Genomic DNA, 55,484 nt, shown 5'->3' with positions numbered 1-55,484 from the left:
GCTCTCGTTCGTGCTGTCGACCCGGCTGCAGGATCCGCAGTTCGCTGGGCAGACCAAGGAGCGACTGTCGTCGCGACAGACCGCCGGCATGGTCGAGAACGTCATCCACGATGCCTTCAGCTTGTGGCTCAACCAGCATGTGGAACTGGGCGAGCGCATTGCCCAGCTCGCGATCGAGCGCGCCAGTGCACGTCTGAAAGCCGCCAAGCAGGTCATCCGCAAAAAGATCACCCAGGGCCCCGCACTGCCCGGCAAGCTGGCCGACTGCACCGCCACCGACCTCTCCCGCACCGAACTATTCCTGGTCGAGGGCGACTCCGCCGGCGGCAGCGCAAAACAGGCCCGCGACAAGGAGTTCCAGGCGATCCTGCCGTTGCGCGGCAAGATCCTGAATACCTGGGAAGTCGAATCCGGCTCGGTGCTGGCGTCCGAAGAAGTGCACAACCTCGCCATCGCGATCGGTTGTGATCCAGGCAAGGACGATCTGTCCGGCCTGCGCTATGGCAAGGTGATCATTCTCGCCGATGCCGATTCGGACGGCCTGCACATCGCCACGTTGTTGGCAGCTTTGTTCCTGCGCCATTTTCCGACGCTGGTGAGCGAAGGCCACGTGTTCGTGGCGATGCCGCCGCTATTTCGCGTCGACGTCGGCAAGCAGGTGTTCTATTGCCTGGACGAAAGCGAGAAGGAAGCCATGCTGCAGCGGATCGAACGCGAGAAGATGAAGGGCGCTGTCAGCACCACCCGCTTCAAAGGCCTGGGCGAGATGAACCCGCCGCAGCTGCGCGAATCGACCATTCATCCGGATACCCGCCGACTGGTGCAGCTGACGATCGGCGACGACGACGGCACCGCCAAGCTGATGGACATGCTGCTGGCCAAAAAGCGCGCCGGCGATCGCAAGGCCTGGCTGGAAGAGAAAGGCGACCTGGCGACGCTGGAGGTCTGATCCGCCGCTGCTTGTCGCTCCTGCGAACATTGCTCGTCATTCCTGCCTTCGCAGGAATGACGGCCGGGTACCTGTTCGAGTTGTCCCCGCAGCACCTTTTCGCACTCTGCATCCGATCTCGTGTTTGCGCCGTATCTTCACACGCTTCCAATCCGCGAAGCGGAAAGACTCTGGAGAACCCGATGAAAATCAATCAGCACATGCGAACCCTCGCGATGGGCCTGTCACTGGCATTGGCCACAGTAGCCGTCGTGCCGACGGTCATGGCCGATTCGATGAGCATGGACAAAACCGTGATGGTCGGCGGCGCAGCGATGTACCCGTCGAAGAACATCATCCAGAACGCGGTCAACTCGAAAGATCACACCACCCTCGTTGCCGCGGTTAAGGCTGCTGGCCTGGTCGACACGCTGTCCGGCCCCGGCCCGTTCACTGTGTTCGCACCGACCAACGAGGCCTTTGCCGCGCTGCCGGCCGGCACCGTCGATAACCTGTTGAAGCCCGAGAACAAGGCCGCACTGACCAAGATTCTCACCTACCACGTCGTGCCGGGTCGCATGACTTCCGATGATCTGGCCAAGGCCGTCGCGGCCGGCGGCGGCACCGCATCGCTGAAGACCGTCGAAGGCGATTCGATCACCGTCACCAAGGACGCCAACCGTTGGGCAGTCACCGATGACAAGGGCAACGTCGCCCACATCACGATCGCCAACGTCATGCAGTCCAATGGTGTGATCTTCGTCATCGACAAGGTCCTGATGCCGTAACGGCGCGTCAACACCTGAACTACCCGCCGCCCCGGTTCCCTCGCCGGGGCGGCTTTTTTTGTGGCAACGGCAGCGTTATGGTGTCCAGACCACTTCATGGATAACCTCGCATGGCCCTGCTACCGCCGCTCGACCTCCAACGCTGGATCGACGAACATCGTCACCTGCTGAAGCCGCCCGTCGGCAACAAATGCATCGTCGACGGCGACTTCATCATCATGATTGTCGGGGGCCCCAACGCGCGCACCGACTACCACCACGACGAAGGCCCGGAATTTTTCTACCAACTCGAAGGCGAGATGGTGCTGAAGGTGCAGGACGATGGCCATGCACGCGACATCCCTATCCGCGCTGGCGAGATCTTCTACCTGCCGCCGCGGGTACCCCATTCGCCACAACGCATGCCCGCTTCGATCGGCCTGGTGATCGAGCGTCGCCGCGTCAATGGTGAGAAAGATGGCTTGCTGTGGTTCTGCGAGCGCTGCAATCACAAGTTGTATGAGGAATATTTCACGCTCGACAGCATCGAGCACGATTTCCCGCCTGTGTTCGAACGTTTCTACGGCTCGCACGAAGCGCGCACCTGCGATGAATGCGGACACCTCAACCCCGCACCAGCGAAATACCTGTAAGAGCGAACCCTGTGCACGATGGCTCCTGTGGGAGCGACTTCAGTCGCGATGCTCTGGCTTTGGCTTGCTGTTTTAAAGCCCAAGAGCGTTTCGTCCTTTTGCGGAGGGCGAAACGCTCTTAGAGCTCTTAAACAAGCTTGCCAAATAGCAAAGCCAACCCAGAGCATCGCGACTGAAGTCGCTCCCACAAAGGCTGCTCTCATAAAGGATTTCGCGCACACGACCTGCCCGGCCGCGGCGCGAGGCTCCAATACTAAGTGCGCGCCAGCCACTTGCGCGCCATTCGCCGCAGCGACGCATCGAGAGTCTCGTCGACGGCCACTTCGGCCACCGATCGCCACGCCAAGGCATGGGATTCCTCATTGATCGTGAAGCTTTCGTCCGAATCAGCCCGCACGACATAACGCACGTCGTAATGCCAGTGTTCCGGCTCGTTTGCGCGACCTGGAATGCAGTGCCTGTCCAGATCGAAGATGCCACCTTCAACTCGCAGATCGATCACCCCGGTCTCCTCCTGCGCCTCGCGCAACGCCACCCGCGCCAGATCGGGATCGCCGTCGGCATGGCCGCCCGGCTGCAGCCATAACCCCAGTTTGCGGTGATGCATCAGCAGCACGCGCGCGCCGTCGGCGCTAACCAGCCATGCCGAACCGGTGAAATGACCGGCCGGGAAGCGACGCTCGAAAACCGCCGAATCGGATCGAAGAAACTCGCTGAAAGTCAAGGCAGACGTGGCCTCATCGGGCCAGCGCAACGCGTACGCATCCAGGCGGGCGTGCATCTGCGAAAAATCTGAGGGCATGGGCAAAGGACACTTCGAGGGATGGTCATGATAGCTGCGGCGCAGCTTGTCCCCCTTCTTCCGCTCCGTTATGGTTACCCGTCACGTCAGCCCGGCATGCCACGTTCATCGTGGCCCAGATCGGGCGCCGTATTTGCCTTCAAGGGGGTCTTACATGCTTTTCAAACGCGTCAAGCCGATCGAGCAGATCCTAGCAACAGCGGAAAAAAAGGGGCTGAAACGCCAGCTCGGTGCCTTTCAACTGACCCTGCTAGGTATCGGTGCTGTTATTGGCACCGGCATTTTCGTCCTGACTGCTGAAGCTGGCCAAAAAGCCGGACCCGGCATGATGATCGCCTTCGTCATCGCGGCCACCGTCTGTGGGTTGGCCGCGCTCGCCTATGCCGAACTTGCGGCGATGGTCCCCGTGTCTGGCTCGGCCTACACCTACACTTACGGCGTGCTGGGGGAGTTCGTCGCCTGGATCGTCGGATGGGCCCTCGGCCTTGAGTACGGTATCGGCGCGGCGGTCGTCTGCGTTGGCTGGTCCGGTTACATGAACGGCTTGCTGGCGCAAAGCAATTTCCTGGGTGGTGCGTTTGCGTTACCGGAGTACCTGCGCACGGGACTCTATGCCGGTGGATCGTTCAATCTGCTGGCTTTCATCATCGCCCTGCTGGTGACCGTATTACTGGTGATCGGCACCTCAAAGAGTGCACGCGTCAATGCCGTGCTGGTCAGTATCAAGATCATCGCGTTGACGGCTTTTGTTGCGATCGCCGTGCCAGCCGCGAAGACCGCGAACTTCCACCCGTTTCTGCCCGGCGGCTGGGGTAGCCCACTCGGCGGCGTAGGCGTGCTTGGCGCGGCGGCTTCGATCTTTTTCGCTTATGTCGGTTTCGACGCTGTATCCACCGCAGCCGAAGAAACGAAGAATCCGAACCGCAATATTCCGATCGCACTGATCGGATCGCTGACGATCTGCACGATCTTCTATCTGCTGGTGGGATATGGCGCAGCGGGCTCGGTCGGCGCACAGCCGATCCTCGGATCGAATGGCATGCCACTTGACCCGGGCGGCCCGGAAATGGCCGCGGCCTGCGCACATTCTCAGGCGCTCGTCTGCAGCAAGGAGCCGCTGGCTCATGTGCTGCGGGTGCTCGGCTGGTCGAAAATGGGAGACTGGATCGGCATCGCCGCCATCCTCGCTTTGCCGTCAGTCATCCTGATGATGATGTTTGGACAGACGCGTATCTTCTTCACCATGTCGCGCGACGGCCTCCTGCCGGGCGTGCTCTCGACTGTGCACAAGCGCTTTCATACGCCGCACATCATTACGATGGCGACCGGCCTTGTTGTCGCATTCTGTTCCGCGCTATTCCCGGTCGGAAAACTCGCCGACACGTCCAATTCGGGCACCTTGCTGGCGTTTGCCATGGTGTCTTTGGGCGTGCTGATTCTGCGCAAGCAACAGCCGAACCGCCCGCGCCCGTTCCGCACACCCATGGCATGGGTGGTTTGCCCACTGGCCGTGCTTGGCTGCCTCTTGCTATTCGTGAACCTCAGCCTGACTGCAAAGCTGGTCTTCGTTATCTGGGCAGCCATCGGCCTTGTCTTCTATTTTCTTTACGGTTACCGCAAGAGCCACCTGGCCAACGGCACCGAACCCAGCTGAAGTCGCTGTTCATTGAATGACCCATCAACCGGCACGGTGATACCGTGCCGGTGTCATATCCGGAATGCCCATGCTCAAGCAGTTACTCTCGCGCAAGACCGATTTTTCGAATGCCGAGGACCGTGACGGTCCAGCCCTGAAGCGAACGCTGGGTCCCTGGGGCCTCACTGCCCTGGGCATCGGCGCCGTGATCGGCGGCGGCATCTTCGTAATCACAGGCCAGGCTGCTGCTGAGCACGCGGGACCGGCGATCATCCTCGCTTTCGTTATCGCCGCCATTTGCTGCAGTTTCACTGCCCTCTGCTACGCCGAATTCGCCACACTGATCCCGATGTCGGGCAGTTCGTATTCCTACGCGTACGCCACCCTGGGCGAACTGGTCGCGTGGTTTATCGGCTGGAACATGGTGCTGGAATACGGCGTATCGGCGTCGGCGGTCGCGGTCAGCTGGACCGGCTATTTTGTCAGCCTGCTCGATCACATCGGCATCCATTTGCCCACCGTACTGACGAATGCGCCGCTCGCCTACATGGACGGCCACCTCGTGACGACGGGCGCGCTGTTCAATCTGCCCGCGGTCGCGATCGTGCTCGCACTGACCTGGCTGTGCTACGTCGGCATCCGGGAATCCAGCGGCGCGAATCTCGCGATGGTGATCCTCAAGGTCAGCCTGATCGTGATCGTGATCGTCGCCGGCTGGCACTACGTGAACCCGAGCTACTGGCATCCCTTCATTCCCACGAACCAGGGTCCGGAAAAGTACGGCTGGTCCGGCATCATGCGGGCAGCAACGCTGGTGTTCTTCGCTTATATCGGCTTCGAGGCCACTTCGACCGCGGCACAGGAAGCCAAGAATCCACAGCGCGACCTGCCGATCGCCACGCTGACCTCGCTGGCGATTTGTACTGTTTTGTATATTGGCATCGCCGCGGTGATTACCGGACTGCTTCCCTTCGACCAGCTCGGCACGGCCGAGCCGGTGGTAACGGCGGTCAGGGCGCATCCGGAACTTGGCTGGCTGCGCTGGCTGGTCGAAGTCGGCGCGCTGATTGGCCTGTCGTCGGTGATCCTGGTGATGATCATTGCGCAACCGCGCATCTTCATGATCATGAGTCGCGACGGCATGCTGCCAAAGGTGTTCTCCCGAATCCACCCGCGCTATCGCACCCCGCACATCAACACTGTCATCACCGGTATCGGCATCGCGGCGCTGGCGGCCGTGTTTCCGCTCGATGTGCTCGGCGATCTTGTTTCGATGGGCACGCTGATTGCGTTCGTCGCGGTCTGCGCCGGCGTGCTGATCCTGCGTCGTACCCAACCCGACCTGCCACGCACGTTCCGCGTGCCGTGGGCGCCGGTCACCTGCGTACTGGGCGTGCTCAGCTGCCTGGGTTTGCTGTATTGGGAAAACTGGTACCAGTGGTTGATGCTTGGCATCTGGACGGTGATCGGCATGGCGATCTATTTCGGCTACGGCCGCCGGCACAGCCTGCTGCGGAACGCATCTCCGGCTGAATGAGCCGAAAAGGCGCCATTTGTATCTAATGACGCCAAACACTCGCGAAAATGACCGATATTCGCCGATCAGGCGGAAGCCACTTCAACAGGTCGTTTTTCTGATATTGATCGACAATAATCGCTCAAGTTATTGTTTTTAAAAGATTTAACGAGAATTTTTCGATAGAAATTTGGGGCCTGACCGCCCATTCTCCCGCGGCGGGAGTATCATCTTCAGTCCGCGGGTTGATCACTTGGCAGTGGGCCCCGGATCGCCGCTCGGCGCGTCAGGTCAAGGTCAGCTCCTCAACTTGGCGCGTCGAGCAGCACTTTTAGCGAAGCACTTCTTCGCACCCGCGACTCCCTCGCGCACCGCTATCTTCTCTCCCGCAAATTGACCACACGCATAGCGTGCAACACGCATGCGCGTCTCGCGCAAACAAGAAGGCCGACAAGATGTCGGCCTTCGAGCAGTCAGGTGATGGACGCAATCAGGCGGTGATCATGCCGTCTTCGGCGTGTGCGATACGCACCAGCCATTCGCACTCACCGACTTGCCCGGGAACAATTGGCACGGTCCGCGACCAGTGGGGCCGCCGGAATAAAACTGGCAGTTTGAGCATGAATTACCGGCTTTGTGCTTCGGGTCAGTGGTCTTGCTTGCGTCGTCCACATAGCCCAGCGCCTTGGCGGTCGGATCGGCATCCGTCACCGGCGGCAGATCGGCAGCCCGCGCGAAACGCGGAAGACCACCCATGACTGCAGCGATCACCGTAGTGCCGGCTGCCACCTTGAGGAAGCGACGGCGTGACTCGATATCTTTTTCGTTCGACATGGGCAAATCTCCGTTGATGATGGTGATCCACGCCAGCGCACTTGCGCTGTATCAGCGCGATAGTACGCCCGCCGGTGAAATCGTTCCTGACTTGCGAGAATGAATCTCATTCCGGCTGGGTGGCGACCCGCCACATGGTATAGTTGAGGCTCATTTGGACGTCCAAACATCATGAGCCAAAGCCTGCCTGCCACGATCCCTGCCAGCCTGTTCGAGTCCTGTGCTGACGCCATCGCGGACACCGCGCGCGAACTGGCCGCCCTCGGCTGGACGCCCGCCACCAGCAGCAACTTCTCGATGCGGATCGACGCGGATCACGCCGCGATCACCATCTCCGGCCGCCACAAGGGCCGGCTCGGCCGCGACGACATCATGCTGATCGACATGCACGGCCATGGCGTCGGCACCGATGCCCGACCCAGTGCCGAAACCGCCCTGCACACCCAGATATATCGGCGTTGGCCGGATATGTGGGCGGTACTGCACACCCACTCGCGCACGCAAAGCGTGGCTTCGCGACTGTTCGCCGGCGACGGTGTCATTCGCCTGCAGGGCTGGGAACTGCAGAAGGCGATCTCCGGCTATACCACCCACGACAGCGTGCTGGAGATCCCGGTGTTCCCGAACACCCAGCACATGCCCGAGCTGGTCGCCCGGGTCGACGCCTGGCTCGACGCGGGCAAGCCGCTGCACGCGTACCTGATCGACGGCCACGGCATCTATACCTGGGGTCGCGACATGGCCGAAACCCATCGCCATCTGGAAGCGCTGGAGTTCCTGCTTGGCTGTGAGCTGGATCTGAAAACATTGAGGGCATCATGAGCCGCCTGCGCATCTTCGACGAGACACAATCACAGACACCACTGGCCGTTTATCACGATCATGCCGCCATCGCCCATGAGCTGGGCAAGGTCGGCGTGCGCTTCGAGCAGTGGGCGGCCAGCCAGCCGATTGCACCGGGCGCCAGCCAGGATGAAGTGATCGCCGCCTACCACGACGACATCCAACGTCTGAAGGACGAAAAAGGCTATCAGGCGGTCGACGTGATCAGCCTTGCACCGGACCATCCCGAGCGTGCCGCGCTGCGCCAGAAATTCCTCAGCGAACATACGCACAGCGAGGACGAAGTCCGCTTCTTCGTCGCGGGCTCCGGTCAGTTCACCTTGCATATTGCCGGCAAGGTCTACGACATATTGTGCGAACAGGGTGACCTGATCGGCGTGCCCGACGGCACCCGTCACTGGTTCGACATGAGCGAGTCGCCCTACTTCGTGGCGATCCGGCTGTTCACCAACAAGGACGGCTGGGTGGCACAATTCACCGGCGATGGCATCGCCCAGCGTTTCCCCCGGATGCTCCCGCATCAGGTGGCCTAAGACCAAGGCGAGCGCGGGATGGTGACTGGGTGACGGCGCGGGCACCGATCGACCGAGGTGCGAAGCCGTTGACGCAGCGTTGCGCGCCATTCGTTTATGCTGCGCATCCCTTCCCCGTACCTGCCGTCATGATCGAAATCCGCGCCATCGTCACCGATATCGAGGGCACCACCAGCTCGATCAGCTTCGTCCGCGACGTGCTTTTCCCGTATGCGCGCAAACGGCTGCCGGCGTTTATCGAAACCCATGGCGACCTGCCTGAAGTACAGCACTGGCTGCACGAGGCTGCCGTCGAAGCTGAGCTGGTCGAAGCGAGCCGTCAGGACATCATCGAACTGCTTCTGCGGTGGATCGACGAGGATCGCAAGTCCACCGCGCTGAAAGCATTGCAGGGCATGATCTGGAAAGACGGCTACGAGGCGGGCGACTACCGCGCCCACATCTACCCCGAAGTCGCCGCACGGCTGCGCGGCTGGCGCGCCGATGGACTGCACCTGTATGTCTATTCCTCCGGCTCGGTGCCCGCGCAGCAGCTGTTTTTCCGATACAACGAAGCAGGCGATCTGACGCCATTGTTTGCCGGCTACTTCGATACCGAAACCGGTCCGAAACGCGAGGCCGAGTCCTACCGGCGCATTGCCGAGGCGATCGGCGAGCAGCCCGGACACATCCTGTTTCTGTCCGACATCGAGCAGGAACTCGATGCGGCTCAGGCAGCGGGATTCCATACGGGCTGGCTGATTCGATCGCCGCTCGAAGCGCCAGCCACGCCGGCGCATGCCGTGTACCACGATTTCGACGCGATCAAACCCTGAAGCTGCCCCGCGAGCCTGCCCATGCGTAGTGTCCTGACCATCCTGCTCGCTTTTGCCGCCGGCGTGCTGCTGATGCTGTGGCTACCCCGCCGTCCCAGCGTACCCGCCGTCAGCGCTCATGCGGTATCCGCAACCACAGGCACGCTGGCGCCCACCAACAGCGCCCCCGCGGACTCGGCATCGACGGATAGCGACACGACTAGCGGAGACGACTGGCCAAGCGCAGGCCCCTCACCAGAGCAGGTGCTTTACTCGCAACCGCGCATGGTCCGCGAGGCACTCGCCAAGTTGACCCCGCGCGTGGCGGGCAAGCCAAATCTGTATCTGGTGACGTTTGCCGGCGACGGCGGCGAAGACGTGTTCCGCAATGAGGCCGAATACGCCAGCCAATTGTTTGCCGGACGCTTCGGCGCCACCGCGCATACCGTGGTGCTGGAAAACAATCCGGATTCGCTGGCGACTCACCCACTGGCCAGCTGGAGCAATCTTGAAGATACGCTCGATGGCCTGGGCAAGGTGATGCAGCCGGATCAGGACATCCTGATGCTCTACGTCACCAGCCACGGCGATCAAGATCACAACCTGCTGGTCGACATCGATCCGCTGCCGCTCGACCAGATCGGCGCCACGGATCTGCGCGGCATCCTGGCCAAGCATCCGTTCAAATGGAAAGTGGTAGTCATCAACGCCTGCTACTCGGGCGGCTTCGTACCGCCATTGCACGGCCCTGGCACGCTGGTGCTCACCGCCGCCCGCACCGACCGCAGCTCGTTCGGCTGCGGTAGCGATTCGGACATCACTTATTTCGGCAGGGCGTGGCTGGTCGATGCGTTGAACCAAACGCCGGATTTCGTCGCGGCGTTCAAGCAGGCCAGCGGTGAAATCAAGCAGTGGGAACAGCGGGACAAGCTGACGGCGTCAGAACCGCAGATCGATATCGGGCCCGGCATCACCGAGCAACTCGCCTTGTGGCGCAAGGGATTCACGGCTGGCCCGGCGGTAGCATTCAAAGCGGCGGCGCCGGCACCTGCCAGCACGGCAGCAGCAACGAGATAGTCCACGCGGGCCTCTTGCAAACCACGAGGTGCGCAAGCTCTGTTGATGTTCGATGTCTGCTCTGGACCTGAGCGGATGTCCTGGTTGCGTCCAGCCATAGTCATCCAATAGCTCATTCTTCCTGGCCCGGGCGGCTTGACACCGCCCTGTTGCGCGCGCACCATGCATTAATGAAGGTATCCTTTGTAGTTTTCCTTCCTATTTGCAGGCGACACTGATGAGCAAACGACCAAACGATCCAGTGGCGGCCCGCGCGCTGGCAGTGGCAGGCGAACTTCGCGTTCTGATCGGCAAGCTGAAGCGGCGACTACGTGCAGAGGCACATCTGGGAGATTTCACGTGGTCACAGGTGGAGGTCCTCACCCGGCTGGAGCGCGAGGGTCCGACGACGGTGACCAACCTCGCACGCGCTGAAGGTGTGCGGCCGCAGTCGATGGGCGAGACGCTTTCAGCCTTGAAGACCGCCGGCCTCGTGAGCGGCGCACCAGATCCGACCGACGGGAGACAAACGGTTTTGTCTCTTACCCCTGCGTGCCGCGAACTGATCCGAGCGGGCCGGGCGGCACGCGAGGATTGGTTGTTCCGTGCCATTCAAACAAAGCTCGCGCCTGCGGAGCAAGAAGAACTCGCGCGCGCCGTCGAGCTGCTCACACGCATCGCCGATTCGTAGCCATAACCTCGGCCCGATCCCTGCCACGCGGCGGAGAAGCTGCGCGTTCGTGGGTCACCAGCCACACGGCGCCGAACCTGCCGACTCATGCCTTCGATTGAAGTTGCCTGGCACGCCCCTTCCCCGGTTCGCGGCATCCCCAACCACTTCAAGGAGAACCTCATGGCGCTAACTACTCTCGACCCGAAGACCGCTCTGATCGTCATCGATCTGCAGAAGGGCATCGTCGGTCTCACCGCGGCGCATCCCATCGACGGAGTCGTGAAGCAAGCGAGCGCGCTGGCCACTGCATTCCGCCATCACGGCCTGCCCGTCGTGCTCGTCAACGTTGACGGTGGAGCACCGGGCCGAACGGAACAGTCTCGCCGCATTGGAGAACTTCATGCCGACTGGGCCGAGCTTGTCCCCGAGCTCAACCAGCAAGCAGACGATCACACAGTGACCAAGCGGACGTGGGGAGCGTTCACGGGCACGGACCTCGGTGGGCACCTGAAGAAGCTGGGCGTCACGCAGGTTGTTATCGTCGGCGTATCGACCAGCGCCGGCGTGGAATCGACCGCGCGTCACGCGCATGAGCAAGGGTTCAACGTCACCCTCGCTATCGACGCCATGACGGACATGAACCCTGAGGCCCACATCAACAGCGTCACGCGGATCTTCCCGCGACTGGGTGAAACCGGCACGACGCAGGAAGTCATCGACCTCCTCGACAAAAGGAGCGTCTGACGATGGCATGGGTTCACTACGCATCGTATTTTTTTGGTGGTGCATTGCTCACCAACGCTATTCCGCATTTTGTCAGCGGCGTGATGGGGCGTCCGTTTCAAAGCCCCTTTGCCAAACCGCACGGTGTGGGACTTTCTTCTTCGACAGTCAATGTGTTGTGGGGCTTCTTCAACTTGGCTGTCGGGTACGTTCTGATATGCCGCGTTGGAAATTTTGATTTGCGTTCCACTTCTGATGTAGTTGCAGCGGGATCAGCTGTCCTTCTCATGGGCGTGATGATGGCGCGCATGTTCGGACGGTTTCATGGCGGCAATGCGCCGGTCATTCATGAGTGAGATGAAAGGCACCTTCCGTTCGCTGAGCCACTACAACTATCGCGTATGGGCCAGCGGCGCGATCGTGTCAAATATTGGCACGTGGATGCAGCGCACCGCCCAGGACTGGATCGTGCTCACCCAGCTCACCCACAGGAACGCGACCACGGTCGGTGTCGTGATGGCGCTCCAGTTCGGTCCTCAGCTGCTGTTGCTGCCCGTGACTGGCTTTGCGGCCGATCATCTCGATCGGCGAAAACTCCTGATCGCCACTCAGGCGTCCATGGGTCTGCTGGCGCTGGGACTGGGTATCCTCACCGTCGCTGGACTCGTCCAGCTGTGGCATGTCTACGTGTTCGCGTTTCTGCTCGGATGCGTCGCCGCATTCGATTCGCCCGCGCGCCAGACATTTGTCGCCGAGCTGGTCGACGAAGCTCACTTGTCGAACGCCGTGGCGCTGAATTCCACATCGTTCAACGCCGCACGGATGATCGGGCCGGCCATCGCCGGCGCGCTTATCGCCCTCGTCGGCTCAGGCTGGGTGTTCCTGATCAACGCGGCCTCGTTTGCCGCCGTCATAGGCTCGCTCACTTTCCTTCGTGTCAATGAACTTCATCGTGGCAGCAAAGCCGTCCGAACCCCCGGCAGTCTCGTCGAAGGTTTTCGGTACGTCTGGAAACGACCCGACCTGAAAGCTGTCCTTCTCATGCTTTTTCTGATCGGAACATTCGGCATCAACTTCCCGATCTTCATCTCGACCATGTCGGTCACTGTCTTTCACGCCGGAGCGCGCCAATACGGGCTCTTGACCTCGATGATGGCCATCGGATCCGTCACCGGTGCCCTGCTGGCAGCGCAACGAGGCAAGCCTCACATCGCGCTTCTGCTTGCCGCTGCGGCTGTCTTCGGCTTCGGCTTCGTGTTGGCGGCTGTGATGCCAAACGTTGGGCTGTTTGGCCTCGCACTCATCGTCATTGGCGTGTCCACACAGACGCTCACCACATCGACGATCAGCCTGGTGCAACTATCCACCGAACCCGCCATGCGCGGACGCGTGATGGCGATCCTGCTGGCGATCGTCCTGGGCTGTACCCCACTTGGCGCACCTCTGGTGGGCTGGGTGGCCGATACGTTCGGCCCGCGCCGGGCATTGGGTGTCGGCGCAGCCTCCGGTTTTGCCGCCGCGATCGTGGGGATCCGTTACCTCGCGAAGTACCACCACCTGCGCGTGCGTATTGACGCCGGGCGACTTCGCATCAGCATGGATGACGGCGAGGCGATAGCTGACTCGCGCCCATCCGAACCGACCGTAGCTGAGCAGGAGGTCAAGTTGATCCGCTAGAAGGGTTCTGGATTAGAGGGGTTCTGGATTTGCCCGCTGATTGATCGGGCCGGAAATACTTCATGCGCATGCCCCTTCGGCTTCGCTGCGCTACGCTCAGGGCGAACGGCGCCTGAGTTCAGGGCGCACGGTTCAAACGACAATTTGTGGGCCAGATCAATGGTTCGATTGATCAGCGACTTCTCTGGCAAGACGCAGGTCGTTGAACTTGCGCCGCTCGACGAGTGCGTTGACCTTACCCTTGGCGTCGCGGCGAAAGATCAGCACGTTTCGCTCGTCATCGCTGCCCATGAACACATCCTTTGCAATGGGCTCAAGCACATTGGCGGTCGCGCCTGGTTTGGTGACGTAGCTGAGCACACCATGGTTTTCGCTTACCGTCCACGCACGCTCGGGGGCGTAGCGATAGCTGCCGATATAGTCGCTGAGCACCAGATCGGCGACGGCCAGCTTCGGTGGCGCCGTGGGCAAGGTAACGTCTTCGTAGCCGGCAAGCTTCCAGGCGCCTGCCTGTTTCACGAACGTGAACAACCCTTCGTAGCGCACCACAAAGTTCTGCCCGAACACGGTTTCCCGTTCGTACTCCTCTGCCTGCAGAATCGCCGTGTCGCCGTACTGCTGCACGTGGGGATCGCGCAACTCGATGCTGCCTGAAAAGCCGCTGGGAAGGGGTCGCAGAGAGGCTACCGTATCGGCCTTGTGCGTGATACGGCCAAATTCGTCGATGATGACCGCGTCGTCGGTAAGCGCGTTTTGCCAAACGGCCTTGTCTCCTGTTGGGATCGCATCGTCCAGCGCCTGGGTGATCTGCAGCAGTTCATCGCGCAGTGGCTTCGGGGCTTCGGCAGCTCGTGCCGACGAGGCCAAAGCAGCAAAGATCAACAGGAGTCCGAGCGATCGCATGCGCATGACGATGTCCCCAAGGATCGGGCATAGCATGCGCCGCCGCCTGGCCCCACGCCTGTGCATGAAGTCACTCCGCGTCCATTGAATCCAACCATGATCTCAATGGCTGGCTTGGGATCCGAAATGCGCGAACACCCACGCATGCCCCTTCGCCACACTCGTGAACGTTCCGCGCACGGCACTGGCTACTTCCATGGCACCGATGCAAGCAATCCCGAAAGACCGATCCAGCACAACTGCATGCCGATGCAGAAGATCACAAAGGCAAATAGTCGCATGGCGACCTGGGTGCCAACGGTGCCGAGCAACCTCTCCAAGGCGCCCGCAAAGCGCACGCATATGTAGATACTCGCACACAGGATGATCAGCGCCGCGCCCACGCCCAAAAAGTGTCCCGCTGATGGTCCTTCGCTCGGCGTCCCGGTGCCAAGCGCGATGGCTACGGCAATTGAACCGGGGCCCACGGTGAGTGGCAACGTCAACGGATAGAACGCCTTGGAGCTCAATGAGCCAAGCTGCTGTTGGGTCTTCGTCACCTGAGTTTTATCGTTGTTATCGTCGTCGTCAGGTCGGTTCAGCAGGTTCCAGCCAGCCATGGCGATCACTAGGCCACCCGCCACCCGGAGCACGGAAATCGAGATACCGAAAAACGACAGCACGTAGGCGCCGATCAACAACGATCCGAGCAGAATCGCAAAGCTATTCGTGGTGATGCGCCACGCCAGCTCGGCCCGCTCCCCCACTGTCGCGCGGGGAATCATGCTCAACACGATGATCCCGGAAGCCATCGGATTGATGATCGGAAACAGTCCAGTGACGAGCAACAGAACGGTCTGAACGAAGTCATGCAGCATGGCTATGTCCTTCCGATGAACCATTGAATGTAACGTCCGACGCTGCAAGGTTGACCTTGCCTACGCGGTACCCACCCGTCCATCCCAGCGTATCCCAAGATCGTCAGACCCGCTAACTCCTGGCTACCGCAATCAAGGCCGCCAAAGTTCTCATCGGTGCTCGCTGTGTGCGGCATGCCGCGTGGCCAACAACGCCACGACGTCGGTCAGCGATAGTCCTCGCGCACGTAACACCACCGTGAGATGGAAGATCAGATCGGCCGCCTCGCCGAGCAGCTCGTGGTCATCCTGCGCCACCGCGGCGAGCGCCGTCTCGACACCTTCTTCGCCGACTTTCTGCGCCATGCGACGAACGCCGCCGTCAAACAGCTTCGTGGTGTAACTGCCCTGCGGGCGCTCGGCATGCCGTTGCGCGACCAGCGCATCGAGTTCGGCGAGGAACCCGAGTGGTGGCTGCACGCCTTCGCCGAAACAGCTGGACGTGCCCAGGTGGCAGGTCGGGCCGTGCGGTTCGGCCTGCACCAGCAACGTATCGGCGTCACAGTCGATACGAATCGATTTCAATGCAAGAACGTGACCGGAGCTTTCGCCCTTGGTCCACAGGCGTTGCTTGCTGCGACTGTAGAACGTCACCTGGCCGGTGCCCTGAGTGTGTGCCAGCGCGTCGGCATTCATGTAGCCGAGCATCAACACTTCGCCGCTGAGCCAGTGCTGGACGATCGCCGGCAGCAGGCCTTCGCCCTTGGCCCAGTCGAGACGACTGAGATCGGAATTGTCGAGACGACTGATGTCGGTATTGGAATCGCTCATCGCTGGTTTTCCTTGATGCTTACAGGCGGACCGCTACGTCTTGCCCGTGCAGATAGTGCTTAAGCTCGGGTATCGCGATCAGGCCAGAATGGAACACGCTGGCGGCGAGCGCGCCATCAACGTCGGCCTGGGCGAACGCATCGCGAAAGTGCTCGGCCGCACCGGCGCCGCCGGACGCGATCAGTGGCACATGGCAGACCGCACGAGCCGCGGACAACTGCTCCAGATCGTAGCCATGGCGCACGCCGTCGCTACCCATGCAGTTCAGCACGATCTCGCCAGCGCCGCGTTGCTGTGCCTCGACCATCCAGCGCAGTGTTTGGCGCGACAGCGCCTGCGTCTTCGTGGGGTCGCCGGTGTACTGGCGCACGCGCCATTCGCCGTCCGCATCACGCAGCGAATCGATGCCGACCACTACGCATTGCACGCCGAATGCAGCGGCCAGTTCGTCGATCAGACCAGGGCGTTCCAATGCGGGCGAGTTCACCGAAATCTTGTCCGCACCGGCGTGCAGCACCGCCCGTGCGTCGTCAACTGAACGGATGCCGCCTGCAACGCAAAACGGAATATCGATCACCCGCGCGACCCGCTCCACCCAGGCACGATCGACGCTGCGCCCCTCGGGACTGGCAGTGATGTCGTAGAACACCAGTTCATCGGCGCCTTCGTCGCGGTAGCGCAGGGCCAGCTCGACGATTTCGCCCATCACCACGTGGTCGCGAAAACGCACGCCCTTGACGACCTTGCCATCGCGGACGTCCAGACAGGGAATGATGCGGCGGCTCAACATATGAGTGCCTCTTCCACCGTGAAACGGCCCTCCAGCAATGCACGGCCGAGAATTACGCCCTGCGCACCGGCCTCGCGTGCGGCGCGAATGTCATCCAGCGAGCGCACGCCGCCGGATGCCTGCACGGCCAGCAGCGGCACGCTGTCGGCAAGATGGCGATACAGATCGAGATTGAAACCGGCCAGCATGCCGTCGCGCTCGATGTCGGTGCACAGCAAATGATGGGCACCGCGTGCGGCGTACCACGGCGCGAGTTCGTCGAGCGTACGCGTTTCGCTTTCGGTCCAGCCGGCACTCGGAAGTGTCCAGCAGCCATCGATATGGCGCGTATCGAGCGCGATCGTCAGACGTTCTGCACCATGCTTGGCTAGCCAGCCGGCGACGAGTTCAGGATCGCGGATCGCCACGCTGCCAAGCACCACACGGTGCACACCCGCGTCGAACAGGCGTTGCACATCGTCTTCGCCACGCACGCCGCCGCCGGCCTGGATCTGCATGCCGCCGCCGGCGATTGCCTGGATCACCGCGAGATTTTCGAGGTTGCCGGAACGCGCACCATCCAGATCGACCAGGTGCAACCAGCGCGCGCCGGCATCGGCATAACGCTGCGCCAATTCGCGCGGATCGGCCGCATAGGTCGTCTGCTGTGCGTAGTCGCCCTGTTTCAACCGCACCACGCGGCCGCCACGCAGATCGATCGCGGGAATCACATTGAAAGTCATAGTTCGAGAAAATTCTTCAGGAGCTTCGCGCCGACAGCCGCGGAACGCTCCGGGTGAAATTGCATACCGTGGAAATTATCGCGCGCGATCACGGCTGAGAACTCGCCGCCATAGTCGGTCGTGGCGAGACTGTAGTCACCCACCGGCACCGCATAGCTATGCACAAAATACGCCTGGTCGTCAGCGCTGAGTCCGGCGAGCAAGGGATGCGATTGTTGCGCGACCAATCGGTTCCAGCCCATGTGTGGTATGCGCAAGCCGGGCGCTTCGGCAAAACGGCGCACCGACGCGGGAATCAGGCCAAGGCATTCGGTATCGCCCTCCTCTGAATGCTTACACAGCAGTTGCATGCCCAGACACACACCGAGCACCGGCTGGGTCAGTGAACGCAACAGGTCGACCAGTCCGAGCTCACGCAGCCGTGCCATGCCAGGGCTCGCTGCACCAACGCCCGGAAGGATCACCTTGTCGGCCGCACGTATCGACGCGGCATCTGACGTGAGCGCCGCATCCACGCCGAGCCGTTGCAAGGCATAGCGCACGGAGCCAATATTCGTCCCGCCTGCATCGACCAGCACGACGCTCATTGCAGCGTTCCCTTGGTGCTGGGCAGCTCACTGCCTTCGCGACGGAGCGCCTGCCGCAGCGTGCGCGCGACAACTTTGAAACACGCTTCGACCATGTGATGTGCATTTTCGCCACGCACGGTCAGATGCAGATTCGCGCCCAGCGTCTCGCACAGCGAGCGGAAGAAATGCGGCACCAGTTCGGTCGGCACATCACCCACGCGTTCGCGCGGGAAGCTGCCTTCGAACAAGAAGTACGGCCGCCCGGACAGGTCCAGTGCCGCACTCGCCTGCGCCTCGTCCATCGGCAGCGTGAAACCATAGCGACCGATGCCGCGCTTGTCGTCCAGAGCCAGCTTCAGCGCCAGGCCCAGCGCGAGTGCGCAGTCCTCGATGGTGTGGTGCTCATCGATGTGGGTGTCGCCATCGCAACGAAGTTCCAGCGCGAAGCCGCCGTGCTTGCCGATCTGCTCCAGCATGTGATCGAAGAACGCGAGTCCGGTGTGCACCTTCGGCTCGGCGACCTTGTCGAGATCGACACTGACCTTGATGCGGGTTTCCTTCGTGTTGCGCTCGACGGTTGCAGTACGTGGCGCATCCAGCAACTGATGCGCGAGCTCATTCCAGCTCACACCTTGCGGGCCGACACGGAAACCGCGCACACCCATGTTCGCGGCGAACTGCAGATCCGTCTCGCGATCACCGACCATGCCCGAAGCCGCGCGGCTCCAGCCATCGTCGGCGAGATAGTGACGCATCATGCCGACGCCTGGCTTGCGCGTGTCTTTGCCCTCGTGCGGAAAGCTTTGGTCGATCAGCACTTCGCGAAAGGCAATCCCCTGCGAGGCAAGGATGCGCATCAGCAATTGATGCGGCCCGCTGAAATGCAGCTCGGGAAAACTGTCCGTGCCGAGGCCATCCTGATTCGTCACCATCACCAATTCGTAGCCGGCGGCGACGAAACGCTGCAACGCAGCGATCACCCCGGGCAGCAGAGCGAGCTTTTCGTAGCTGTCGATCTGCTGGTCGGCCGGCTCTTCGATAAGGCAACCGTCGCGGTCGACGAAAAGTATCTTGCGGCTCATGCGTTCACCCCGCCTGTGGGAGCGGCTCCAGCCGCGACGGGTCTAGCTTGAGGCTGCATCGTTCGCGACTGAAGTTGCTCCCACGAAAGGCTCAAGCGCATGTCGTTGCCTCCTGCAGGACGGCGAGCACGCGCGCATTCTCCGCTGGCGTGCCGATCGTGATGCGCAGCGCATCATCGAGGTTTGGATAACGGCGCACGTCGCGTACCACGATGCCAGCGGCAAGCAACCGTCGATAGATGATGCCGGCATCATCGAATCGTACGGCGAGAAAGTTCGCCTGCGAGGGAAGTACTTCTCGTACACCTGGCAGACGGCACAGCGCGTCGTGCATCAAGGCGCGCTGCTCGCGCACGATAGCCAGGTGTTCGCGCGCACTGACCTGCCCTGGCACCGACAACGCAGACAGCGCGGCGGACACGCACGGTAACGGCAGCGGGTATGGCGGCATGATCCGACGTAGCAGCCCGATGACTTCGGCGTTCGCCAACAGACTGCCGATCCGCGCGCCAGCGAGTGCCCAGGCCTTCGACAAGGTACGCAACACTGCGACGTTTTCGTACTGATCAATCAACTCGGCGACACTGCCTGTATCGGCAAACTCCACATACGCTTCGTCCACCACCAGCAACGCACGACCGGCCAAGGCCTGCGCCAGGCGCTCAACATCAGCTCGTGGTATGCACTGGCCGGTGGGGTTGTTCGGCGTGCAGATGAAGACCAGCTTCACCGCCGGCGTCAGCGCGGTGAGTACGGCGTCGACGTCCAACGTGAAGTTGACAGCCAGCGGTACCTCGATCACACCGGCGTTCTGGATCTGCGCGCACACCGCGTACATGCCGAAGGTGGGCGGCTGGATCAGGATTGCGTCCTCGCCGGCACGGCAGAAGGCACGCACCAGCAGATCGATCGCCTCGTCGCTACCGCGACCTACGAGAAGCTGCTCACGACGCACGGCATAGAGGTCGGCCAGCGCATCGACCAGCGCAGCCGGCTGCGGTTCGGGATAGCGGTTGCAACCCAGACCGCTGTCGCCCAGCGGTGCCCACGCCGATTCGTTCGCGTTGAGCAGAACCTGCCCGCCACTGGCCTCCATGCGCGCGGAGGAATACGGCTGCATGGTGCGAATTTCCGCCCGCGCGAGATCAAGCACGCTCATGTCGGGCTCCCGGACGACATGCGCTCCAACGCCGCCAGCCGCAATGTGACTGCACGACGATGCGCTTCCAACTGCTCGGCCGCGGCCAGTGTCGCTGTACATGGGCCGATTGCACGCAGCCCATCCGCACTCACTTCCTGCACGGTGATCTGTTTCTGATAGCTGGCCACGGATACGCCGCTATAGCTGCGCGCGTAGCCGTAGGTCGGCAATACATGGTTGCTGCCGCTGCAGTAGTCACCTACCGATTCGGGCGTCCACGCGCCAAGGAAAATCGAGCCGGCGCTGTCGATGCCATCGAGCAACACGCGCGGCTCTGCCACCTGCAGGATCAGGTGCTCCGGCGCGTAACGATTGCTCACGTGGAGCGCCTGATCCAGCGATTCGACCAGGATCAGCCTGCTCTGTGCCAGGGCCTGCCTGGCGATGTCAGCGCGGGGTAGTTCGGCGCATTGCCGATCGACCTCTAGTGCCACTTTGTCGAGCAATGCGGCGGACGGACTCAGCAAGATGACCTGCGAATCCGGCCCGTGCTCAGCTTGCGACAGTAGATCGGCAGCGACAAACACCGGGCTGGCATCGGCGTCGGCGATCACCAGCACTTCGGATGGTCCGGCCGGCATGTCGATTGCCGCGCCATCCGGGTCGGCGGATACCTGCAGCTTCGCCTCGGTGACCCAGGCATTGCCCGGTCCGAACAGCTTGTCGCAGCTGGGCACCGACGGCGTACCGTAAGCCATTGCGGCGATCGCCTGTGCGCCGCCGAGCTTGAATACCCGATGCACGCCAGTGAGGCGCGCCGCATACAACACCGCTTCGTCACAACGCCCGTCGGCGCGCGCCGGTGAGCACAGTACGACCTCGCGACAACCGGCAAGGCGGGCGGGCACGCCAAGCATCAGCGCGGTCGATGGCAGCGGCGCAGTGCCGGCCGGTACATACAGGCCAACGCGAGTGATTGGGCGAAGCATCCGTTCCACCCGCACGCCTGGCGCGGTATCGACGGCTATCGGCTGCGGTGCGGTGGCGCGGTGGAAGGTCTCGATCCGTTCGGCCGCCTCGTGGATCGCCGCTTTCAGTGCCGGGTCGAGTGCCGCCTCGGCAGCCGCGAACTCCGCTTCATCAACCTCAATCGCTCGCAGCGTGCAGCGGTCGTATTTCGCGCTGAGTTCCAGCAGCGCCGCATCACCGCGCTCGCGGACCGACGCGATGATCTGTTCGACCCCACGACGCAGTTCGTCGGCACGTGATTGCGCCGGGCGTGCCAGTGCCTCGCCGCGCGCGGCCTCATCCAGTGCGCTCCAGTCCAGGCGCTTCATGCGAGCCAGCTCTTCATGCCAACATTTTCTCCACCGGCAGCACGAACATCTCGCGCGCACCGGCCTTCTTGATTTCTTCCAGCTGCCGCCAGCTCACTTCGCCGGCACACAGCGCCTGCAACATCAGCTGATCCGGTTGCCCTGCGACCTGCAGCAGCGTCGGCTGTGGTCCGCCTGGCAGCAGACGCGTCACCGCTTCCAGCGTGTGGCGGGAAGTCTGCAGCAGCAACAGGCGTGACTCGCGCACCTGGATCACGCCGTCCAGCCGCTTCAACAACAGCTCCAGCATGTCGCCGCGTTCGTCCACCGGCAGCGTCAGCGGGCCCGTCAGCACCGCCTCGCTTTCCAGCAATACCTCCGCTTCACGCAACTGATTCGCAACCAGCGTGCCGCCGCTCTGCACCAGATCGCAGATGGCATCGGCGGTGCCCAGCTTCGGTGCAATCTCGACCGACCCGGTCAAGGTCACCACGCCGGCAGCCACGCCATGCGTGCGCAGCCATTCGCCGAGCAAACCTGGATACGAAGTGGCAATGCGCTGGCCTTCCAGTTGCTGCGGCCCGTGATAGTCCAGCTCCTGCGGCACCGCGATCGACAACCGGCAGCGGCCGAAACCGAGCGGGCGCAACTCGGCCAGCGGTGCAATTTCGCGCCCCGCTGTAAGCTGGAATTCGTTCAACACGTTGCGACCGACAATGCCGAGGTCGCATACGCCTTGTGCGATCAACCCGGGAATGTCGTCATCGCGCACCAGCAGCAGATCGACTGGCTCGCCTTCGCCAAAGCAGAACAGCTTGTCGCGGCTTTGCCGAAAGCTCAGCCCGCAACGGTTGAGGAGCTCCAGCGCCGGCTCGGTCAGCCGGCCGGATTTCTGCATCGCTATACGCAATCGGTCGCGCGCTTTCATGCCTTGGCCTTCTTTGTTGCGAGCGACAGACGCCGCGCTGCGCGTGCTGCCGCGGCCAGATAGCCACCGCTACCCTGGTTGAGATAGCGCGCCACCCGGCCGATCGTGGTGATGCTGACCGCGGTGCGCTCGTGAATCTCCCGATAGGACACGCCTTCAAGCAGATACGGCACCACCCGCCAGCGGTCCACCAGCACCTCAAGTTCTGCCGGAGTGCACAGGTCGCACATGAACGCACCCATCTCACCGGCATTCTTGAGCGACAGCAGCGCCTCATACAGGCTCAGCTCGGCTGACTCGACGGGTGTTTCGGGATCCAGTGATCGACGCTTCATAATGTACTAACGCATTAACACAATGGAGCGCATCATACATAACGTACCGCATCCCGGCAACGCGGACCATTGACGCGTGTCGAGCCTTTATTCAGATTCCACGGGATGGATCAAGGAGCACATTGGGCAAAGCGCCCCGAGCGATCGCAAGGTCCTGGTCGAGGTGAACCGGCGACGTTCACCTGTGTCGGAGCGGGAGAAAGCCATGACTGGCCACCTCGCGGCGCAGCGCAAGGTGCGTACCCATCAACAAAAACCCCCGCCATGGCGGGGGTCTTGTCTGTTCACCGTGAACCGGCTCAGGCCGACTTTTTCTTCGGCGCAGCCTTCTTGGCGGCAGCTGGCTTGGTCACGGTTGTCTTGGCGCCAACGACAGCCGGCACCGCGGTATGCGCACGGGTATTGCCGTAGCTACCGCGGTAGGTCTTGCCGCGACGGGTCTTGCGATCGCCCTTGCCCATGGGAACTCCTTAAATTCGTTGAATGAATGACCTGACACTATAGCAGTGCCGGCCCAAAGAGCCAAAGTCAGGGGTGCCGATGCCCCGCACAGCCGCGTGCATGGCCGAAACACCCGTCTGGGTCGACCTGCACGGTCACGTGCTGGATGCCGAAACGCTCCAGCAATACCCGATGGATGGCCAGCAAGGCTGACGCGCTATCGGCCGGCTCATGCAACTCGGCATGCAGGGTGGCCATGCGCGAACCCGAGGCGAGTTGCCATACATGCACGTGATGGATGTCGCTGATCGAGGCGTCTGCGCCGCGCAGCGCCGCCTCCACTTCGGCACAGTCCATGCCGTCGGGCACGCCTTCCAGCAGGATGTGTGCGGATAGCCGCATCAGCCGCCAGGCACTGTTGAGGATCAGCAGCGACACCAGCAGCGAAAGTACCGGGTCAGCCCACAACCAGCCCCACCAGCGAATCGCCAGCGCGGCGATGACAGCTGCTGCCGAACCGAGCAGATCACCCAGCACATGCAGGCTCGCGCCGGCCAGATTGACGTCGTCATGCGCATGTCCGTGCAGCATGCGCAAGACCAGCCCGTTCACCAGCAGCCCGACGATCGCCACCACCAGCATCACGCCGGACAGGATCTGCCCCGGATGCAGTAAACGGGTGATCGCTTCGTAGATGATCCAGCCGACCAGCACAAACTGGCTCAATGCATTGACGAATCCGACCAGGACTTCCATCCGGCCATAGCCGTAGCTGCGTCGCGCATCGGCCGGTCGACTGGCCATCCATGCGCCCACGAAAGCCAGCAGCAACGCCAGCGCGTCGACCATCATGTGGCCGGCATCGGCCAGCAGCGCCAGCGAGCCGGACCACAGGCCACCGAACGCCTCCGCTACCATCATCAACGTGGTCAGCACAAAAGCAAACAGCAGCTTGACGTTGCGGCCGCTCGCCGGAGCGGCGTGTTCATGCGCATGCAGCGCATGCGGGTGATTATGGGGATGCGTGGTACTCATCCGGGCATGCCATGGACGGCAATAGCCGTTGGGCAATCCAAGCGGCACACATCAGTGCGCACATTGCGGGCCATGCACGTGGGCATGACCGAAACGGCGGTCGCTATACAGGTTCACGAAATGCGCGCTGGCCACCAGCAAGCCGCCACACGTCACCAGCACGCTGTGCAGGATGATCGAATAGCCTTCGGCAAAGGTGACGCCAAGCACCAGCAACGCCAGACCCGGCGCCGCCAGCAACAAGGGCAGCGGCCGCTGATGTCGGCGATAACCACCGACCAGGGCGAACAGTGCCAGGGTGCAGGCAAAGAACACGAAGTCGCGCTCGAATCGATGATCGGCCAGAAATTCCAGGCCCAGGAACGGCAGCAATGCGAGCACGAACGGCAACAACGCGCAGTGGATCGCGCACAGGAACGAAGCCGTCGCGCCGACACGATCGGCCATATGCCACCAGCGGGATTTGCTTACCTGTTCGGATTCCATCGACCGGCTCTGGCGTCGCCATGTTGGCGACCCCTGCTTCAGTGGAAGCGATGTTACTTTATAACATACGAAAATGCCAGCGCCCGAGGCATTCGCCTGCAGGATGGGAGGAGAAAAGCCTACGTACTTTGCACGACCGGCTGATGACGCCGGCAAAAACGTGAACAGGTCCCCTCTAGAACTGCTTTGGGAGGGCGCAGGCTGATAAGGGCACCGAGGACAGGCTCTGCCGAACGAAGCGAATTCAGGCCTTGCGGCAGTCCTTGCAGGTGCCGTGCACTTCCAGCGTTTGCGCCTGCGGGCGGAAACCCAATGCCTTGGCCTGGGCCTCGATCAGTTCGGCGACCCGTTCATCGCAGACTTCCTGGGCGTTGGAGCACGTATCGCAGATCAGGAATGGCACCTGATGCGCCTCGGCCGGATGGTGGCAGGAGACGAAGGCGTTGATCGATTCCAGCTTGTGGATGAAACCGTGCTCGAGGAGGAAATCCAGCGCGCGGTAAACCGTCGGAGGCGCCGCATTGCCGTGTTTCTCGCGCAGCAGATCAAGCAGGTCATACGCCTTGATCGGCTTCTGGGCAGCAGCAATCAGCTCCAGCACTTCCTTGCGCAACGGGGTCAGACGCAGACCGCGTTCTTCGCTGGCATGCTCCACCGCTCGCACAAAACCCTTGGCATCGTGATGATGCGGGTGATGCAGGTGCGGGTTGTCAGCGACGTCGTGACTCACGGGTTCACCTCGTTGTGGATCATACACCGGTGCCCGCGCGACCTTGAGTGAGGTTCAGCGCGGCAGCGGAGGCGGTTGGGCAGACGGCCGGGGCCGCGGTTTTGTCAGTATCACGACCCAGCCGATCGGTCCCAGCGCGGCAGCCCAGACGACGCCTTCGACCAAACGGCCACGCCACCATCCAAGCAAGGCGCCAACCGCAATGAACAGCACGTTCCACCAGAACATGGCGGCCCACGGCACCATATTCAACAGGTTGACCAGGATGTGCCAGAACGCGCCCGGAGCGTCGGGATCGACGCCCTGGGTGGCTTTGGCGAGCAGCTCGTCCATTCAGACCCGCCGCTTCATTGGGATGTTCAAGCTTGTGCCAGGCCGATCGCATAATCGATGCGCTTGATTGCCTCGCTACGGCCAGCCAGATAGAGCGTGTGGTCGATCGACGGCGATACTTGCGTACCGGTCAACGCCACGCGCAGCGGTTGGGCGATCTTGCCCATGCCCAACTCGAGCTTCGCCGCGACCTGTTCGATCACCTGATGGATCGCCTCCGGCTTCCATTCGCAATCGACCAGCAATGCCCTGGCGGCCTGCAGCACGGCTACGGCGCTGTCGTTCTTCAGATGCTTGGCGACGGCCTTCTCGTCCCATTCGGCGATCGGCGCATACCAGATCTTTGCGCGCTCGACCATTTCCTTGAACGTGTGCACGCGATCACGCAGCGCCACGATCACATCGGCCGGGGCCGGGCCATTCGACGTATCGATGCCCGCGCGCGCCAGATGCCAAGCAAACTCCGGCGCCAGCGTCTGCGGATCATCTGTCTTCAGGTAATGCTGGTTGAGCCAGGCCAGCTTCTCGGTATCGAAGCGCGAGGCGGCCTTGTTCACGTCACTGATGTCGAACAGCGCGATCATGTCGTCGCGCGAAAAAATCTCCTTGTCACCATGCGACCAGCCCAGGCGCACCAGATAGTTGAGCAGCGCATGCGGCAGGAAGCCGTCGTCGCGATACTCCATCACGCTGACCGCGCTGGTGCGCTTGGAAAGTTTCTTGCCTTCCTTGTCGAGGATCATCGGCAGGTGCGCGAACTCCGGCACTTTCGCACCCAGCGCGTGATAGATATTGATCTGCCTTGGCGTGTTGTTGACGTGGTCGTCGCCACGTATCACTTCCGTGATACCCATATCGATATCGTCGACCACGACGGCGAAGTTGTAGGTCGGCCAGCCATCGGAACGGAAGATCACCAGGTCATCCAGCTCGGCGTTCGCCCACTCGATCCGACCCTTGACCTTGTCGTCGAAAATCACCGAGCCCTCGATCGGGTTGCGGAATCGGATCACCCGATTCGGATCCTCACGATACGGCTCGTTGCGATCGCGGTAGTAGCCGTTGTAGCGCGGCTTCTCGCCCTTGGCCGTGGCGGCCTCGCGCATCGCCTCGATCTCGTCTTTGCTTTCGTAGGCGTAGTACGCCTTGCCGGCGGCGACCAGCTCGTCGGCCACCTGCTTGTACCGCTGTAGACGCTGAGTCTGGTAGAACGGACCCTCGTCATGATTCAGCCCCAGCCACTGCATCGCATCGAGAATCGCCTGCACGGCGGCATCCGTTGAACGCTCGCGATCTGTATCCTCGATACGCAGCACGAAATCTCCACCGCGGCGGCGCGACTCCAGCCAGCAATACAGTGCGGTGCGGGCGCCACCGATATGCAGGAAACCGGTGGGACTGGGGGCGAAGCGGGTACGAACGGTCATGGGATTCATTCAACAGGCATGGAGCGAAGCATTGGATTTTAGCCGATACCGGGACCCGAACCCGAACCCGACGCAAAGGACCCGTCGCGGTCTGCGTTTTTCAGCCGTGCTCACACTGGGCTGGCTGATCAGCATGCCGGCGCTTGCCGACAACCCTGGCTATGACCGCCCGGGCTATGGCTTCACGCCAGTCGTACTTGGCGCCGGGGAGGTTACGCTCGAGCAAGGCATCGGAGACTGGAACCTCGACCGGCAGGACGGAGTCCGCAGCTCGCTATTCACCGCCGACAGTCTGCTGCGGGTCGGCATCGGCGGCCCGCTGGAACTGCAAGTGGGCGGCTCGGCCTTCAACTATCTTCATCAGACGGGTTCCGGCACCGACTTCAGCAGTCATGGCCATGGCGACAGCAACCTCGCCATCAAGCTTGCGTTGCCGAGCTCAAACCAGGCTTTCACCTGGGGACTGCTTGGCAGTGTTGAATTCACCGATGGCGCGAAGGCGTTCCGCAACGATACCCGCCAATATCTATTCGGTACGCAGTTCAACTATCAGATCAACGAGCACAACCAGCTGGGGGCCTATCTCCAGGACGTGCGCGCAGGCGGCAACGACAGCACCACCGTGGCACTCAGCGACAATGTCGCACTGACAAAGACGCTGACAGCCTATGTGGAGGCCGCGTTGCTGCACACGCCCGATCAGGGCAGCGGTACCGTTGCCGGCGGCGGCCTGGCATGGATGGTCAACCCGCGCTTACAGCTCGACGCCGGTTTCGATCGCCGATTGGATGGTGCGGCGCCGGAATGGCAGGCCAATCTCGGAGTATCGATCTACTTCGGCCACTGACCCCAGTTCGCTTAACGTGAATGGTGAACCGGACTGACGAAATAACCCCGCCGGTCGTCACCGGGGCGTCATGCACCCGCCATACCGCCGCAACGCCGCTCGCCCACACTGCGCCAAGCCAGCACGGGTACCATCATGCGCATCGGCATTGTCAGCGAGACCTACCCACCGGAAATCAACGGCGTCGCCTTGACCGTGCACAACCTCGCTGCCGGTCTGGCGGGTCGCGGCCACAGCGTCGATCTGATCCGACCACGGCAACCGCAACCGCACCTGGACGAGCCGGGTATCGAGGTGCTCAGCGTGCGCGGCGGCAGCATGCCCCGCTATCCAGGTCTGCGCTTCGGCCTGCCCGCCGGCCGCGCGCTGCGCGAGCACTGGAAACAGCAACGGCCTGATGCGATCTATGTCGCCACCGAAGGTCCACTCGGCTGGTCGGCCGTGCGCGCTGCCAAGCAACTGGGCATACCTGTGAGTAGCGGCTTCCACACCCGCTTCGACAGTTACGCCGATCATTACGGCGTCGGCTGGCTCACCCCGCTGGTGCGCGGTTACCTGCGTCGCTTTCATCGGCGCGCTGCCACTACCCTGGTGCCGACCGATGCGCTCGCACAAGAGCTGCGCGCATTGGGCATCCCCAACGCGCGCATGTTGCGACGCGCGGTCGATACGCAACTGTTCCATCCGCGTCGTCGCAGTGATGCGTTGCGCGCTACCTGGGGTGTCGATGCCGCCACGCCGGTGGTGCTGTATGTCGGGCGCATCGCAGCGGAAAAAAATCTCGAGCTGGCGGTGCAGACTTTTCGCGCCATCCAGCAGCAGGTACCGAAGGCACGTTACGTGTGGGTGGGTGACGGCCCGGCGCGCGCCGCGCTGGAGGCCGCGCATCCGGACTTCATTTTTGCCGGCATGCAGCGTGGCGAGGCGCTGGGCCAGCACTATGCCAGCGCCGATCTTTTTCCATTCAGCAGCCTCAGCGAAACATTCGGCAACGTGATTCTCGAGGCGTTGGCCGCCGGCCTGCCGGTCGTGGCCTACGCCGAAGGAGCCGCTCGCGAACATCTGCGCGACGGCATCAACGGCTATTGCATCGAGTCGGGAAATGCGCGGGCGTTCGTCGCCGCAGCCACCAACCTGGCCTGCAATCCGGGTTTGATTCGGCACATGGGCCGCGCTGCCCATGTCGGCGTCGCCGGCCTTTCGCCGGACGCCGTGATCCGCGATTTCGAAACCCTGCTGCGTGAGATGGCCGAGGAGAATCTGCATGAACACGCTACCACCGTTGCACACGCCTGAGCTTTCCATCGCATCACGCCTCATGGGGCGCCTGGCGCTGGATCGACGCGTATGTGTAGCCGCCAATCGCTGGGGTGCCCGGCGTGCGGTGGGCCTGTTCTTCGGTGCGATCAGCCGGCTCGGTGATGGCATGTTCTGGTACGCGTTGATGGCCGTACTGCCGCTGATCTACGGACAGCGCGGGCTCGTCGCCGCCGCGCATATGGCGCTCACCGGACTCATCGCGTTGCAGCTGTATCGCCTGCTGAAACGCTGGACGCGTCGCCCTCGCCCTTTCCGTGTCTGCCCCGGTGTGATCGCTCATGTGCCGCCACTGGACGAGTTCAGTTTTCCGTCCGGACATACTTTGCAGGCGGTGGGTTTCACCATCGTCGCACTAGCCTGGTATCCGCAGCTCGCACCGTTGCTGCTGAGCTTTACGGTGTTGATCGCCGCGTCGCGGGTGATCCTTGGACTTCACTATCCCAGTGACGTGCTCGCGGCCATCCTCATCGGCAGTGGTCTTGGTGCGTCGTCGCTGTTGTTGCTGCCGCTGGCCGCGAAGTTGGTTTGAGTATCGGCTGACGTGAGTGCTGCCGTGCACTTGTGTGAGCAGCCATTGCGCACGCCGTCACAAGCTCCTTTGCGGTCAGACAGATAGCTTACTTGTCCACAGGCTTTCCCCGTCGCACTCCACAATTGCTGTGGAGAACTTTGCAGGACACGCTCGCGACTGGGCAAAACTTCGACAACGCGTAGCAAGTGCTTGATGGACAAGCCACGAATGGAGCTTGTCCACAGGCTTACACCCATGGCATCCACAGTAGCTGTGGAAAACCTGCGCCGGAAACGACGATGCCGCCTTTCGGCGGCATCGTGATTGTCATCGCGAAGGCTTTCTTCAGGCGGCGCGCGATGCCCGGCCGAGGATGCCCAGCAGATCGGCCAGCTTGTCGCGCATCTCGCGACGATCGACGATCAGGTCGATGGCGCCGTGTTCGACCAGGAACTCCGAACGCTGAAAACCTTCCGGCAATGTTTCGCGCACCGTCTGCTCGATCACGCGCGGGCCGGCGAAGCCAATCAAGGCCTTCGGCTCACCGATGTTGATGTCGCCGAGCATGGCCAGACTGGCTGACACACCACCGGTGGTCGGGTTGGTCAGCACGCTGATGTACGGTACGCCTGCATCACGCAGACGCGCCAACGCGGCGGAGGTCTTGGCCATCTGCATCAGCGAGAACAATGCTTCCTGCATGCGCGCACCACCGGTGGCGGAGAAGCACACCAGGGCGCTGCGATCGGCCAGTGCACGCTCGGCGGCACGGGTGAATTTCTCGCCCACGACGGAACCCATCGAGCCACCCATGTAGGCAAACTCGAAGGCCACCGCCATCAGCGGCCGCCCTTTTAGATTGCCGCTCATCGCCAGCAGCGCGTCTTTTTCGCCGACCTTTTTTTGCGCGGCGATGATGCGGTCGCGGTACTTCTTGGTGTCGCGGAATTTCAGCGGATCGGTGGGCTCCATGCTGGCCCAATGCTCCTGCGCGGTGCCTTCATCCAGCAACGCCAGCAGGCGCGTACGCGCTTCGATGTAGTGGTGATGACCGCACTTGGGGCAGACCATCAGGTTGCGATCGAGCTCCGGTCGATACAACACCGTGCCGCATCCGCCGCATTTCTCCCAGACACCTTCCGGCACCGAACCTTTGCCGCCATTCGGTTGCTGCGTGCGGGTGCGCGGATTCATGATTTTTTGCAGCCAGTTCATCGCATCACCCTAGATATTCGTAAGCGCACATCGTCAAGCGATGTCTGCCTTCCGTGGATCAGCCCTTCAAGAACGGCCCTTCATGGGCCTGCCCTCATAGATATGCAGTCAATGCGCGTCGAGCGCGGCACGGATCGGCGCGAGAAACTCGCTTATCCGCGCGGCAATGTCCGCCGCATCCGTGGCGCCGGCAAGCCGTTCGACCAGCGCGGTGCCGATCACCACCGCATCGGCAAAGCCGGCAATCGCCTTTGCGCTCGCCGCATCGCGTATGCCGAAGCCTACCGCCACCGGGGTCCGTGCGTGGGCGCGGATATCCGCCACGCGCGCGGCGATCCCGCCGGTACTCAAGTGCGCCGCACCGGTGATACCGGCAAACGACACATAATACAGGAAACCCTCCGCGGCCTCGCATAACTGCGCCATACGGGCGGGCGCGGTGGTCGGCGCGGCGAGCAGGATCTGCTGCAACCCGGCGTCCCGCAACGGCTGCAGCACCGCCGCCTCCTCCAGCGGGCAATCCACCAGCAACACACCATCGACGCCGGCCTGCACTGCTTCCTGTGCAAAACGCGCATAGCCATGGATCTCGACCGGGTTCAGATAACCCATCAAAACCACTGGCGTATCCGCATCACGAGCACGGAATTCGGCGACCCAGCGCAAGACGTCAACCAGCCCGACACCCTTGGCAATCGCCCGCTCGCTGGCGTGCTGGATCACCGGCCCATCCGCCATCGGATCGGAGAACGGCACACCCAGTTCAATCACGTCGGCACCGGCGTCGACCAGCGCATGCATCAGCGCCACCATGTGCTCAGGCGCAGGATCGCCAGCCGTGACGAAAGGGATCAGACCCGTGCGGCTGGACGCCTTGAGTTGGGCGAAGCGCCGATCGATGCGGCTCATACTTCGACCCCTTCGAGTGCGGCGATCGTATGCACGTCCTTGTCGCCGCGACCCGACAGATTGCACAACACCAGTCCGTCTTTCGGATACTCGCGCGCCAGCTTGATCGCCTGCGCCACGGCGTGACTGGATTCGAGCGCAGCGAGAATCCCTTCCGTGCGCGCCAGCAGATGGAACGCTTCCAGCGCTTCGTCGTCGGTAATGCCGAGGTATTCGGCACGACCGGCGTCCTTCAGGAACGCATGTTCCGGGCCGACGCCGGGATAATCCAGACCAGCTGACACCGAGTGCGTCTCGGTGATCTGGCCGTTGTCGTCGCAGAGTACGTACGTGCGATTGCCGTGCAGCACACCTGGTCGACCGGCCAGCAACGAGGCCGCATGATGGCCGCTGGCGATACCCTCGCCCGCCGCCTCGGCGCCGACCATGCGCACGTCCGGGTCATTCAGGAACGCATGGAACAACCCGATTGCGTTGGAGCCACCACCCACGCACGCGGTGAGCACGTCCGGCAGGCGGCCGTATTGCTCCAGCATCTGCGCGCGCGCCTCACGCCCGACGACGGCATTGAAATCGCGCACCATCAGCGGATACGGATGCGGGCCGGCGACCGTGCCGATGATGTAAAACGTGTCGGCGACGTTGGTGACCCAGTCGCGCATCGCTTCGTTCAATGCATCTTTCAGCGTCTTTGAGCCGGACGTCACCGGCACGACTTCCGCGCCGAGCAGCTTCATGCGGTAGACGTTGATCTTCTGCCGCTCGATGTCCACCGCGCCCATGTAGACCACGCACTTCAGCCCAAGCCGCGCGGCCACGGTGGCGCTGGCGACGCCGTGCTGACCGGCACCGGTCTCGGCGATGATGCGCGGCTTGCCCATGCGCTTGGCGACCAGCGCCTGACCCACGGTGTTGTTGATCTTGTGCGCGCCGGTGTGGTTGAGGTCTTCGCGCTTGAACAGGATCCGCGCGCCGCCCACATGCTGCGACAAGCGTTCGGCGTGATAGATCGGGCTGGGTCGGCCGACGTAGTGCTTCAGATCGCGGTCGAGTTCAGCGATGAACTCCGGATCTTCGCGCAACCGCAGATAGGCCTCGGTGAGCTCGGCCAGCGGCGCCATCAGGGTCTCGGCGACATAGCTGCCACCGTAGTCGCCGAAGCGGCCATGCACGTCGGGGTAAGCATTGAAATCGGCGATCTTGCTCATCTACTCACTCGCTGGTGCAGGAGGGCACCCTGGACGCGATGGCTGCGGCAAGCCGTTCGCGCACAGGGTGCGCTCCTACAGGGATACGTGCCGTACGGCGGCAATGAAAGCAGCCATCTTAGCGGCATCCTTGATGCCGGGCGAAGCCTCGACCCCGCTGGCCACATCCACCGCCCATGGTCGCGCGATGCGAATGGCTTCAGCGACGTTGCCCTGATTCAGGCCGCCGGCCAGGATCAAGGGCTGCGCCAGGCCGCTCGGCATGCGCGACCAGTCGAACGCGCGGCCGCTGCCACCGGCCTCACCGAGGCCATGACCGTCCAGCAGCAACCCCGCCGCGCGCGGGTAATCGTGCAAGCGCGACAACGCCGCCGAGCCTTCACCCATCGCAATGGCCTTAAGGTAACGCTGACCAAACTGCGCGCACCACGCATCGTCTTCCTGCCCGTGAAATTGCAGCAGCTCCGGCTGCACGACACGGATCACCTCGTGCACCAGCGCTGCGTCGTCGTCCATGAACAATGCCACTGTCGTGACAAAAGGCGGCAGCGCCCGGCGTATTTCGTTTGCCTTCGACAGCTCGACCCGACGCTGACTGCGCGCGGTAAACACCAGGCCGATCGCATCGGCACCAAGACGCGCCGCCAGCAGCGCATCCTCGACCCGGGTCATTCCACAGCATTTGATGCGGATCACGGTGGAGACGTTGATGGACGGGGCGTTCATTCGCTTTTCTCGGTCATGCAGACCTCGGCCGGCAAACCCCAGTGCGATGGATAGCGTGGGCCAAGAAAGGTCAGCCCTGAAGCGGGCGCCGTCGGTCCGGCGACCTGACGATCACAGCCGGCCAGCAATTCGGCCACCCATGATATGGGTCGTTCGCCGCGACCGATCATCAGCAAGGATCCCACGATGTTGCGCACCATGTGGTGCAGGAACGCGTTCGCCTCGATCTCGACGAAAAGCTGTTCGCCATTGCGACGCACACTCACTGCCAATACCGTACGGCGCGGATGTGCGGCCTGGCATGACAACGCACGGAACGCACCGAAGTCATGTTCGCCGAGCAGCGCCTGCGCCGCCTCGTGCATGACTTCGGCGTCCAGCGGCAGGCGCTCCCAGGTCACGTAGCGTGCATCCAGCGCGGCACGCACTGGCCGGTTCAGGATGTGGTATCGATAGCGCCGGCTGCGAGCGGCATAGCGCGCATGAAATTCCGCGGCCACCGGTTGCGCCCACAGCACAGCCACGGTATCGGGCAGGTTGGAACACGCACCCAGCACCCAGCCGCGCATGTCGCGCTGTGCGTCGGTATCGAAATGCACGACCTGGCAGCGGCCATGCACGCCGGCATCCGTGCGGCCCGCGCAACTGATCTCGACCGGATGCGCAGCCACTCGCGACAGCGCGTTCTCTACTGCTGTCTGCACGCTGGCTTCGGATTTCAGGCGTTGCCAGCCATAGAAATCGGTGCCGTCGTATTCGATGCCAAGGGCAATGCGCATGAAGTCGGTAAACAGTTCAATGAAAGGGAAAGATTAGCAGCACGTCGGCGAAGTCGAGCTGGCGAGGCGACCGAAGCCATAACGCCATCGGGCCGGCAAGCCGGCTACATATCTGCCAAATGACATCGGGCCGGCAAGCCGGCTAAGGAGCCTGCCAAATGAAATCGGGCCGGCAAGCCGGCCCGACAAGTCACGCAAGTAGCGCCGCGAGGACTTAGTGGAGCGTCTCCAGCAGGCGTTTGGCAACATCCTGCTGCATCTGGCTGCCTTCCTTGACGACTTCCCCGAGCATGGCGCGGGCGCCGTCGGCGTCACCCATGTCCAGATAGGCGCGAGCCAGATCGAGCTTGGTATCTACCGGATCATCACTGTATTCGCCCAGTTCGCTGCCCTGGCCGCCCACTTGATGCTCATTCTCATCGAAATGCCAGCCCGAAGCCTGCTCGGCCTGCGCTACCGCAGACACCTCGTGATGCGCCTCCGCCACCTGTTCGGCGACAACCGCATGCTCCGATGCCGCATCACTGGCCATCTGCCCGCTCAGGTCAAAATTGAACTTGTATTCGCTCACCTTCCTTGGCGTCTGCGGCGGCAAGGGTGGCATCGATGATGCAACCGGGGCCGTATTGCTGACGGTCGCATAGTCATCGGCACCGAAATCGTGACTGCCCAGGACTTCCTCGTGCACCGGCAACACGACGTGCGGGGCGAACAACGGATGACCCGGCACAAGATCCTCACCCATGTGCACTACGTCCTGCCACTCGTCCTGCTGCGGATCGGTGATGTGCGCGTGCATCGCTTCGGCAGCCGCCTCGAAGTGCTCGACGTCGCGACGCGAGTAATACAGGGTGACCAGTTCCAGGTGCAGGTGGATGTCGTCCGGATGCTCGGCCAACTCGTCGAGCAGCTCATCCTGGTCGACGTCGTCACCATCGTGCTCCGCTGGTGGCGTCGATTCGAAGCGATCCGCCAGCGACGAGGGCGTCTTTGGCAATGACGTTGCCGCAGGCTTGCGCCGACGCAGCAGACCAACCAGCAGCAACAGCGCTACCACTGCCCCAACCGCCCAGGCCCACGTCTGCATGTACCAGGGCTGCTCATCTACCGACGGCGGGTTATGCGCAGTGACCGGCTTGTGTGCTGGCTTGACCGGCACCGGCTTTGCCGCTGCGACCACGCTCGAAGCGGAGCCGACAGCCGGTGCGCTTGCGGCAGCGACTGGAGCCGCCGTCATCGCCGTGGAGCTGGTGGCAATGGGTGGGGCGCCAGCGACCGTGCCGTTCGTAGCGGGTGCGGGCTTGGCTTCCGGCGACGCCGCGACCACGGGCTTGGCCAGTGCGCTGGTTGCCGGCGCAGGTGCCGTCGCGCTAACAGCAGCCCCGGCGGGAGCGGCCACCGGCGGCAGGCCCGCCGCCTTGCGTGCCTTGGCCAGTTCGCCCTGCAGTTGGGCAATCTCGTTGTCCTTGAGCGACAACAGATGTTCGTTCTTGTTGTTGATGTCCGTCAGGTCTTTCAACCGGGCGGTCAAATCGTTGCCTTGCTGCTCCAGGGTGGCAAGGCTTTCCTGGGTTCGCAGCAGATCCTGACGCAGGCCGGCCGCGGATTTGCCACCGGTGTTTGCGCTGGTGCCGCTCTGCCCGCCCGCGCCGTTGACGTCCTTGACCGGAACCAGGGCAAGACGATCACCGGCACTGCCCGATTTGCCGGTGGGCGCACTGGAGGATGACGAACGAGTCGCTGCATCCGCCACCGTCGTCGGTTTGCTGGTTGCCCCCGCACGCCAGTCTCCGTTCTCGCGCTCCACGGCGGCCACCGCCGCGGCAACCGTCATGGCCTGCGCTTCGTCCGACGTCGGCACGCGCAATACCGCGCCAGTCTTCAGTGCGTTGATGTTGTCGCGGTAGAACGCCTCCGGATTGGCCTGTTTGAGGGCCAGCAACATCTGATTGACGTCCACTCCGGTCGGCATGACGTGCCGGGCGATCGACGACAGCGTCTGGCCCCGTGCGACCGGGCCATAGTTTCCGTTGGCAACAGCGGCGGGAGCAGGCGCAGGTGCCCTCGATACCGGCGCCGGATGATTTTGTCGTGACGTGGGCGCCACGGCGGTTTGGACGGCCTGACTTGGCGCCGACGATGTCGGGGCCGTGGCTGCAACTGGCGCAGGTGCCGTGGCCGGCGCGCTCATCTGACTCCCCGGCGGATCAAGCAGGATGGCGAACTCGCGCATGCTCTTGCCGGCCTTGCCATTCACCTCGAGCAGCAGGTCAATGTACGGGTCATCCACCACCACACTGCTGGTGATGCGGATCACCTGGCCGTTGCCGGTATTGGCGACGCTGAAATGCAGCGGGATCGAGGTGCGCCCGCCCTGGATACCGGCACGGGCGAAATCTTCGCTCGAGGCCAATTGAACGGTGAGACTCTGCAGTTCCGCCGGACTGGCCGGATGCAGCGGAATCTCCGCCAGCAACGGCTGCCCCAAGGTCGATTTGACCTGGATCTGACCCAGGTCAAGCGCCATCGCCTGGCTTGTGCCCAGTCCCAGCGCCATCAACATCGACAACTTCAACGAACGATTCATCAGTGTGTTCCCCCGAACGATCTCTGGCGCCACTCTATAGGTGTCGTCGCCGCGGCGACAACTGCTCCAATGAGAGCCACTTTAGTTATATGCAGACCAATCAACAATAGCAGCAGCGAAGACTTGCAGCGCATTGCTGCAGTGCGTTCTCATCGCCACGATGCTTTTCACTGGTGGTTGGACGCCGACTTGGCGCGCAGCGCCTGCAGTTGCTGCTGCAGTTCGGTGATCGTCCGATCCTGCTGTTGAAGGCGCTCGCTTGCCTGCTTGCTGTTTGATTCCTGACTGGAGACATCCTGCTGCAACTGATTGATCTGGGCCTCGTGCTGCGCCACACGCTGCCTGATTTCAGACAGGGAGGGCTGAGCAGCCTTCGGCGATCCAGCCGGCTGTGCCGTGGGCTCGCCGCTGCTGGCCCAGGCCAGCGACGAGGCCATGAAACACACCATGCCAAAAAGTTGCAAACAACGCATTACAGATAATCCTCGATCAGCAGCTCGGCAATCTGCACGGCATTCAAGGCCGCGCCCTTGCGAATATTGTCCGAAACAATCCACAGATCCAGCCCGCGTTCGTGCGAAATGTCCTCGCGGATACGGCCGACGTAAACGGCATCGTTACCGGCCGCCTCCCCCACCGGCGTCGGATAACCACCTGCCTTGCGCTCGTCCATCAGCACCACGCCAGGCGCCTGTTGCAGCAGCTCGCGCGCCTGTTCGGCGGTGATCTTCTCGCTGGTTTCGATATGCACCGCCTCGGAGTGGCCGTAGAACACCGGCACGCGTACCGCCGTGGGATTCACCTGGATCGACTCGTCTTCAAGGATCTTGCGCGTTTCCCACACCAGCTTCATCTCTTCCTTCGTGTAGCCGTTCGGTTGAAATTCGTCGATCTGCGGAATCACATTGAACGCGATCTGCACGGGGAATTTCTTGCCCGGCTCCACGCTTTGGAAGTTCAGCAGCGCCGCTGTCTGCTTGCCGAGCTCCTCCATGCCAAGCCTTCCGGCCCCGGATACCGACTGGTAGGTCGCGACATTGATCCGCTCGATCTGCACCGCGCGATGGATCGGAGCCAGCGCCACCAGCATCTGCATGGTCGAGCAGTTCGGGTTGGCGATGATGCCGCGGCGGGTGTAGTCGGCAATCGCGTGCGGATTCACCTCGCTGATCACCAGCGGCACGTCGTCCTGGTAGCGGAACTCCGAGGTATTGTCGATCACCACCGCGCCAGCTGCTGCCGCACGTGGCGCATGCTCCTTGCTGACCGACCCGCCGGCAGAAAAGAACGCGATGTCCACGCCCGTGAAGTCATAGGTATCGAGCAGCTGCACGGTGATCTGCTGGCCGCCAAACTCAATTTTCCCGCCGGCGGAGCGCTCGCTGGCCAGAGGCACCAGTTCACTGACCGGAAAATCGCGCTCGGCGAGGATCGCCAGCAAGGCTTCACCCACCGCACCGGTTGCGCCAACCATGGCGACTTTGTAACTGCTCTTCTTGCTCATCGTGTGTTCTTTAGCTCAGGGTTGGGTCGGAGGGTTGGCCGTAGCCAATACCGTCGGATTGAGGATCGTTGGAGGGCGCCCGGCATGCGGGCCATGGCCGAAAAACGCCATGACATTGTCCACTGCGAGCGCCGTCATGGCTCGTCGTGCATCGTGACTGGCACTGGCTATATGCGGACTGAGCAGCACATTGTCCAGCGCGAGCAAGGCCGGATGCACGTTCGGCTCGCCCTCGAAAACATCCAGCGCGGCCGCCGCTATATCACCACGTGCCAGCGCCGCAGCCAGCGCCGCATCGTCCACAATACCGCCGCGAGCCACATTCACCAACACCGCAGTGCGCTTCATCAGCGCCAGTTCGGATGTGCCGATTGCGTGGTGGTTCTCCGGTGTCAACGGTACCACCAGCACCAGAAAATCGGATTCACGCAGTAGCCCCTGCTTGTCGACGTAGCGAGCGTTGCATTCACGCTCGATCGGCTCCGGCAGTGCCGAGCGATTGTGATAGATGACCGGCATGCCGAAGCCCGACGCCCGGCGCGCGACCGCCTGACCGATACGGCCCATGCCCAGAATGCCGAGCGTGCGACCACGCACATCCATGCCGAGCCACTCGGTGAATTTCGTGGCCTTCCATTCGCCCGCACGCAGCCAGCGCTCCGCGGCGCCGACTCGTCGTGCTGCGCCAAGCAGCAGCGCCCAGGTGTAGTCGGCCACGCTTTCGTTGAGCACGTCGGCCGTGTTTGAGGCTGCGATGCCGGCCGCCGTCAGCGCGGCCAGGTCGAGGTTGTCGTAGCCGACGCTGAGATTGGCGACAAGACGAAGGCGCTTCGCACCGGCAATTTCCGCCGCGCCAATGCGCTCCTTGAGGCCAACGATGGCCGCATCGTGATCGGCCAGTTTCGCGGCCAGCTCAGCTGGCGAAAACTTGATCTCTTCCGGCTCGCTGGTCACCTCGAAGTGTTCATCGAGGCGGGCGACAATGTCAGGAAAGGTGGGGCGGGAAACCCAGACTTTCGGTCGATCAGCCATCGACGGTTTCCTGCCTGTCAGATCGCCACGGAATCAACGGCTCGACCGCACCCACATCGCCGCATTGCGCACGATGGCGCAATGCATGGTCGATCAGCACCAGCGCCATCATGGCTTCGGCGATCGGCGTAGCGCGGATACCGACGCACGGGTCGTGGCGGCCCTTGGTCACCACCTCGGCCGGTTCACCAGCCAGATTCACGCTGTGGCCGGGAATCAGGATGCTGGAGGTAGGCTTGAGCACGATCGAAGCCGTTACCGGTTGACCGCTGCTGATGCCACCCAGGATGCCGCCGGCATGATTGGACGTAAAGCCGTCCATGCTCATTTCGTCGCGATGCTGACTGCCACGCTGGGTGACCGCCGCGAAGCCATCGCCGATCTCCACACCCTTTACGGCGTTGATCGACATCAGCGCGCTGGCGAGATCGCCATCGAGCTTGCCGTAGATCGGCTCGCCCCAACCCGGCGGCACGCCATCGGCCATGACATTAACGCGGGCGCCGACTGAATCGCCGGATTTGCGCAGCGCATTGATGTAGGTTTCAAGCGCCGGCACCTGCTCCGCATCTGGCCAGAAAAATGGATTCTGCTCAACCGCCGCCCAATCGAATGCCGTCGGCGTGATGTCGCCAATCTGGGCCAGGTAGCCGCGCACCCGCACGCCGTAGCGCTCGGCCAGCCACTTCTTGGCGATCACGGCGGCAGCCACCCGCATGGTGGTTTCGCGTGCCGATGAGCGCCCGCCACCGCGCGGATCGCGGATACCGTATTTCTGCCAATAGGTGTAATCGGCGTGGCCTGGACGGAACGTCGACGCGATGTCACCGTAGTCCTTGCTGCGCTGATCGGTATTGCGGATCAGCAGCGCGATCGGTGTGCCGGTGGTCTTGCCCTCGTAGACGCCGGAGAGAATTTCCACGTCATCCGCTTCATGCCGCTGCGAGGTAAAGCGACTGCGGCCCGTGGCGCGGCGATCCAGGTCCTGACGAAATTCTTCCTCGCTGATCGATAACCCGGGCGGACACCCGTCAATCACGCAACCGATCGCCGGCCCGTGGCTTTCGCCGAACGTGGTGACGGTGAAGAGCTTGCCGAAAGAGTTGCTGGACATGGGTATGGACGTCTGAAGGATCCGTCACAGCTTAACCGCGATAGCCGGGTGTCGTGTGACTCTAAGCTGCCCGCGCCATGGCGGCAGCATGAATCGCGGCAGCGTGTTCGATCAGGTCGCGCTTCTCGAGTGCGAACACGCCCATCGCGCCGACCTTGAACTCGATCCACACAAACGGCACCTGCGGCAGCAGCGCGGCCAGCGCATGCTCGCTTTCGCCAACCTCGATGACCAGCAAACCATCATCGTTGAGGTACTCAGCCGCCTCGTCCAGCATGCGCAGGCACAGGTCCAATCCATCCTTGCCGGAGGTCAGGCCGAGCTTCGGCTCGTGGCGGTATTCGCCGGGCAGCGCGGTGTACTCGTCTTCGGTGACGTAGGGCGGATTGGAGACGATCAGGTCGTAGCGTCGACCTTTGACACCGCTGAACAGATCCGACTTGATCGCCTCGACGCGGCCTTCGACATGCTGGAACACGATGTTTTCGCGGGCCAGGGCAAGCGCGTCGTCGCTGATGTCGGCGATGTCGACCTTCCACTCCGGGTTGTACTCGGCCAGCGCAATACCGATGCAGCCAGAGCCCGTGCACAGATCCAGCGCCCGTTCGACCTGGCGCTCGTCGAGCCACGGCGAGAAGCCCGACTCGATCAGCTCGGCGATCGGCGAACGCGGCACCAGCGCCCGGCGATCACTCTTGAATTTCAGTCCGGCGAACCATGTTTCACCCACCAGGTAGGCCACCGGCAGACGCTCGGTGATGCGACGCTTGATCAGGATCAGCAGGCGCTCGCGCTCCTCCGTCGTGAGCTTGCCGACACCGTAGGCCGGTGGCAGATCCGGCGGCAGATGCAGACTGGCCAGCACCAGATGGGTGGCCTCGTCGATGGGGTTGTCGTGGCTGTGACCGAACGTGAGCCCGGCGGCCGAGAAGCGACTCGCACCATAGCGGATGAAGTCGATGATGGTGGCGAGTTCGGCGGTCACGTGGGCAGCTTGCGAGGGAGAGGATGCTTATTATAGCCGCACACGGGACCCTGCCACTTTCCGGTCCTCATCCTATAGGTCCATTGCGATGGAGGCAGACACACTAAGCCCGTTGCACCCATCCATGCGGATAACGGAGAATCGTCGCGCGAGAGGCGGGATAGCGCGCGCGTCAGTGGACGCGCTTATCGATACGGATATTCACAGGGGAAACGCATGAAAATAGGGGCGCTAGCCTTCATAGCAGCATGTATGGTTTCGTCTTTGGCATTTGCAACCGGGCCCGGGCAGCCCAATCCAATGGCTACAGCTTCAGCACCGAGCAAGCCACAATTCCTGCAAGTGGCCAATGAAATCTTCTATCCTACGTATTTCGTTGCACCGAACGACATTGATGGCGACGGCACCTCGGACCTGCTCTGGTTCAATGCGTCGACGAGTCAGTTCGCTTATTGGATCTCGAGTCCGAACAATACAGACACCATGTACGTGCGGGATTCGTACAAGATCTTCAACATCACGCCAGGCTATTACATCGGCGCAATAGGCGATTTCAATGGCGACCGCAAGGCCGATCTTATCTGGACGAGTACCGATAACGATTTGTACCTGTGGGAATCAACTGGCGCCTCTTTCCAGTCGACTTACATCGGGACGTATCCCGCCGGCTGGCAGCTTGTTGGCGCCGGTGACATCGATGGTGACGGTGACGCCGACCTGCTTTGGTGGAACGAGAGCGCGTGCCAGTTCGGATACTGGATCATGCATGGTGCAACCGTGGCAAGACGCACCATCATCAATGTCGCCTGTGGCTATCACATCGCCGCCATAGGTCACTTCATGCAAACGACACACGTGGACTTGCTGTGGACCAGCGCTGCACACGACCTGTACCTGTGGGCTGGGTCAGGCAGTGGATTTTCATCAACGCTGATTGGCAACTATGACCCTCAGGGGAGAGTCATCGGCGCTGCTGTAGCAGGTGACTTTGGCGGCGTGAATATCTACGTGCAGAACGATGGTGCGTTGCAGTTCAAGCAGTATGAAGAGCGTTCGTACTTCAATTCCAATGGCCAGGTGACTCAAACCTCGTTCGGATTGGTCAACACATTCTCCATCAACAGCAACGATTATCTTGGGGCAACGGGCAATTTCGACAACGGCAACGAGGCCGTGCTCGTCTGGGCGAACGACGCGTCAAATGCCGCCAGCGCGCCTGCAGCGCAGGGCAGTCTGATCTGGCTAACCAGGACGTTCTCAGCCCCCAACCAGGGCTGGCTGTCTGCCCCCATTGGGAGCTACCCGTCAGGCTGGACTTTGGTAGGTGCGCGAAATTGAGGGGATCGGCGAAGCCTCCTGGCTTCGCCGTCTTCATCCATGACTACTGCGAAGACGACACCCCGGATTTCCACGTCTGTTTGGCGATGGCGATGCGATGCCGATGAGTGTTATCGACCGTCACTTCCAGCGCCATGCCTGAACAGCGCGGCGAGGGGGCTGCTCTGCCGAATGCAACCAGCACCGCCTCTACGGTCAGCCCGTATGGCTCGGCTTGTCCTCCCCAGTAGCCCTCATCTGGCGAAATTAGTCCGCACTTCATTCATACTGGGCGGATGACATTCAACGTATTGCTGCAATATCTATTGCCCCACCGCGCCCTGTCGCGAGTGGTTTACTGGGCTACTCGCTGGACATTCGCGCCGTGGAAGAACTGGTTGATCGGCACCATCGTGCGCAACTACCAGGTCAACATGGCCGAGGCGGCGCAGCCCGATGCAATGGCCTATCAACACTTCAATGCGTTTTTCACGCGCAAACTGCGCGCCGATGCCCGCCGTGCAGATGGTGACCCTGCGTCCCTGCTGAGTCCGGCCGATGGGCGCATCAGCCAGGCGGGTCCGATCGTCGACGGCCGGATCTTTCAGGCCAAGGGGCAGCAATACACAGCGACCGAACTGCTCGGTGGTGATGAGGCGGCCGCTGCGCCGTACCGAAATGGCAGCTTCGTCACCGTGTATCTGTCGCCGCGTGATTACCATCGCGTGCATATGCCGCTGGCTGGGCGGCTGAAGGAAACCGTGCACGTGCCCGGCCGAATCTTCAGCGTGGCGCCGTTCGCGGTCGAGGCGATCCCGCGGCTGTTCGCTCGCAACGAGCGGCTGGTCTGCCACTTCGAGGGCGAGCACGGGCCGTTCGTGGTCGTGATGGTCGGCGCGATCCTGGTCTCGTCGGTGGCCACCGTGTGGGACGGTCTGGTGATTCCGCCGTATGCCTCGGCGATCCGGCGCAAATCGTTTGAAGGCCAGAACATCACGTTGGGACGCTTCGCGGAAATGGCGCGTTTCAACATGGGCTCGACCGTGATCCTGTTGCTGCCCGAAGGCATGGCCACGCTGGACGCCCTGCAACCGCAGCAGGCGGTGCAAGTCGGGCAGCGACTCGGTCACCGCTGACCCCGCTCTCGGCAACGCATGGGCTGACGCAGAGCGTCATTTTGTGACGCTTTAGGCGCAATCGCCGTGCTGGCTTCGCTACGCTCGTGTCTTCGCTACGTGTCTAGTACCGCCTGATTCCAGCGCCCGGGGAAACCGATGCAACTATTCACTCCATTCATCGCCATGATGCGCGCCCGTCAGCTTGGGCGGCAGTTCCGCGAGATCGAGCGCAGCATCCGGGCACTGCCCAAGCGCACCCGCGCCCGTCTGAGCGCACTGACCCTGCGCGAAATCGGCCAGGCCTCGCGTAGCGACTTCCCCCACTTGTATGGCACCGCTCCGGAAGCGCGTTACCTGCCCTGGGGCCAAGGCACCGAGGCCGGCTACGAACGGGCCCGTTCGGACAACGCGGAAGTGGCGCTGCGCGGGATCGCGCTTTGGCTCGCAGTGGCTTATCACGAGACGAAAAACTCCCCGCATGCCAGCCTGCAGCCGCAGCACCGTCAATTGATGCAGCTGCTGCGCGAATTGAAAGAAATCCACGGCAACAGCAACGCCAAGACCGTCGAAAGCTGGATGCAGACCAGCGCAGTCGCCTGAGGCTGGTCGCTTCCGGTTGGCTGGCTGGCTATTGGCAGACGGGCAGCTTCAGTGTCTGTCCGACGCTGATGTGCTGACGCTTGAGGCCGTTCATGTCCGCCACTTCCTGCACACTTGAGCAATGCAGCTTGCGCACGATGCTTTCCAGCGTGTCGCCGCGACGAACCTTGTAGCTGCGCTCTGCCCGCGGAGCGGGTGTGCGTGCTGGCGCAGGGGCCACGACCGGTACCGCCGCGGTATGCAGATCGTTGGCAAGAATCGGCCACGGACCATCCACACAGCGCGACGCATACGCCTGTTCCAACTGCTTGGGCAGCTGCAGTCGGGTACCCATCGGCTGCTCCACCTGCGGATCGAGCCGCGGATTGAGGTTACGCAAGGTGCGGAACCAGCCGTCGGTCATTCCGCCAGCGGACCCCAGGCACACGGTGAGCTCGGACAGCGAAGCAGACCGCTTCAGCGTGACCAGGCCCGGGACGCCATCCATCTTCGGAAATCTCAGGTTGTAGCTTTCCGGATGCAGGAACAACCATGCCGCTGCCAGCACGGAGGGCACGTAATCCCGGGTTTCCTGCGACAACTGGTTGTAGATACGCGGATCGTAGAAGCTGACCGAGGTGTCGTCCCCGACCAGGCGACGCATCTGGCCTTCGCCGCCGTTGTAGGCGGCAATGGTCAGCTCGAGGTTGTTGTTGAACACCCCCAGCTGTTCATTGATGTAGTCGGCATTGGCACGCGCCGACTCGGCCGGGTCAAAGCGCATGTCGAAGCCGTCGTCGGTGTTCAGCCCAAAGCGCAGTCCGGTGGCATACATGAACTGCAACGGCCCGGCAGCGCCCGAGCGCGACACGGCATGCACCTTGCCGCCTGATTCCTTCGCCATCATGCCGAACAGCAAAGCCTCGGGGAGATCGGCCTTCTGGTATGCCGGCCACATCTGGTAACGCAGGTACTGATAGTTGACGTAGGCGTCCATCAGCTGCGGTCGCCACTGGGTCAGCCACATTTCCAGCGCAGCCTTCACCGGACCATTCATGGCGATCAGTTCGGACAGCTTCTGCCCATGCAGCAAGGTCACACTGCGTTGCGCCTCCGGCAGGCTGGCGGCACCGGTCTTGCCAGTGGGTAGCGCAGCCTGCGAAGAATCGATATCGCTGTCCAGATCCTGGGCACCGCCGAAATCGCCGTCCTTCAATCGCAGCAGATGATCAAACACCGAGAAGAACCGCTGCGGGTCGCAACCTGGCGTGTTGCCACATTGCGCTGCAGCCTGCTTAAGACGATCGAGCGACTGGGTCAGCGTGAGCTGTGAGGCCTGCAGATTGCCCTCGCGCGACTGCTGCAGGGCGGTTTCGTAACCCTGACTGGCCAGGTCGAGCTGGCCATAAAGCGCGTTGACCTGAGGCGATGGTTTGATTGCGGCGCTGCTGGCGCAGGCGGCGAGCATGCCCAACGCCACGGCGAGCGGCGCCAGGCGCAAGGGGCGGACAACGGAACGCAACAACATCACAGGCTTCATCCGCGGAAAACGTTCACCATAGCCGGCGCGGCGCTCTGACTCAACGCCTGCCCGCTTCTACGCAACAACATGCCAGCAGACTGTCCTCGCTACAATCGACTGATCACCAATCAACCGATCACCCACGGATGGAACGCCATGATTGAGATCCTGATTGGCCGGGAGACACGACGTCGCATGCATCATGCTGCTCCTTTCACTAGCGCCGAACGGGCATTGCCCACCCATGTCTAGAATCGAACTGATCGATACGGATCTGCCGTTGTCTCAGCAGCTGCTTGGCGCCCTGCGTTACCCGTTGAGCGGCGCCGCCTTGCCGGCCCTGGTGGCGTTCACCCTGGCGCACTACCTGTCGCTGCTGCCGCTGGCGGGCTGGTTCATCGAGCTGGGGATCTGGGCGGCCACCTATCTGTATGCGCTGGAATGCTTGCGGCATACCGCCGACGGGTATGCGCTGCCACCGGAATTTGCCGAACCCGGCCGTGGCGGCTGGGCGCTGGTGGCGATCCTGCTGTGGTCAACCGTACTGACCTTGCTGGTGAAACTGAGCTTCGGCGGCGGCACCTGGATCGTCACCTTGCTGATGGTGGTCAGCCTGCCGGCGATCGCCATGTCACTGGCACTCGATGGCGGCGTGGGGCACGCGTTGAATCCGCTGACCTGGGTGCGCGTGATTGCCCGCTTTGGTATGCCCTACCTGTTGTTGATCGGGGTGCAGCTGCTGATCGCGTTGGTGGTCGGAGTTGCCCAGGTGGCATTTGAGTCCAGCTTGCCTCGGGTGATTTCGTTGCCGCTGTTCTACCTGGCCGCCAACTACGCCACCCTCTTCAACTTTCATCTGATGGGTCGGCTGATCCACCAGCGTCACGAGCACTTCGGCTTGCAGCCGCAGGCGCACAAGCTGGCCCGGGAAATCCACCAGGACGCCGACCAGAACCTGCTCGATGAAGTGGCCGCCCTAGCGCCCGAGCAGCCCCGCGACGCACTCGATTTGCTGGTGCCACGCCTGCGCGACAGTGCCGCACCAGCGGCGCTGCACGTGGCTTATCGTCGACTGCTGCAGCAGCAGGGTCTCAAGGACGCCCTGTTGGTCCACGGACAGATCTGGATGGCCGCATTGATCGCGCAGGGCGAATCGCGCCGTGCGCTGGGCGTACTGCAGGAGTGTTGCGGTATCGATGCCGAATTCATTCCCGACGACCCGCGCACTTGCGGCGAACTAGCCGATCTTGCCGCGCGGCTCGGCATGCGGCGGATTGCACTGAAACTCTGTCTTGGCTATCTCGCACACTGGCCGAGGGACATGCAGGCTCCGCATTGCGGTCTGCTGGCTGCACGACTATTGAGCGAACAACCCGAACAGCATGCTGAAGCGGCGACCTTGCTGGGGCAATTGGCCACGGCATGGCCCGATCATCCACTGCATACCGAGATCACCATTCAACAACAACGATTGGCAAAGCCCGCATGAGTCGCTGGCGCGCGCCCTCGCCCAGTTCCACCGCGATCATCACTCGTGAGGGATTCGAACGACTCAAGGCCGAGCTCGATCACCTCTGGCACACCTTGCGACCGGAAGTGGTGAAGGCACTCGCCGCGGCCGCCGCCGAGGGCGATCGCTCGGAAAATGCCGAGTACATCTATCGCAAGAAGCAGCTCGGTGAAATCGATCGTCGCGCGCGCTATCTCAGCAAGCGCATCCCGGACCTGAAGGTGGCCGAAGGCGCGCCGAGCGATCGCCGGCTGGTGTTCTTCGGCGCCCGCATCGAACTGGAGAATGCGGACAGCGGTGAGATCCTGCACTACCGCATCGTCGGTCCCGACGAGACCGACGCGAAACTCGGCTGGATCAGCATCGACTCGCCACTGGCGCGAGCCGCGCTGAAGAAACGCGCCGACGACGAATTCAATGTCGAACTGCCGAGCGGCCGCACTACCTTCGTCATCATCGACGTGATTTACGCCGACCCCTGACAGGAGTCGGCGTAGTGACGTCTACTTAGTGCTGCGGAGCGCCACTCTGCATCAGCGCCTGGATCTGGGCCTGGTGCGCTTCAATGAAGGTGACGTTGGCCTGATTCACCTTGGTCTGATCGATTTGGCTGGCCAGCTCCGGCTGGGCCTTGGACTGCTCCACCATCGCCGCGTTCATCAGGGCGATATTCGCCAGCAGGAATTCGCGCGGAGTGAACCCATAGCGCTTGATCAGTGGAGAAATACGCGGATCACCGCTGACCGCCTGTAGCGCCAGGTCATCGAGAGTGTGCACCTTGGACGGATCGGCGGGCTGCTCCTGCGGCTTGATTCCCTCCACGCGCGCTTCCTTGGTCGCAGCAATCAGACGGTTGAACACATCGTCGTTGAGGTTGTAATTGTGGATGGCCTCCTGATCGGCGACCGGCAGCGCAGCCATGCCTTGCGCCTGCGCCCACAGTGGCACCAGCAACAACACGAGTGCGAGCAAGCTCTTTGGCAGTTGATGCATGAAACCGAACAATCCGGCACGGTGGGACGGCATCTTCATCGTCATTCCTCGACACAAAAATTAGGGATGGGTGAGCCTACTGGAATCGCCACTCGGAAACGTTAGGCGAGGGTGAAGTGGAGCGACAAAGGCAAATTCGCGCAGGCAGCCCGCCTCGCCAATACCATCGGCGCGACGCCGTTCGACGAGAGCCCGCTACACCGCGGAATAAAAGACGGCCCTCAGGAAGGGCCGTCCGGGTCAATCGTGATGGGTCAATCGAGATGGATCACTTGTGGGCCGGCATATAAGTCAGGTCGGCACTGTAACTGTCGACATGCGACGAGTCACTCTGAATGGAATCATTGAGTGACTTGCGCAACGAATCGGCAGTGGGTTTGCCATAGGCGTTTTCGACCATCTTCCATACTGGCGGATTGGGATCCGCGCCGAGGTCCGCCCAGTTCTTCGCGGGAATCAACAGAATGAAATCCGGCGCATCTTCACCACTATCCTGCACTTCCCCAAACATATAGTGCGCAGACCAATGGGTTTTCTCGGCAGCCGCTGCAATTTGCTTGGCCACATTCGTGAACGCCTCGGACGCCTCGTGGCCTTGCTTGAGCTTGAAGAATCTGACCTCCAGGAGCGGAGATGTCAGCGTCATGTCATTGGACATGTGACTGAGATCGGGCCTCTGCACCATGAATGCACTCGTCTCGCCTTTCAGATGCGGGTTCGCAGCCGTGCGCCACGTTTGGTCACACGCCTTGTTTACCGTACGCATCGTATCGAACGTTGCCCACGAAACGGGTGCTGAAACATACGAGTACTGATACGTATCCCCGGTTTCATGCACCAGCGCAATCCATGCGTATTTGGAACCATGCTGACTCAGGCACTGGTTATAGCTTTTAACGCCGGCCTCATAGGCTTCCTGATCCGCTGGCGCCACCGTGTCGGTAAAGGCCCGGATGACATTCGCTTTGTCCATTTCTGCTGCTTTGGCGCCGGCGCTGCATAACAGTGCAACCGCCAACGCCAAACAAGGTTTCATGCTCTTCATGAGAATCTCCCTCAGAGCTGTCGCTCTGCAGTGTTTGGATGCGTCGTTGTTTCCCCTCTTCGCCGAATGCGAAGGCCAAGGATTATGCGCGCATATCCAAAACTGTGCAGTATGTCTATTGCACTTAATGTAATTACATGAGCTGGATAGGCATTAACGCAGGCAGCAGGTCATCCCCGCGGCTCTCAACAGCCAAAGGGCTGGTCACGCAGGACTGACGGGCAAAGGGCGGATCATCGAGTCTTCCTAATGCGGCAATAACGCCTGCGAATCGCGCTGGTAGTCCTGATCTATTTGCGTCAGTCGCGCCTGCCTTGCTTGCTGGCTGACCCATTGGCCATGTTGGGCCTGCTGCCGCAGCAGCGCGTATTGCATATCGACGAACGGTTGCAACGCCTGGTCGTTCTGCGGCGTAAACCCACCCAGGTCCGGGATGCGCGCCAGCGCGGCGCGCTCGCGCACCCCAGCCTCGCCGGGTGCCTTGCCGTAGGCGAGGATGAAACCAGTCAACTGCTGGCGCACTGACGCGCTCAAGCCTTCGCGCACTACCAGCACTCCGGAGGGAATCAGTGGTGAACGCCAGATCACCCGAAGCTGGGACGCTTCATCCGGAAAGTGACGTCGAAACAGATCCATGTCCGGATTGTTGCTGGTTGCCACGTCCACTTCGCGATTGACCACAGCCAGCAGAGTGCTTTGATGATCCTCTACCAGCACGCTGGCAAAAAACGTGTCGGAGTTGAGCCCGCGCGGTGCAAATACGTCTGCCTCAGGCGCCGTATAGCCGGTTACCGAGAGCTTTTCGCTGCGCCCATAGCGCCAATGTCCGGGTTTCGCCAGCAGGTCGGCGAGGGTGTGGATGAGGCTATCGCCACGCACTACCAGCATGGCGACATTGCCCTTGGCGCCGTCATTGCGCAGAAACTGGGCAAACACCTGCATGTGCTGATGCGTCACCGCCTCGACCGCAAGCTTGCCGGAGACAAAAGCGACATCTACCCGTTGGGCGCCAATCGCGCTCGAGAGGCCGGCATAGCTGCTTACCGATACCGTGGTCACCGGTCGTCCCAGGCGCTTTTGCAGGTCCTCCAGCAATGGCCGCCACTGTTCCAGCGATTCCGCCGCACTGCCGATCGGCAGGATGCCGAAACTGATGGGCGACACCGCCTCTGTCGCCATCGCGCTGCCAGCAAGCAGGATCAGGCCCAGAGTCATCCATCCCGCAACGAGCCGCGCAAGGCCGTGGTTGCCATGCCAGCTGCGCAGCCGAGACGTCGCGATGTCCACTGCCATGCTCTCCCCTACACACTCCCGCCTTGTATATAGTCGCGATCGCGGGCCGGAGCAATGGGCTCAGCAAACGTAGGCTGGCGGGTACTCGCGCCCGGCGCGCCGCGGCTGATAGCAGACCGTGGTGCGGTGAAACGTCTCGTCGCCGTTGCCGGGATGCCAGCCCGGAATGCCCGACAGCGGCAGCGGCCGCAGTTCCAGCGGATCGCGCAGCAGCTGCCCGCTGGCAATCGCCTCGGCGCAAGTGGCCCGGAGCTGGCCGGCATCCAGGTCACCAGACGACTGGAATACCAGGGCCTTGCCCACCAGCAGCTTGTCCGGACTCAACGCAAGTTCCAGCAGCGCATGGCCGAACACTTCCAGCTGGATCGAGCCGTCGATCCACGCCTGCCGGTGCCGCCAGAACAGGCCATGCCAATCGTGCGCATCCCACAATGCCAGCAGGGCGCGATCGCGCAGCGCGACGATGACACCGGCTTCGTCGAAATGGGTCAGCGCATATTGCGAACGGGAACGCTGCTTCGGCCCCATGCGGGCAATCTCGGCCATCTGGCGCTGGTTCAGGGCCTGCTTGAGTGCCGGATAACGCAACCAGACCAACGCATTGAGCAAGTCATGCCAGTTGCCTTCGCGGGTGGCGATATCGCCGTGCTCGGCAATGCGCTGTTCGTAGTGCAGACCATCGGCGAGCAAGGTCGGTGTCTGCGCCAGGAAGCGCGTGCCCGCATCGGCGGGCAGGCGCTCATTCAGCGCGGCGATGGATGGCCATGGCGTGCCCTCAAGCAGCGCGCTGTACTCGCGCCATGCCGCCAGCGGCAACCGGCCGAACACGCCCGGTTCGACCGCCTCGCGTGACGGCGCCCGATAGCGCATGACTTTAGCCAACGAGGCGCGCGTGCAGGTCGTGCTCATCGGCGCTTTCGACCACGACCTCGACGAACTGGCCTGGCTTGAGTTTCTGGCCGTCGGCAATCAGCACCACGCCGTCGATCTCCGGCGCATCGGCAGCCGAACGTGCCACCGCGCCATCGGCACCGGCTTCGTCGACCAGCACCTGGATGGTGCGGCCGATCTTGCGCTGCAGTTTCGCGGCGGAGATTTCTGCCTGCACGGCCATGAACTGTTCGAGGCGATCTTCTTTCAGCTCTTCGGAAATCTGATCAGGCAGCTCGTTCGCTTTCGCGCCGTCTACCGGCGAATAGGCAAACGCACCCACACGGTCGAGCTCTGCCTCGCGCAGGAACGTGAGCAGTTCCTCGAACTCGGCATCGGTTTCGCCAGGGAAGCCCACGATGAACGTACTGCGGATGGTCAGGTCCGGCACGACCTTGCGCCAGTTGTTGATGCGCTCCAGCGTCTTGTCGATATTTCCGGGACGCTTCATCAATTTCAGGATGCGCGGGCTGGCGTGCTGGAACGGGATATCGAGGTACGGCAGCAATTTGCCTGCCGCCATCAGCGGCATCACCTCGTCCACGTGCGGATACGGGTAGACGTAATGCAGACGCGACCACACGCCCAGCTCGGACAGGCCTTCGCACAATTCGGTCATGCGCGTGCGGTAGGTCTTGTCGCGCCATTGACGCTCGGCGTACTTCAGGTCCACGCCGTAGGCGCTGGTGTCCTGCGAGATCACCAGCAGCTCCTTGACGCCGCCCTTGACCAGGCGCTCAGCCTCCAGCAGCACCTCGTCGACCGGTCGCGAAACCAGGTTGCCGCGCATCGACGGAATGATGCAGAAGCTGCAGCGGTGATTGCAGCCCTCGGATATCTTCAGATACGCATAGTGCTTCGGCGTCAGCTTGACGCCCGTATCGGGCACCAGATCCTGCAGCGGATTGCGCCGCGGCGGCAGCGCGGTGTGCACGGCGTTCATCACGCTGACGTAGTCCTGCGGACCACTGATCGACAGCACGTCCGGATACGCTTCGCGAATCAACCCTTCGCGCTTGCCGAGGCAGCCGGTGACGATCACCTTGCCGTTCTCGTGCAGCGCGGTGCCGATCGCGTCCAGCGACTCCTGCACTGCCGCGTCGATGAAGCCGCAGGTATTCACGACGACCGCGTCAGCCGCGTTGTAGCTGGGCACAATTTCGTAGCCCTCGACCTTCAGCTGGGTCAGGATGCGTTCGGAATCCACCAACGCCTTGGGGCAGCCAAGGCTGACGAAACCGATTTTGTGTGCCGCTTGGGACATGAGTGTCTTTACCGTGAAAACGTGCGTGGAAACAGAACATTATACGTCAGAGCAGCACACGCGCCCGGATCGCTAGAATCACCGCTTCATTCCACGAGGATCGGCCATGGGCCAGCAGATCAATATCCCCACCACGCGCACCCAGTGCATCGGCGCCTATCTGGCCCAGCCTCAAGGAAAACCCAAGGGCGGCATCGTGGTGATTCAGGAGATTTTTGGCGTCAACGCGCACATGCGCAGCGTCGCCGACCGCTTTGCCGAAGCGGGCTATACGGCGATTGCGCCAAGCTTCTTCGATCACCTGGAAACCGGGGTAGAGCTGGGCTATGACGAGGCCGGCTTCAGCAAGGGGAAGGAGCTGGTCACGGAACTCGGCCTGGAGCGCGCGCTGGAAGACGTCGCCAGCGCCGCCGAAGCGATCGCCTCGGCCGGCAGGATCGGTACGGTCGGCTATTGCTGGGGCGGCACCGTGGCGCTGCTCGCCGCGCTGCGCCTGGGCCTGCCTTCAGTGGGCTATTACGGTGCGCGCGACCTGCCGTTTCTGCATGAAACGCCCAAGGCGCCCATAATGTTCCACTTCGGCGAAAAGGATCAGCACATCACGCCGGACATGGTGGCGAAGCATCGCGAACTGCTGCCGCAGATGGAAACCTTCACCTATCCGGCCGATCACGGCTTCAATCGCGATGTCGATCCGCGGGTCTATGACGATGCCAGCGCGAAGCTCGCGTTGCAGCGCACGCTGGCCTTCTTCGACAAAAACCTGGCTGGCGCATGAGCGGGTCGTCCGACTTCATCCTCGACGCCCGACTGGAAGCAGACACGCGACCGGTCGCATCACTCGAGCTGTGCGATGTGCGATTGATGAACGACGCACGCTTCCCCTGGCTCGTGCTGGTGCCGCGCCGCGCCGGACTGGTCGAGATCACTGATCTGACGGCCGGCGAACAAACCACGCTGTGGCACGAAGTGAATCACGCCGCCGCCGCGCTGCGTGCGGTAGCGCCGTGCGACAAGCTCAATCTCGGTGCACTCGGCAATATCGTGCGTCAGTTGCATGTGCACGTCGTGGCGCGTTGCGAAGGCGATGCCGCCTGGCCCGGCCCGGTATGGGGCAGCGGCCAGGCAGTGGCCTATGCAGAGGCCAGCCTCTCCGCGCGGCGGAATGCGCTGCGGCAATCGTTCGCGAACAGCGCGGCATAGTCAGCTATGGAGCATGAGATCCAGTTTGAAGCGCTCGCCGAAGATGCCCTGTTGCTGCGTTTCGGCGAGCGCATCGATGTCGATCTCAATGCGCAAGTTCAGGCCGCGGCTATCAGTTTGCGCAGCCGCATACCGGAACTGGAATGCGTGCCCGCCTATGCCAGCCTGTTGCTACGGTTCGACCCATGGGCCTGGGCCGGCGACGACGGCCAGCATCCGCATCAGCGACTGCGAGCTGTCGTCAGTGCAACCTTGCGCGATCGTGACCAAGTCACCGTCGCATCGCGCGAATTGATCATTCCGGTTTGCTACGGCGGCGAGTATGGCCCGGATCTTGAAGAAGTCGCGGCATGCTGCGGGCTCGATGTGGACACCGTGATCGCCCGTCATACGGCAGCCAACTACCGTGTGGCGATGCTCGGCTTCGCGCCGGGTTTCCCGTATCTGCTGGGGCTCGATCCACAGCTGGCCGTGCCGCGTCGCACCGATCCGCGTCAACGCGTGCCTGCCGGCAGCGTGGCGATCGGTGGCAGCCAGACCGGCATCTATCCCGAAGTGCTGCCCGGCGGCTGGCAACTGATTGGACGTACGCCACTGCGTTTGTTCGACGTCACCGCCAGCGATCCGTCGCTG

60 protein-coding genes (2 of these 60 cut by a window edge) are annotated in these 55,484 nt (G+C 62.3%); 24 read left to right on the top strand and 36 right to left on the bottom strand.

What is annotated here, in order from left to right:
• The 3 genes from parE to HDE77_RS05305 form a co-directional block, all read left to right on the top strand.
• A protein-coding gene (parE, locus tag HDE77_RS05315) for a DNA topoisomerase IV subunit B (protein ID WP_184416129.1) crosses the window boundary here: on the top strand, positions 1-949 show its 3' portion. The gene continues 941 nt to the left of window position 1, outside the view; the window shows 949 of its 1,890 coding nt (coding positions 942-1,890); its start codon lies off the left edge, out of view; its stop codon occupies positions 947-949.
• Between the two features lie 200 nt (positions 950-1,149).
• Positions 1,150-1,716, top strand: coding sequence for a fasciclin domain-containing protein (locus HDE77_RS05310; RefSeq protein WP_221444146.1), 567 nt, complete (start codon positions 1,150-1,152; stop codon positions 1,714-1,716).
• A gap of 110 nt (positions 1,717-1,826) precedes the next feature.
• Positions 1,827-2,348 (top strand): 3-hydroxyanthranilate 3,4-dioxygenase, encoded by a 522-nt coding sequence (locus HDE77_RS05305; protein WP_184416127.1) that lies wholly within the window; start codon positions 1,827-1,829, stop codon positions 2,346-2,348.
• A gap of 253 nt (positions 2,349-2,601) precedes the next feature.
• On the opposite strand, the gene HDE77_RS05300 is transcribed toward HDE77_RS05305, so the two are convergent.
• Positions 2,602-3,129, bottom strand: coding sequence for an NUDIX hydrolase (locus HDE77_RS05300; RefSeq protein ID WP_255482558.1), 528 nt, complete (start codon positions 3,127-3,129; stop codon positions 2,602-2,604).
• 67 nt (positions 3,130-3,196) lie between these two features.
• Here HDE77_RS05300 and HDE77_RS05295 point away from each other — a divergent pair, with 67 nt between their 5' ends.
• Together HDE77_RS05295 and HDE77_RS05290 are read left to right on the top strand one after the other, a co-directional pair.
• Entirely contained in the window at positions 3,197-4,804 is a 1,608-nt protein-coding gene (locus HDE77_RS05295; protein WP_255482557.1) for an amino acid permease, read from the top strand.
• A 70-nt stretch (positions 4,805-4,874) separates the two neighbouring features.
• Positions 4,875-6,323 (top strand): amino acid permease, encoded by a 1,449-nt coding sequence (locus HDE77_RS05290; protein ID WP_184416125.1) that lies wholly within the window; start codon positions 4,875-4,877, stop codon positions 6,321-6,323.
• Positions 6,324-6,803: 480 nt separating this feature from the next.
• On the opposite strand, the gene HDE77_RS05285 is transcribed toward HDE77_RS05290, so the two are convergent.
• The gene (locus HDE77_RS05285; RefSeq protein WP_184416124.1) at positions 6,804-7,136 is read right to left on the bottom strand and encodes a high-potential iron-sulfur protein; all 333 of its coding nucleotides are present in this window, start codon (positions 7,134-7,136) and stop codon (positions 6,804-6,806) included.
• Positions 7,137-7,307: 171 nt separating this feature from the next.
• Here HDE77_RS05285 and HDE77_RS05280 point away from each other — a divergent pair, with 171 nt between their 5' ends.
• The 8 genes from HDE77_RS05280 (at position 7,308) to HDE77_RS05245 (ending at position 13,435) form a co-directional block, all read left to right on the top strand.
• Positions 7,308-7,958: a methylthioribulose 1-phosphate dehydratase gene (locus tag HDE77_RS05280; RefSeq protein ID WP_184416123.1), complete on the top strand. Its 651-nt coding sequence runs from the start codon at positions 7,308-7,310 to the stop codon at positions 7,956-7,958.
• Complete coding sequence (locus HDE77_RS05275; RefSeq protein WP_184416122.1) at positions 7,955-8,512, top strand: acireductone dioxygenase; 558 nt, start codon at positions 7,955-7,957, stop codon at positions 8,510-8,512. The genes HDE77_RS05280 and HDE77_RS05275 overlap by 4 nt, the downstream gene beginning before the upstream one ends.
• Positions 8,513-8,640: 128 nt before the next feature.
• The gene (mtnC, locus tag HDE77_RS05270; RefSeq protein WP_184416121.1) at positions 8,641-9,327 is read left to right on the top strand and encodes an acireductone synthase; all 687 of its coding nucleotides are present in this window, start codon (positions 8,641-8,643) and stop codon (positions 9,325-9,327) included.
• A gap of 21 nt (positions 9,328-9,348) precedes the next feature.
• Entirely contained in the window at positions 9,349-10,383 is a 1,035-nt protein-coding gene (locus HDE77_RS05265) for a C13 family peptidase (RefSeq protein ID WP_184416120.1), read from the top strand.
• Positions 10,384-10,600: 217 nt separating this feature from the next.
• A complete protein-coding gene (locus HDE77_RS05260) occupies positions 10,601-11,053 on the top strand; it encodes a MarR family transcriptional regulator (protein ID WP_184416119.1) in 453 nt (150 codons plus the stop codon).
• 87 nt (positions 11,054-11,140) lie between these two features.
• Positions 11,141-11,779, top strand: coding sequence for an isochorismatase family protein (locus HDE77_RS05255; RefSeq protein WP_255482556.1), 639 nt, complete (start codon positions 11,141-11,143; stop codon positions 11,777-11,779).
• A gap of 2 nt (positions 11,780-11,781) precedes the next feature.
• Positions 11,782-12,114 carry a hypothetical protein gene (locus HDE77_RS05250; protein WP_184416118.1) on the top strand — a complete coding sequence of 111 codons (333 nt, stop codon included), beginning with the start codon at positions 11,782-11,784 and terminating at the stop codon, positions 12,112-12,114.
• A complete protein-coding gene (locus tag HDE77_RS05245) occupies positions 12,083-13,435 on the top strand; it encodes an MFS transporter (RefSeq protein WP_343206061.1) in 1,353 nt (450 codons plus the stop codon). Before HDE77_RS05250 ends, HDE77_RS05245 begins: the two co-directional genes overlap by 32 nt.
• A gap of 156 nt (positions 13,436-13,591) precedes the next feature.
• Here the strand turns inward: HDE77_RS05245 and HDE77_RS05240 are convergent, their stop codons facing one another.
• The 17 genes from HDE77_RS05240 to gltX all read right to left on the bottom strand — a co-directional run bounded on the left by HDE77_RS05240 (position 13,592) and on the right by gltX (position 27,340).
• Entirely contained in the window at positions 13,592-14,344 is a 753-nt protein-coding gene (locus HDE77_RS05240) for a nuclear transport factor 2 family protein (RefSeq protein WP_184416117.1), read from the bottom strand.
• A 182-nt stretch (positions 14,345-14,526) separates the two neighbouring features.
• Positions 14,527-15,195, bottom strand: a complete 669-nt coding sequence (locus HDE77_RS05235) for a MarC family protein (RefSeq protein ID WP_184416116.1) — start codon at positions 15,193-15,195, stop codon at positions 14,527-14,529.
• A 150-nt stretch (positions 15,196-15,345) separates the two neighbouring features.
• On the bottom strand, positions 15,346-16,005 hold the full coding sequence (gene hisIE / locus HDE77_RS05230) for a bifunctional phosphoribosyl-AMP cyclohydrolase/phosphoribosyl-ATP diphosphatase HisIE (RefSeq protein ID WP_184416115.1): 660 nt from the start codon (positions 16,003-16,005) through the stop codon (positions 15,346-15,348).
• Positions 16,006-16,024: 19 nt separating this feature from the next.
• Positions 16,025-16,795: an imidazole glycerol phosphate synthase subunit HisF gene (gene hisF, locus HDE77_RS05225; RefSeq protein ID WP_184416114.1), complete on the bottom strand. Its 771-nt coding sequence runs from the start codon at positions 16,793-16,795 to the stop codon at positions 16,025-16,027.
• On the bottom strand, positions 16,789-17,517 hold the full coding sequence (gene hisA, locus HDE77_RS05220; protein WP_184416113.1) for a 1-(5-phosphoribosyl)-5-[(5-phosphoribosylamino)methylideneamino]imidazole-4-carboxamide isomerase: 729 nt from the start codon (positions 17,515-17,517) through the stop codon (positions 16,789-16,791). The genes hisF and hisA overlap by 7 nt, the downstream gene beginning before the upstream one ends.
• Positions 17,514-18,104 carry an imidazole glycerol phosphate synthase subunit HisH gene (hisH, locus tag HDE77_RS05215; RefSeq protein WP_184416112.1) on the bottom strand — a complete coding sequence of 197 codons (591 nt, stop codon included), beginning with the start codon at positions 18,102-18,104 and terminating at the stop codon, positions 17,514-17,516. The genes hisA and hisH overlap by 4 nt, the downstream gene beginning before the upstream one ends.
• On the bottom strand, positions 18,101-19,168 hold the full coding sequence (hisB, locus tag HDE77_RS05210; RefSeq protein WP_184416111.1) for a bifunctional histidinol-phosphatase/imidazoleglycerol-phosphate dehydratase HisB: 1,068 nt from the start codon (positions 19,166-19,168) through the stop codon (positions 18,101-18,103). The genes hisH and hisB overlap by 4 nt, the downstream gene beginning before the upstream one ends.
• Before the next feature lie 91 nt (positions 19,169-19,259).
• Complete coding sequence (hisC, locus tag HDE77_RS05205) at positions 19,260-20,327, bottom strand: histidinol-phosphate transaminase (protein ID WP_184416110.1); 1,068 nt, start codon at positions 20,325-20,327, stop codon at positions 19,260-19,262.
• Positions 20,324-21,646 (bottom strand): histidinol dehydrogenase, encoded by a 1,323-nt coding sequence (hisD, locus tag HDE77_RS05200; RefSeq protein ID WP_184416109.1) that lies wholly within the window; start codon positions 21,644-21,646, stop codon positions 20,324-20,326. The genes hisC and hisD overlap by 4 nt, the downstream gene beginning before the upstream one ends.
• Positions 21,647-21,659: 13 nt before the next feature.
• A complete protein-coding gene (gene hisG / locus HDE77_RS05195) occupies positions 21,660-22,553 on the bottom strand; it encodes an ATP phosphoribosyltransferase (protein ID WP_184416108.1) in 894 nt (297 codons plus the stop codon).
• Complete coding sequence (locus HDE77_RS05190; protein WP_184416107.1) at positions 22,550-22,888, bottom strand: YerC/YecD family TrpR-related protein; 339 nt, start codon at positions 22,886-22,888, stop codon at positions 22,550-22,552. Before HDE77_RS05190 ends, hisG begins: the two co-directional genes overlap by 4 nt.
• 299 nt (positions 22,889-23,187) lie before the next feature.
• Entirely contained in the window at positions 23,188-23,349 is a 162-nt protein-coding gene (locus HDE77_RS05185) for a 30S ribosomal protein THX (RefSeq protein ID WP_184416106.1), read from the bottom strand.
• A 67-nt stretch (positions 23,350-23,416) separates the two neighbouring features.
• On the bottom strand, positions 23,417-24,364 hold the full coding sequence (locus HDE77_RS05180; RefSeq protein ID WP_184416105.1) for a cation diffusion facilitator family transporter: 948 nt from the start codon (positions 24,362-24,364) through the stop codon (positions 23,417-23,419).
• Between the two features lie 51 nt (positions 24,365-24,415).
• On the bottom strand, positions 24,416-24,850 hold the full coding sequence (locus HDE77_RS05175; RefSeq protein WP_184416104.1) for a MerC domain-containing protein: 435 nt from the start codon (positions 24,848-24,850) through the stop codon (positions 24,416-24,418).
• Positions 24,851-25,094: 244 nt separating this feature from the next.
• Entirely contained in the window at positions 25,095-25,580 is a 486-nt protein-coding gene (locus HDE77_RS05170; RefSeq protein WP_184416103.1) for a transcriptional repressor, read from the bottom strand.
• Positions 25,581-25,634: 54 nt separating this feature from the next.
• Entirely contained in the window at positions 25,635-25,913 is a 279-nt protein-coding gene (locus HDE77_RS05165) for a hypothetical protein (protein ID WP_184416102.1), read from the bottom strand.
• A gap of 26 nt (positions 25,914-25,939) precedes the next feature.
• Entirely contained in the window at positions 25,940-27,340 is a 1,401-nt protein-coding gene (gene gltX / locus HDE77_RS05160; protein WP_184416101.1) for a glutamate--tRNA ligase, read from the bottom strand.
• Between gltX and HDE77_RS05155 the strand changes: the two genes are divergently transcribed.
• The 3 genes from HDE77_RS05155 (at position 27,339) to HDE77_RS05145 (ending at position 30,036) form a co-directional block, all read left to right on the top strand.
• Positions 27,339-28,187 carry a transporter gene (locus tag HDE77_RS05155; RefSeq protein WP_255482555.1) on the top strand — a complete coding sequence of 283 codons (849 nt, stop codon included), beginning with the start codon at positions 27,339-27,341 and terminating at the stop codon, positions 28,185-28,187. The genes gltX and HDE77_RS05155 overlap by 2 nt on opposite strands.
• 135 nt (positions 28,188-28,322) lie before the next feature.
• On the top strand, positions 28,323-29,483 hold the full coding sequence (locus HDE77_RS05150) for a glycosyltransferase family 1 protein (protein ID WP_184416100.1): 1,161 nt from the start codon (positions 28,323-28,325) through the stop codon (positions 29,481-29,483).
• The gene (locus tag HDE77_RS05145) at positions 29,452-30,036 is read left to right on the top strand and encodes a phosphatase PAP2 family protein (protein ID WP_184416099.1); all 585 of its coding nucleotides are present in this window, start codon (positions 29,452-29,454) and stop codon (positions 30,034-30,036) included. The genes HDE77_RS05150 and HDE77_RS05145 overlap by 32 nt, the downstream gene beginning before the upstream one ends.
• Positions 30,037-30,363: 327 nt before the next feature.
• Here HDE77_RS05145 and accD read toward each other — a convergent pair whose 3' ends face one another.
• From accD to prmB, 11 genes are all read right to left on the bottom strand, one after another.
• Positions 30,364-31,233, bottom strand: coding sequence for an acetyl-CoA carboxylase, carboxyltransferase subunit beta (accD, locus tag HDE77_RS05140; RefSeq protein ID WP_184416098.1), 870 nt, complete (start codon positions 31,231-31,233; stop codon positions 30,364-30,366).
• Positions 31,234-31,341: 108 nt separating this feature from the next.
• Entirely contained in the window at positions 31,342-32,142 is an 801-nt protein-coding gene (trpA, locus tag HDE77_RS05135) for a tryptophan synthase subunit alpha (RefSeq protein WP_184416097.1), read from the bottom strand.
• Positions 32,139-33,350 carry a tryptophan synthase subunit beta gene (gene trpB, locus HDE77_RS05130; RefSeq protein ID WP_184416096.1) on the bottom strand — a complete coding sequence of 404 codons (1,212 nt, stop codon included), beginning with the start codon at positions 33,348-33,350 and terminating at the stop codon, positions 32,139-32,141. The genes trpA and trpB overlap by 4 nt, the downstream gene beginning before the upstream one ends.
• Before the next feature lie 75 nt (positions 33,351-33,425).
• A complete protein-coding gene (locus tag HDE77_RS05125; RefSeq protein WP_184416342.1) occupies positions 33,426-34,046 on the bottom strand; it encodes a phosphoribosylanthranilate isomerase in 621 nt (206 codons plus the stop codon).
• Positions 34,047-34,072: 26 nt separating this feature from the next.
• Positions 34,073-34,855: a tRNA pseudouridine(38-40) synthase TruA gene (gene truA, locus HDE77_RS05120; protein WP_184416095.1), complete on the bottom strand. Its 783-nt coding sequence runs from the start codon at positions 34,853-34,855 to the stop codon at positions 34,073-34,075.
• A gap of 214 nt (positions 34,856-35,069) precedes the next feature.
• Positions 35,070-37,442 carry a FimV/HubP family polar landmark protein gene (locus tag HDE77_RS05115; protein ID WP_184416094.1) on the bottom strand — a complete coding sequence of 791 codons (2,373 nt, stop codon included), beginning with the start codon at positions 37,440-37,442 and terminating at the stop codon, positions 35,070-35,072.
• Between the two features lie 167 nt (positions 37,443-37,609).
• Positions 37,610-37,915 (bottom strand): hypothetical protein, encoded by a 306-nt coding sequence (locus HDE77_RS20415; RefSeq protein ID WP_255482554.1) that lies wholly within the window; start codon positions 37,913-37,915, stop codon positions 37,610-37,612.
• Entirely contained in the window at positions 37,915-38,946 is a 1,032-nt protein-coding gene (locus tag HDE77_RS05105; RefSeq protein WP_184416093.1) for an aspartate-semialdehyde dehydrogenase, read from the bottom strand. Before HDE77_RS05105 ends, HDE77_RS20415 begins: the two co-directional genes overlap by 1 nt.
• A 15-nt stretch (positions 38,947-38,961) precedes the next feature.
• A complete protein-coding gene (locus tag HDE77_RS05100; RefSeq protein WP_184416092.1) occupies positions 38,962-39,978 on the bottom strand; it encodes a D-glycerate dehydrogenase in 1,017 nt (338 codons plus the stop codon).
• Entirely contained in the window at positions 39,971-41,092 is a 1,122-nt protein-coding gene (gene aroC / locus HDE77_RS05095; protein ID WP_184416091.1) for a chorismate synthase, read from the bottom strand. Before aroC ends, HDE77_RS05100 begins: the two co-directional genes overlap by 8 nt.
• Before the next feature lie 61 nt (positions 41,093-41,153).
• Positions 41,154-42,077 carry a 50S ribosomal protein L3 N(5)-glutamine methyltransferase gene (gene prmB, locus HDE77_RS05090; protein WP_184416090.1) on the bottom strand — a complete coding sequence of 308 codons (924 nt, stop codon included), beginning with the start codon at positions 42,075-42,077 and terminating at the stop codon, positions 41,154-41,156.
• Positions 42,078-42,329: 252 nt separating this feature from the next.
• Between prmB and HDE77_RS05085 the strand changes: the two genes are divergently transcribed.
• The 3 genes from HDE77_RS05085 (at position 42,330) to HDE77_RS05075 (ending at position 45,112) form a co-directional block, all read left to right on the top strand.
• Positions 42,330-43,415, top strand: a complete 1,086-nt coding sequence (locus HDE77_RS05085) for a VCBS repeat-containing protein (protein WP_184416089.1) — start codon at positions 42,330-42,332, stop codon at positions 43,413-43,415.
• Positions 43,416-43,690: 275 nt separating this feature from the next.
• Positions 43,691-44,530 (top strand): archaetidylserine decarboxylase, encoded by an 840-nt coding sequence (gene asd / locus HDE77_RS05080; protein ID WP_184416088.1) that lies wholly within the window; start codon positions 43,691-43,693, stop codon positions 44,528-44,530.
• A gap of 138 nt (positions 44,531-44,668) precedes the next feature.
• Positions 44,669-45,112 carry a hypothetical protein gene (locus HDE77_RS05075; RefSeq protein ID WP_255482553.1) on the top strand — a complete coding sequence of 148 codons (444 nt, stop codon included), beginning with the start codon at positions 44,669-44,671 and terminating at the stop codon, positions 45,110-45,112.
• Positions 45,113-45,140: 28 nt separating this feature from the next.
• Here HDE77_RS05075 and HDE77_RS05070 read toward each other — a convergent pair whose 3' ends face one another.
• Positions 45,141-46,619, bottom strand: a complete 1,479-nt coding sequence (locus HDE77_RS05070) for a transglycosylase SLT domain-containing protein (protein WP_184416087.1) — start codon at positions 46,617-46,619, stop codon at positions 45,141-45,143.
• Between the two features lie 238 nt (positions 46,620-46,857).
• Between HDE77_RS05070 and HDE77_RS05065 the strand changes: the two genes are divergently transcribed.
• Both HDE77_RS05065 and greB read left to right on the top strand, forming a co-directional pair.
• Positions 46,858-48,102: a DUF4013 domain-containing protein gene (locus tag HDE77_RS05065; RefSeq protein ID WP_184416086.1), complete on the top strand. Its 1,245-nt coding sequence runs from the start codon at positions 46,858-46,860 to the stop codon at positions 48,100-48,102.
• Positions 48,099-48,605, top strand: a complete 507-nt coding sequence (greB, locus tag HDE77_RS05060; RefSeq protein WP_184416085.1) for a transcription elongation factor GreB — start codon at positions 48,099-48,101, stop codon at positions 48,603-48,605. The genes HDE77_RS05065 and greB overlap by 4 nt, the downstream gene beginning before the upstream one ends.
• Before the next feature lie 25 nt (positions 48,606-48,630).
• On the opposite strand, the gene HDE77_RS05055 is transcribed toward greB, so the two are convergent.
• The 5 genes from HDE77_RS05055 to rimO form a co-directional block, all read right to left on the bottom strand.
• Positions 48,631-49,155, bottom strand: a complete 525-nt coding sequence (locus HDE77_RS05055; RefSeq protein ID WP_184416084.1) for a hypothetical protein — start codon at positions 49,153-49,155, stop codon at positions 48,631-48,633.
• A 229-nt stretch (positions 49,156-49,384) separates the two neighbouring features.
• On the bottom strand, positions 49,385-50,161 hold the full coding sequence (locus HDE77_RS05050; RefSeq protein ID WP_184416083.1) for a hypothetical protein: 777 nt from the start codon (positions 50,159-50,161) through the stop codon (positions 49,385-49,387).
• 246 nt (positions 50,162-50,407) lie between these two features.
• Entirely contained in the window at positions 50,408-51,454 is a 1,047-nt protein-coding gene (gene phnD, locus HDE77_RS05045) for a phosphate/phosphite/phosphonate ABC transporter substrate-binding protein (protein WP_184416082.1), read from the bottom strand.
• Positions 51,455-51,514: 60 nt separating this feature from the next.
• Positions 51,515-52,324 (bottom strand): DUF3025 domain-containing protein, encoded by an 810-nt coding sequence (locus tag HDE77_RS05040; RefSeq protein WP_184416339.1) that lies wholly within the window; start codon positions 52,322-52,324, stop codon positions 51,515-51,517.
• A 4-nt stretch (positions 52,325-52,328) separates the two neighbouring features.
• Positions 52,329-53,648: a 30S ribosomal protein S12 methylthiotransferase RimO gene (rimO, locus tag HDE77_RS05035; RefSeq protein WP_184416081.1), complete on the bottom strand. Its 1,320-nt coding sequence runs from the start codon at positions 53,646-53,648 to the stop codon at positions 52,329-52,331.
• A gap of 106 nt (positions 53,649-53,754) precedes the next feature.
• Between rimO and HDE77_RS05030 the strand changes: the two genes are divergently transcribed.
• The 3 genes in view from HDE77_RS05030 to pxpB are tightly spaced (at most 6 nt apart) and all read left to right on the top strand, a layout consistent with a single transcriptional unit that may run on beyond the window.
• A complete protein-coding gene (locus tag HDE77_RS05030) occupies positions 53,755-54,426 on the top strand; it encodes a dienelactone hydrolase family protein (protein WP_184416080.1) in 672 nt (223 codons plus the stop codon).
• A complete protein-coding gene (locus HDE77_RS05025) occupies positions 54,423-54,851 on the top strand; it encodes an HIT family protein (RefSeq protein WP_184416079.1) in 429 nt (142 codons plus the stop codon). The genes HDE77_RS05030 and HDE77_RS05025 overlap by 4 nt, the downstream gene beginning before the upstream one ends.
• A 6-nt stretch (positions 54,852-54,857) precedes the next feature.
• Positions 54,858-55,484, top strand: the 5' portion of a protein-coding gene (gene pxpB, locus HDE77_RS05020; RefSeq protein ID WP_184416078.1) for a 5-oxoprolinase subunit PxpB. The gene runs 81 nt beyond the window's last position; the window shows 627 of its 708 coding nt (coding positions 1-627); the start codon lies at positions 54,858-54,860; its stop codon lies beyond the right edge, outside the window.

The sequence above is a fragment of the Rhodanobacter sp. MP7CTX1 genome, assembly GCF_014205795.1.
Taxonomy (GTDB): Bacteria; Pseudomonadota; Gammaproteobacteria; order Xanthomonadales; family Rhodanobacteraceae; genus Rhodanobacter.
The sequence above is the reverse complement of the archived record's forward strand: the minus strand, read 5'-3'. Positions and strand labels throughout refer to the sequence as shown.

Excerpts from the sequence above, each read along its gene's own strand:
- trpA (WP_184416097.1), bottom strand. The coding sequence starts at position 32,142 with ATGAGCCGCATCGATCGGCGCTTCGCCCAACTCAAGGCGTCCAGCCGC.
- HDE77_RS05285 (WP_184416124.1), bottom strand. The coding sequence starts at position 7,136 with ATGTCGAACGAAAAAGATATCGAGTCACGCCGTCGCTTCCTCAAGGTG.
- hisC (WP_184416110.1), bottom strand. The coding sequence starts at position 20,327 with ATGAGCGTGCTTGATCTCGCGCGGGCGGAAATTCGCACCATGCAGCCG.
- HDE77_RS05185 (WP_184416106.1), bottom strand. The coding sequence starts at position 23,349 with ATGGGCAAGGGCGATCGCAAGACCCGTCGCGGCAAGACCTACCGCGGT.
- greB (WP_184416085.1), top strand. The coding sequence starts at position 48,099 with ATGAGTCGCTGGCGCGCGCCCTCGCCCAGTTCCACCGCGATCATCACT.
- HDE77_RS05245 (WP_343206061.1), top strand. The coding sequence starts at position 12,083 with ATGGCGGCAATGCGCCGGTCATTCATGAGTGAGATGAAAGGCACCTTC.
- gltX (WP_184416101.1), bottom strand. The coding sequence starts at position 27,340 with ATGACCGTTCGTACCCGCTTCGCCCCCAGTCCCACCGGTTTCCTGCAT.
- trpB (WP_184416096.1), bottom strand. The coding sequence starts at position 33,350 with ATGAGCAAGATCGCCGATTTCAATGCTTACCCCGACGTGCATGGCCGC.
- HDE77_RS05025 (WP_184416079.1), top strand. The coding sequence starts at position 54,423 with ATGAGCGGGTCGTCCGACTTCATCCTCGACGCCCGACTGGAAGCAGAC.
- HDE77_RS05070 (WP_184416087.1), bottom strand. The coding sequence starts at position 46,619 with ATGTTGTTGCGTTCCGTTGTCCGCCCCTTGCGCCTGGCGCCGCTCGCC.
- HDE77_RS05235 (WP_184416116.1), bottom strand. The coding sequence starts at position 15,195 with ATGCTGCATGACTTCGTTCAGACCGTTCTGTTGCTCGTCACTGGACTG.
- HDE77_RS05240 (WP_184416117.1), bottom strand. The coding sequence starts at position 14,344 with ATGCGCATGCGATCGCTCGGACTCCTGTTGATCTTTGCTGCTTTGGCC.
- hisH (WP_184416112.1), bottom strand. The coding sequence starts at position 18,104 with ATGAGCGTCGTGCTGGTCGATGCAGGCGGGACGAATATTGGCTCCGTG.
- HDE77_RS20415 (WP_255482554.1), bottom strand. The coding sequence starts at position 37,915 with ATGCGTTGTTTGCAACTTTTTGGCATGGTGTGTTTCATGGCCTCGTCG.
- HDE77_RS05150 (WP_184416100.1), top strand. The coding sequence starts at position 28,323 with ATGCGCATCGGCATTGTCAGCGAGACCTACCCACCGGAAATCAACGGC.
- hisD (WP_184416109.1), bottom strand. The coding sequence starts at position 21,646 with ATGAAGCGCCTGGACTGGAGCGCACTGGATGAGGCCGCGCGCGGCGAG.
- truA (WP_184416095.1), bottom strand. The coding sequence starts at position 34,855 with ATGCGCATTGCCCTTGGCATCGAATACGACGGCACCGATTTCTATGGC.
- HDE77_RS05310 (WP_221444146.1), top strand. The coding sequence starts at position 1,150 with ATGCGAACCCTCGCGATGGGCCTGTCACTGGCATTGGCCACAGTAGCC.
- aroC (WP_184416091.1), bottom strand. The coding sequence starts at position 41,092 with ATGTCCAGCAACTCTTTCGGCAAGCTCTTCACCGTCACCACGTTCGGC.
- HDE77_RS05075 (WP_255482553.1), top strand. The coding sequence starts at position 44,669 with ATGCAACTATTCACTCCATTCATCGCCATGATGCGCGCCCGTCAGCTT.
- hisF (WP_184416114.1), bottom strand. The coding sequence starts at position 16,795 with ATGTTGAGCCGCCGCATCATTCCCTGTCTGGACGTCCGCGATGGCAAG.
- HDE77_RS05280 (WP_184416123.1), top strand. The coding sequence starts at position 7,308 with ATGAGCCAAAGCCTGCCTGCCACGATCCCTGCCAGCCTGTTCGAGTCC.
- HDE77_RS05260 (WP_184416119.1), top strand. The coding sequence starts at position 10,601 with ATGAGCAAACGACCAAACGATCCAGTGGCGGCCCGCGCGCTGGCAGTG.
- accD (WP_184416098.1), bottom strand. The coding sequence starts at position 31,233 with ATGAACTGGCTGCAAAAAATCATGAATCCGCGCACCCGCACGCAGCAA.
- HDE77_RS05155 (WP_255482555.1), top strand. The coding sequence starts at position 27,339 with ATGGGATTCATTCAACAGGCATGGAGCGAAGCATTGGATTTTAGCCGA.
- HDE77_RS05055 (WP_184416084.1), bottom strand. The coding sequence starts at position 49,155 with ATGAAGATGCCGTCCCACCGTGCCGGATTGTTCGGTTTCATGCATCAA.
- HDE77_RS05100 (WP_184416092.1), bottom strand. The coding sequence starts at position 39,978 with ATGGCTGATCGACCGAAAGTCTGGGTTTCCCGCCCCACCTTTCCTGAC.
- HDE77_RS05145 (WP_184416099.1), top strand. The coding sequence starts at position 29,452 with ATGAACACGCTACCACCGTTGCACACGCCTGAGCTTTCCATCGCATCA.
- HDE77_RS05040 (WP_184416339.1), bottom strand. The coding sequence starts at position 52,324 with ATGCGCTATCGGGCGCCGTCACGCGAGGCGGTCGAACCGGGCGTGTTC.
- rimO (WP_184416081.1), bottom strand. The coding sequence starts at position 53,648 with ATGTCCCAAGCGGCACACAAAATCGGTTTCGTCAGCCTTGGCTGCCCC.
- HDE77_RS05305 (WP_184416127.1), top strand. The coding sequence starts at position 1,827 with ATGGCCCTGCTACCGCCGCTCGACCTCCAACGCTGGATCGACGAACAT.
- phnD (WP_184416082.1), bottom strand. The coding sequence starts at position 51,454 with ATGGCAGTGGACATCGCGACGTCTCGGCTGCGCAGCTGGCATGGCAAC.
- HDE77_RS05250 (WP_184416118.1), top strand. The coding sequence starts at position 11,782 with ATGGCATGGGTTCACTACGCATCGTATTTTTTTGGTGGTGCATTGCTC.
- HDE77_RS05050 (WP_184416083.1), bottom strand. The coding sequence starts at position 50,161 with ATGAAGAGCATGAAACCTTGTTTGGCGTTGGCGGTTGCACTGTTATGC.
- hisIE (WP_184416115.1), bottom strand. The coding sequence starts at position 16,005 with ATGAGCGATTCCAATACCGACATCAGTCGTCTCGACAATTCCGATCTC.
- HDE77_RS05105 (WP_184416093.1), bottom strand. The coding sequence starts at position 38,946 with ATGAGCAAGAAGAGCAGTTACAAAGTCGCCATGGTTGGCGCAACCGGT.
- HDE77_RS05065 (WP_184416086.1), top strand. The coding sequence starts at position 46,858 with ATGTCTAGAATCGAACTGATCGATACGGATCTGCCGTTGTCTCAGCAG.
- HDE77_RS05030 (WP_184416080.1), top strand. The coding sequence starts at position 53,755 with ATGGGCCAGCAGATCAATATCCCCACCACGCGCACCCAGTGCATCGGC.
- HDE77_RS05175 (WP_184416104.1), bottom strand. The coding sequence starts at position 24,850 with ATGGAATCCGAACAGGTAAGCAAATCCCGCTGGTGGCATATGGCCGAT.
- HDE77_RS05190 (WP_184416107.1), bottom strand. The coding sequence starts at position 22,888 with ATGAAGCGTCGATCACTGGATCCCGAAACACCCGTCGAGTCAGCCGAG.
- asd (WP_184416088.1), top strand. The coding sequence starts at position 43,691 with ATGACATTCAACGTATTGCTGCAATATCTATTGCCCCACCGCGCCCTG.
- HDE77_RS05115 (WP_184416094.1), bottom strand. The coding sequence starts at position 37,442 with ATGAATCGTTCGTTGAAGTTGTCGATGTTGATGGCGCTGGGACTGGGC.
- mtnC (WP_184416121.1), top strand. The coding sequence starts at position 8,641 with ATGATCGAAATCCGCGCCATCGTCACCGATATCGAGGGCACCACCAGC.
- HDE77_RS05300 (WP_255482558.1), bottom strand. The coding sequence starts at position 3,129 with ATGCACGCCCGCCTGGATGCGTACGCGTTGCGCTGGCCCGATGAGGCC.
- HDE77_RS05275 (WP_184416122.1), top strand. The coding sequence starts at position 7,955 with ATGAGCCGCCTGCGCATCTTCGACGAGACACAATCACAGACACCACTG.
- HDE77_RS05265 (WP_184416120.1), top strand. The coding sequence starts at position 9,349 with ATGCGTAGTGTCCTGACCATCCTGCTCGCTTTTGCCGCCGGCGTGCTG.
- hisG (WP_184416108.1), bottom strand. The coding sequence starts at position 22,553 with ATGAAAGCGCGCGACCGATTGCGTATAGCGATGCAGAAATCCGGCCGG.
- HDE77_RS05255 (WP_255482556.1), top strand. The coding sequence starts at position 11,141 with ATGCCTTCGATTGAAGTTGCCTGGCACGCCCCTTCCCCGGTTCGCGGC.
- HDE77_RS05180 (WP_184416105.1), bottom strand. The coding sequence starts at position 24,364 with ATGAGTACCACGCATCCCCATAATCACCCGCATGCGCTGCATGCGCAT.
- HDE77_RS05290 (WP_184416125.1), top strand. The coding sequence starts at position 4,875 with ATGCTCAAGCAGTTACTCTCGCGCAAGACCGATTTTTCGAATGCCGAG.
- hisA (WP_184416113.1), bottom strand. The coding sequence starts at position 17,517 with ATGACTTTCAATGTGATTCCCGCGATCGATCTGCGTGGCGGCCGCGTG.
- HDE77_RS05165 (WP_184416102.1), bottom strand. The coding sequence starts at position 25,913 with ATGGACGAGCTGCTCGCCAAAGCCACCCAGGGCGTCGATCCCGACGCT.
- HDE77_RS05085 (WP_184416089.1), top strand. The coding sequence starts at position 42,330 with ATGGTTTCGTCTTTGGCATTTGCAACCGGGCCCGGGCAGCCCAATCCA.
- hisB (WP_184416111.1), bottom strand. The coding sequence starts at position 19,168 with ATGAGCCGCAAGATACTTTTCGTCGACCGCGACGGTTGCCTTATCGAA.